General features: G+C 65.9%; 53 protein-coding genes and 2 pseudogenes (2 of these 55 running past the window's edge). 39 read left to right on the top strand and 16 right to left on the bottom strand.

The annotated features are described in order from the left end of the window. From K9U37_RS16800 to K9U37_RS16785, 4 genes are all read left to right on the top strand, one after another. Positions 1-671, top strand: partial view of an alpha/beta hydrolase gene (locus K9U37_RS16800; RefSeq protein WP_243072653.1) — the 3' portion only. 229 nt of this gene lie to the left of the window's left edge; only the last 671 of its 900 coding nucleotides appear in the window; the start codon falls outside the window, past its left edge; its stop codon occupies positions 669-671. A 64-nt stretch (positions 672-735) separates the two neighbouring features. Further along, the gene (locus K9U37_RS16795) at positions 736-2325 is read left to right on the top strand and encodes a flavin-containing monooxygenase (RefSeq protein WP_243072652.1); all 1590 of its coding nucleotides are present in this window, start codon (positions 736-738) and stop codon (positions 2323-2325) included. A gap of 76 nt (positions 2326-2401) precedes the next feature. Continuing rightward, positions 2402-3877, top strand: coding sequence for an aldehyde dehydrogenase family protein (locus tag K9U37_RS16790; protein ID WP_243072651.1), 1476 nt, complete (start codon positions 2402-2404; stop codon positions 3875-3877). 70 nt (positions 3878-3947) lie between these two features. Next, entirely contained in the window at positions 3948-4700 is a 753-nt protein-coding gene (locus tag K9U37_RS16785) for a glucose 1-dehydrogenase (protein ID WP_243072650.1), read from the top strand. A gap of 200 nt (positions 4701-4900) precedes the next feature. Here K9U37_RS16785 and K9U37_RS16780 read toward each other — a convergent pair whose 3' ends face one another. From K9U37_RS16780 to K9U37_RS16770, 3 genes are all read right to left on the bottom strand, one after another. Next, positions 4901-5404 carry an SRPBCC family protein gene (locus K9U37_RS16780; RefSeq protein WP_243072649.1) on the bottom strand — a complete coding sequence of 168 codons (504 nt, stop codon included), beginning with the start codon at positions 5402-5404 and terminating at the stop codon, positions 4901-4903. A gap of 82 nt (positions 5405-5486) precedes the next feature. Beyond that, positions 5487-6653, bottom strand: coding sequence for an acyl-CoA dehydrogenase family protein (locus tag K9U37_RS16775; protein ID WP_243072648.1), 1167 nt, complete (start codon positions 6651-6653; stop codon positions 5487-5489). A gap of 288 nt (positions 6654-6941) precedes the next feature. Continuing rightward, positions 6942-8087, bottom strand: a complete 1146-nt coding sequence (locus K9U37_RS16770) for a PucR family transcriptional regulator (RefSeq protein WP_243072647.1) — start codon at positions 8085-8087, stop codon at positions 6942-6944. A 180-nt stretch (positions 8088-8267) separates the two neighbouring features. Here K9U37_RS16770 and K9U37_RS16765 point away from each other — a divergent pair, with 180 nt between their 5' ends. The 5 genes from K9U37_RS16765 to K9U37_RS16745 are packed head-to-tail and all read left to right on the top strand — an operon-like array spanning position 8268 to position 12917. Then, positions 8268-8933 carry a hypothetical protein gene (locus K9U37_RS16765; protein ID WP_243072646.1) on the top strand — a complete coding sequence of 222 codons (666 nt, stop codon included), beginning with the start codon at positions 8268-8270 and terminating at the stop codon, positions 8931-8933. A gap of 12 nt (positions 8934-8945) precedes the next feature. Then, positions 8946-10499, top strand: a complete 1554-nt coding sequence (locus K9U37_RS16760) for an aromatic/alkene/methane monooxygenase hydroxylase/oxygenase subunit alpha (protein ID WP_243072645.1) — start codon at positions 8946-8948, stop codon at positions 10497-10499. Then, positions 10496-11551, top strand: coding sequence for an aromatic/alkene monooxygenase hydroxylase subunit beta (locus K9U37_RS16755; protein ID WP_243072644.1), 1056 nt, complete (start codon positions 10496-10498; stop codon positions 11549-11551). Before K9U37_RS16760 ends, K9U37_RS16755 begins: the two co-directional genes overlap by 4 nt. Next, entirely contained in the window at positions 11548-11880 is a 333-nt protein-coding gene (locus tag K9U37_RS16750; protein WP_243072643.1) for an MmoB/DmpM family protein, read from the top strand. The genes K9U37_RS16755 and K9U37_RS16750 overlap by 4 nt, the downstream gene beginning before the upstream one ends. A 17-nt stretch (positions 11881-11897) precedes the next feature. Continuing rightward, positions 11898-12917, top strand: a complete 1020-nt coding sequence (locus tag K9U37_RS16745; protein ID WP_243072642.1) for a 2Fe-2S iron-sulfur cluster-binding protein — start codon at positions 11898-11900, stop codon at positions 12915-12917. Between the two features lie 334 nt (positions 12918-13251). Here the strand turns inward: K9U37_RS16745 and K9U37_RS16740 are convergent, their stop codons facing one another. Further along, the gene (locus K9U37_RS16740) at positions 13252-14025 is read right to left on the bottom strand and encodes a FadR/GntR family transcriptional regulator (RefSeq protein ID WP_243072641.1); all 774 of its coding nucleotides are present in this window, start codon (positions 14023-14025) and stop codon (positions 13252-13254) included. Positions 14026-14593: 568 nt separating this feature from the next. Here K9U37_RS16740 and K9U37_RS16735 point away from each other — a divergent pair. From K9U37_RS16735 to groL, 7 genes are all read left to right on the top strand, one after another. Continuing rightward, positions 14594-16135, top strand: a complete 1542-nt coding sequence (locus tag K9U37_RS16735; protein ID WP_243072400.1) for an aromatic/alkene/methane monooxygenase hydroxylase/oxygenase subunit alpha — start codon at positions 14594-14596, stop codon at positions 16133-16135. Next, positions 16135-17226 (top strand): aromatic/alkene monooxygenase hydroxylase subunit beta, encoded by a 1092-nt coding sequence (locus K9U37_RS16730; protein ID WP_243072399.1) that lies wholly within the window; start codon positions 16135-16137, stop codon positions 17224-17226. Before K9U37_RS16735 ends, K9U37_RS16730 begins: the two co-directional genes overlap by 1 nt. Next, positions 17223-17540 carry an MmoB/DmpM family protein gene (locus tag K9U37_RS16725; protein ID WP_243072398.1) on the top strand — a complete coding sequence of 106 codons (318 nt, stop codon included), beginning with the start codon at positions 17223-17225 and terminating at the stop codon, positions 17538-17540. Before K9U37_RS16730 ends, K9U37_RS16725 begins: the two co-directional genes overlap by 4 nt. An 11-nt stretch (positions 17541-17551) precedes the next feature. After that, positions 17552-18583: a 2Fe-2S iron-sulfur cluster-binding protein gene (locus tag K9U37_RS16720; RefSeq protein ID WP_243072397.1), complete on the top strand. Its 1032-nt coding sequence runs from the start codon at positions 17552-17554 to the stop codon at positions 18581-18583. A 109-nt stretch (positions 18584-18692) separates the two neighbouring features. Further along, positions 18693-20192 (top strand): aldehyde dehydrogenase family protein, encoded by a 1500-nt coding sequence (locus K9U37_RS16715; protein ID WP_243072396.1) that lies wholly within the window; start codon positions 18693-18695, stop codon positions 20190-20192. Positions 20193-20220: 28 nt separating this feature from the next. Beyond that, on the top strand, positions 20221-21330 hold the full coding sequence (locus tag K9U37_RS16710; RefSeq protein ID WP_243072395.1) for an NDMA-dependent alcohol dehydrogenase: 1110 nt from the start codon (positions 20221-20223) through the stop codon (positions 21328-21330). A 248-nt stretch (positions 21331-21578) separates the two neighbouring features. Continuing rightward, the gene (gene groL / locus K9U37_RS16705) at positions 21579-23180 is read left to right on the top strand and encodes a chaperonin GroEL (protein WP_243072640.1); all 1602 of its coding nucleotides are present in this window, start codon (positions 21579-21581) and stop codon (positions 23178-23180) included. A gap of 311 nt (positions 23181-23491) precedes the next feature. Here groL and K9U37_RS16700 read toward each other — a convergent pair whose 3' ends face one another. From K9U37_RS16700 to K9U37_RS16680, 5 genes are all read right to left on the bottom strand, one after another. Next, entirely contained in the window at positions 23492-24325 is an 834-nt protein-coding gene (locus tag K9U37_RS16700; RefSeq protein WP_243072639.1) for an enoyl-CoA hydratase/isomerase family protein, read from the bottom strand. Continuing rightward, positions 24322-25506: an acyl-CoA dehydrogenase family protein gene (locus K9U37_RS16695; protein WP_272888056.1), complete on the bottom strand. Its 1185-nt coding sequence runs from the start codon at positions 25504-25506 to the stop codon at positions 24322-24324. Before K9U37_RS16695 ends, K9U37_RS16700 begins: the two co-directional genes overlap by 4 nt. Then, positions 25503-26645, bottom strand: a complete 1143-nt coding sequence (locus K9U37_RS16690) for an acyl-CoA dehydrogenase family protein (RefSeq protein WP_243072638.1) — start codon at positions 26643-26645, stop codon at positions 25503-25505. Before K9U37_RS16690 ends, K9U37_RS16695 begins: the two co-directional genes overlap by 4 nt. Positions 26646-26648: 3 nt before the next feature. After that, on the bottom strand, positions 26649-27836 hold the full coding sequence (locus K9U37_RS16685) for an acyl-CoA dehydrogenase family protein (RefSeq protein WP_243072637.1): 1188 nt from the start codon (positions 27834-27836) through the stop codon (positions 26649-26651). Between the two features lie 434 nt (positions 27837-28270). Further along, entirely contained in the window at positions 28271-29152 is an 882-nt protein-coding gene (locus K9U37_RS16680) for an SDR family NAD(P)-dependent oxidoreductase (RefSeq protein WP_243072636.1), read from the bottom strand. A 236-nt stretch (positions 29153-29388) separates the two neighbouring features. Here K9U37_RS16680 and K9U37_RS16675 point away from each other — a divergent pair, with 236 nt between their 5' ends. From K9U37_RS16675 to K9U37_RS16655, 5 genes are all read left to right on the top strand, one after another. Next, complete coding sequence (locus K9U37_RS16675; RefSeq protein ID WP_243072635.1) at positions 29389-30987, top strand: long-chain-fatty-acid--CoA ligase; 1599 nt, start codon at positions 29389-29391, stop codon at positions 30985-30987. 272 nt (positions 30988-31259) lie between these two features. Next, positions 31260-32414, top strand: a complete 1155-nt coding sequence (locus K9U37_RS16670) for an acyl-CoA dehydrogenase family protein (protein ID WP_243072634.1) — start codon at positions 31260-31262, stop codon at positions 32412-32414. A gap of 133 nt (positions 32415-32547) precedes the next feature. Then, positions 32548-33732: a thiolase family protein gene (locus K9U37_RS16665; protein WP_243072633.1), complete on the top strand. Its 1185-nt coding sequence runs from the start codon at positions 32548-32550 to the stop codon at positions 33730-33732. Beyond that, on the top strand, positions 33729-34133 hold the full coding sequence (locus K9U37_RS16660; protein WP_243072632.1) for a Zn-ribbon domain-containing OB-fold protein: 405 nt from the start codon (positions 33729-33731) through the stop codon (positions 34131-34133). The genes K9U37_RS16665 and K9U37_RS16660 overlap by 4 nt, the downstream gene beginning before the upstream one ends. Further along, entirely contained in the window at positions 34133-35128 is a 996-nt protein-coding gene (locus K9U37_RS16655; RefSeq protein WP_243072631.1) for an FAS1-like dehydratase domain-containing protein, read from the top strand. Before K9U37_RS16660 ends, K9U37_RS16655 begins: the two co-directional genes overlap by 1 nt. Positions 35129-35152: 24 nt before the next feature. On the opposite strand, the pseudogene K9U37_RS16650 reads toward K9U37_RS16655, so the two are convergent. Further along, positions 35153-35335: pseudogene (locus K9U37_RS16650) on the bottom strand (IS110 family transposase); the annotation flags it as partial. Positions 35336-35395: 60 nt separating this feature from the next. Between K9U37_RS16650 and K9U37_RS16645 the strand changes: the two are divergent. Together K9U37_RS16645 and K9U37_RS16640 are read left to right on the top strand one after the other, a co-directional pair. Then, complete coding sequence (locus K9U37_RS16645) at positions 35396-36217, top strand: enoyl-CoA hydratase/isomerase family protein (RefSeq protein WP_243072630.1); 822 nt, start codon at positions 35396-35398, stop codon at positions 36215-36217. Between the two features lie 322 nt (positions 36218-36539). Beyond that, positions 36540-36995: pseudogene (locus K9U37_RS16640) on the top strand (CAP domain-containing protein); the annotation flags it as partial. Between the two features lie 157 nt (positions 36996-37152). Here the strand turns inward: K9U37_RS16640 and K9U37_RS16635 are convergent. The 3 genes from K9U37_RS16635 to K9U37_RS16625 all read right to left on the bottom strand — a co-directional run bounded on the left by K9U37_RS16635 (position 37153) and on the right by K9U37_RS16625 (position 39743). Then, the gene (locus tag K9U37_RS16635) at positions 37153-38199 is read right to left on the bottom strand and encodes an MBL fold metallo-hydrolase (RefSeq protein WP_243072629.1); all 1047 of its coding nucleotides are present in this window, start codon (positions 38197-38199) and stop codon (positions 37153-37155) included. Positions 38200-38250: 51 nt separating this feature from the next. Further along, positions 38251-38877, bottom strand: a complete 627-nt coding sequence (locus K9U37_RS16630) for a TetR/AcrR family transcriptional regulator (RefSeq protein WP_243072628.1) — start codon at positions 38875-38877, stop codon at positions 38251-38253. Positions 38878-39320: 443 nt separating this feature from the next. Further along, positions 39321-39743 (bottom strand): MarR family winged helix-turn-helix transcriptional regulator, encoded by a 423-nt coding sequence (locus tag K9U37_RS16625; protein WP_243072627.1) that lies wholly within the window; start codon positions 39741-39743, stop codon positions 39321-39323. A gap of 45 nt (positions 39744-39788) precedes the next feature. On the opposite strand from K9U37_RS16625, the gene K9U37_RS16620 reads away from it, so the two are divergent. From K9U37_RS16620 to rlmN, 6 genes are all read left to right on the top strand, one after another. Next, positions 39789-40484, top strand: coding sequence for a class I SAM-dependent methyltransferase (locus K9U37_RS16620; RefSeq protein ID WP_243072626.1), 696 nt, complete (start codon positions 39789-39791; stop codon positions 40482-40484). Positions 40485-40521: 37 nt separating this feature from the next. After that, a complete protein-coding gene (locus K9U37_RS16615) occupies positions 40522-40875 on the top strand; it encodes a Fe-S protein (protein WP_243072625.1) in 354 nt (117 codons plus the stop codon). A gap of 115 nt (positions 40876-40990) precedes the next feature. After that, positions 40991-41752 (top strand): UMP kinase, encoded by a 762-nt coding sequence (pyrH, locus tag K9U37_RS16610; RefSeq protein WP_243072624.1) that lies wholly within the window; start codon positions 40991-40993, stop codon positions 41750-41752. 36 nt (positions 41753-41788) lie between these two features. Next, positions 41789-42346 (top strand): ribosome recycling factor, encoded by a 558-nt coding sequence (frr, locus tag K9U37_RS16605; protein ID WP_243072623.1) that lies wholly within the window; start codon positions 41789-41791, stop codon positions 42344-42346. Next, a complete protein-coding gene (locus tag K9U37_RS16600; RefSeq protein WP_243072622.1) occupies positions 42346-43239 on the top strand; it encodes a phosphatidate cytidylyltransferase in 894 nt (297 codons plus the stop codon). Before frr ends, K9U37_RS16600 begins: the two co-directional genes overlap by 1 nt. 23 nt (positions 43240-43262) lie before the next feature. Next, positions 43263-44369, top strand: a complete 1107-nt coding sequence (gene rlmN, locus K9U37_RS16595) for a dual-specificity RNA methyltransferase RlmN (RefSeq protein WP_243072621.1) — start codon at positions 43263-43265, stop codon at positions 44367-44369. On the opposite strand, the gene K9U37_RS16590 is transcribed toward rlmN, so the two are convergent. Beyond that, positions 44370-44624 (bottom strand): DUF2631 domain-containing protein, encoded by a 255-nt coding sequence (locus tag K9U37_RS16590; protein ID WP_243072620.1) that lies wholly within the window; start codon positions 44622-44624, stop codon positions 44370-44372. 128 nt (positions 44625-44752) lie between these two features. Between K9U37_RS16590 and dxr the strand changes: the two genes are divergently transcribed. The 5 genes from dxr (at position 44753) to K9U37_RS16565 (ending at position 51141) form a co-directional block, all read left to right on the top strand. After that, the gene (gene dxr / locus K9U37_RS16585; protein ID WP_243072619.1) at positions 44753-45919 is read left to right on the top strand and encodes a 1-deoxy-D-xylulose-5-phosphate reductoisomerase; all 1167 of its coding nucleotides are present in this window, start codon (positions 44753-44755) and stop codon (positions 45917-45919) included. Further along, a complete protein-coding gene (locus K9U37_RS16580; RefSeq protein ID WP_243072618.1) occupies positions 45916-47157 on the top strand; it encodes a M50 family metallopeptidase in 1242 nt (413 codons plus the stop codon). Before dxr ends, K9U37_RS16580 begins: the two co-directional genes overlap by 4 nt. An 8-nt stretch (positions 47158-47165) precedes the next feature. Beyond that, positions 47166-48323: a flavodoxin-dependent (E)-4-hydroxy-3-methylbut-2-enyl-diphosphate synthase gene (gene ispG, locus K9U37_RS16575; protein WP_243072617.1), complete on the top strand. Its 1158-nt coding sequence runs from the start codon at positions 47166-47168 to the stop codon at positions 48321-48323. Between the two features lie 44 nt (positions 48324-48367). Then, the gene (locus tag K9U37_RS16570) at positions 48368-49222 is read left to right on the top strand and encodes a GNAT family N-acetyltransferase (RefSeq protein WP_243072616.1); all 855 of its coding nucleotides are present in this window, start codon (positions 48368-48370) and stop codon (positions 49220-49222) included. Positions 49223-49317: 95 nt separating this feature from the next. Further along, positions 49318-51141, top strand: a complete 1824-nt coding sequence (locus tag K9U37_RS16565) for a penicillin-binding transpeptidase domain-containing protein (RefSeq protein ID WP_243072615.1) — start codon at positions 49318-49320, stop codon at positions 51139-51141. A 46-nt stretch (positions 51142-51187) separates the two neighbouring features. Here K9U37_RS16565 and K9U37_RS16560 read toward each other — a convergent pair whose 3' ends face one another. Next, positions 51188-51577, bottom strand: coding sequence for a Rieske (2Fe-2S) protein (locus K9U37_RS16560; protein WP_243072614.1), 390 nt, complete (start codon positions 51575-51577; stop codon positions 51188-51190). Between the two features lie 60 nt (positions 51578-51637). On the opposite strand from K9U37_RS16560, the gene K9U37_RS16555 reads away from it, so the two are divergent. The 5 genes from K9U37_RS16555 (at position 51638) to K9U37_RS16535 (ending at position 55973) form a co-directional block, all read left to right on the top strand. Further along, a complete protein-coding gene (locus tag K9U37_RS16555; RefSeq protein WP_243072613.1) occupies positions 51638-52213 on the top strand; it encodes a DUF1707 SHOCT-like domain-containing protein in 576 nt (191 codons plus the stop codon). 9 nt (positions 52214-52222) lie between these two features. Further along, positions 52223-53080, top strand: coding sequence for a type I methionyl aminopeptidase (gene map, locus K9U37_RS16550; protein WP_243072612.1), 858 nt, complete (start codon positions 52223-52225; stop codon positions 53078-53080). A gap of 79 nt (positions 53081-53159) precedes the next feature. Next, positions 53160-54665 (top strand): cobyric acid synthase, encoded by a 1506-nt coding sequence (locus K9U37_RS16545; protein ID WP_243072611.1) that lies wholly within the window; start codon positions 53160-53162, stop codon positions 54663-54665. 10 nt (positions 54666-54675) lie between these two features. Beyond that, the gene (locus K9U37_RS16540) at positions 54676-55344 is read left to right on the top strand and encodes a hypothetical protein (RefSeq protein ID WP_243072610.1); all 669 of its coding nucleotides are present in this window, start codon (positions 54676-54678) and stop codon (positions 55342-55344) included. Between the two features lie 65 nt (positions 55345-55409). After that, entirely contained in the window at positions 55410-55973 is a 564-nt protein-coding gene (locus K9U37_RS16535; RefSeq protein WP_243072609.1) for an alpha/beta fold hydrolase, read from the top strand. 2 nt (positions 55974-55975) lie between these two features. On the opposite strand, the gene ngg is transcribed toward K9U37_RS16535, so the two are convergent. Then, positions 55976-56418, bottom strand: partial view of an N-acetylglutaminylglutamine synthetase gene (gene ngg, locus K9U37_RS16530; RefSeq protein ID WP_243072608.1) — the 3' portion only. It continues 1321 nt past the right edge of the window; 443 of the gene's 1764 nt are visible here — the last part of the coding sequence; the start codon falls outside the window, past its right edge; it ends in the stop codon at positions 55976-55978.

Here is a 56418-nt window from a genome sequence, read left to right as displayed (position 1 = left end):
ACACCCACGGTGGCGGCTTCGCAACCGGATCCGCGGCCAGCCACCGCAAGCTCGCCGCACACCTCGCCAAAGCGCTCGGGACGACAGCGTTCGTCCTCGACTACCGGCGAGCGCCCGAGCATCCCTTCCCCGCGCAGATCGAAGACGCCACCGCGGTGTATCGCGCGCTGCTGGACCGAGGCTTCGCGCCCGGCAGCATCATCACCGCCGGCGACTCCGCCGGCGGCAACCTGGCCGTCGCCACCGTGTTAAAGCTCCGCGACGACGGCTCGCCGCTGCCCGGCGCAGTGATCGCCATCTCGCCGTGGCTTGACATGGAGCTCGCCGGCGAAAGCTTGACCACCAACGCGGCCGCCGACGGCCTGGTCAGTCGACAGATCCTCGAGGGGATGTCGGCGATGTTCCTCGGCGAGACCGGCAAGCCCGATGATCCGCTCGCCAACCCGCTGTACGCCGACTACACCGGTTTCCCTCGGTTGTACATCAGCGCCGGGTCGGCGGAAACGCTGCTGGATGACGCAACCCGGCTCGCCGACCGGGCCTCGGCGGCGGGCGCCGAGGTGACGCTCTCCGTCGTCGACCGCATGCAGCACGTGTTTCCCTGCCTCGCCGGGCGCGCCCCGGAGGCCGACGCGGAAATCGCCCGGATCGGCAGCTGGTACCGCCGCTGACCCTCCCGGCAGACGAACTCGGACAGACAAATTCGGGCACGAAGAGAACAGAGGACCGACTGATATGAGCACTCACCATGATGCGATCGTCATCGGCGCGGGCTTCGGTGGGATGTATGCCCTCAAGAAGCTGCGCGACGAGCACGGCTTGAACGTGCGACTGTTCGACAAGGCCGGTGGCGTGGGCGGTACCTGGTACTGGAACCGTTACCCGGGCGCACTCTCGGACACCGAGTCGTTCGTTTACTGCTACTCCTGCGACAAGGACTTGCTGAAAGAGTGGGACTTCAACACCCGCTACGTCACCCAGCCGCAAATCCTGAGCTACCTCGAGCACGTGGCCGACCGCTGGAAATTGCGGCCCGATATTCAGCTCAACACCGGCGTCGTCGCGGCGCACTTCCACGAGAACGACAACCTCTGGCACGTCAAGACCGACACCGGCGAACTGCACACCGCGAAGTACCTCGTCACCGCGGTGGGGCTGCTGTCGGCCACGAACCTCCCCGACCTCAAGGGCATCGACACCTTCCAAGGCGTCCACGTACACACCAGCCAGTGGCCGGCCGACCTCGAACTGGCCGGCAAACGGGTTGGTGTGATCGGGAACGGATCCACCGGAGTCCAGGTCATCACCGCGATCGCTCCCGAGGTCGACCATCTGACCGTGTTCCAGCGCTCGGCCCAGTTCACCGTCCCCGTGGGCAACGGGCCGGTCTCTCGCGAGTACGTCGCAGACGTCAAGGAGAACTACGAGGCCATCTGGGAGCAGGTGCGCAACTCGGTCGTCGCCTTCGGCTTCGAGGAGAGCACCACCACCTACGAGTCCGTGTCGTCGTCGGAGGCGCTGGCGATCTTCGAGCGAGCGTGGGAAAAGGGCGGCGGCTTCCGCTTCATGTTCGAGACCTTCGCCGACATTGCCACCAACGAGGTCGCGAACAAGGCCGCACAAGACTTCATCAAGGGCAAGATCGCAGAGATCGTCAAGGACCCCGAGACGGCCCGCAAGCTGATGCCGCGGGACCTCTACGCCAAGCGGCCGCTGTGCGATAGCGGGTACTACGCAACCTTCAACCGTGACAACGTCGAACTCGTGGACGTCAAGGAGAATCCGATCGCGGAGATCACGCCCGCCGGCGTCCGGACCTCCGACGGGGTGGAGCACCAGATCGACATCCTGATCTTCGCCACCGGATTCGACGCGGTCGACGGCAACTACAAGCGTTTCGACCTGCGAGGCCGCAATGGCCTCACGATGGCGGACTACTGGAAGGACGGACCGTCAAGCTATCTCGGGGTGGCGGTCGCGAACTTCCCGAACATGTTCATGGTGCTCGGGCCTAATGGCCCCTTCACCAACCTGCCGCCGTCGATCGAGACACAGGTGGAGTGGTCCACCGACCTGATCGGGCACGTGGAGCAGACCGGTTTCTCCACCGTGGAGCCGACCGCCGACGCCGAGCAGGACTGGACCGCCACCTGCCGCGAGGTCGCCGACGCGACGCTGTTCCCGAAGGCACAGTCATGGATTTTCGGCGCCAACATTCCCGGCAAGAAGAACACGGTCTACTTCTACCTTGCGGGTCTGGGCGCCTACCGCAACGTGCTCTCGGAGTGCAAGGACGCTGGCTACAAGGGCTTTCAGTTCAGCTGAGCGGGCCGCAGCGCACAGGCCGTCAGCCGGTCACCCGCGCCGAAGCCCGTTGACTCCCACCGAAAGGAAGGTTCTAGTGTCTCGCACGGTCACCGTCCACTTTCCCGGCACCGCACGCCAGCACACAGTGCCTACCGGATTGCACGTCGACGGCGAATGGATCGACCTCGACCACACCTTCGACGTGGTCGACCCCGCGACGGGAGAGCCATTCGCATCCGTCTCAGACGCGACAAACGCGCACACGCGAGCTGCCCTCGACGCCGCCCACGCCGCCCAAGCCTCGTGGGCCGACGTGGCGCCGAGGGTGCGCGGCGACCTCATGCACGGAATCCACCAGCTGCTCACGGATCGAGCGGAGGCCTTCATCGACCTCATGGTGCTGGAGGCGGGGAAGCCACGATCCGAGGCCGCAGGCGAGATGGCGCTGACGCTCGATTTCGTCAAATGGCTGGCGGAGCAGGCGGCTCACGTGCATGGCTCCTTCTCCCGAGGTTCGCGCGGCAATTTCCGGATCGTCGCCACGATGCAACCGGTCGGTCCCAGCCTGCTCGTATCGCCGTGGAACTTTCCCGTCCTCGTCCCGGCTCGCAAGGCCGTCGCTGCGCTTGCCGCGGGCTGCACAGCCATCATGAAACCCGCGGAGCAGACGCCGCTGACCTCGGCACTGCTGATGCAGGCCGTCGTTGACGCGGGCATTCCCGCAGGCGTGTTGAATCTGGTCCATACCTCTCGTCCAGGGGAGCTGTCTACGGAACTTCTACATGACCGGCGGCTGCGCAAGGTCAGCTTCACCGGCTCGGTCGCCGTCGGCTCGTTGATGATGCGCCAGGCAGCGCGCAATGTCGTGAGTGTTCAACTCGAACTCGGCGGAAACGGCCCGTTCATCGTCCTCGACGACGCCGACGTCGAGCATGCCGTCGCAGCAGCCGTCGCCGCGAAATTCCGCAACGCGGGGCAGGCCTGTGTCGCCGCGAACAGGATCATCCTGCAGCAGGGTATCGCCGCGGAGTTCACCGAGTTGTTCGTCGATGAGGTGCGCAATCTGGTCGTCGGACCGGGCTACCGGCCGGGGGTCGACGTCGGGCCGATGATCTCCGAAACACAGCGGCAAGCGATCACCGGCACAGTCCAAAGTGTCGTCGGCGCGCAGGCCGATGTGCTGGTGGGCGGTAAGCCGGTGGGCGGCGACGGCTACTTCTTCGAGCCGACAGTCCTGGCGATGCGGGACAAGGCTCCCGAGTTTTCCGGTCAGGAACTCTTCGCCCCGGTGGCGCCCCTGTTCGTCGTCGACTCGATCGATGAGGCAGTCTCCTTCGCAAACGATACGCAGTACGGACTTGCGGGCTATCTGTTCACTCGAGACATTTCGCGCGCGGTGTCGATCAGCGAGCGCCTCGACGTCGGCATGGTCGGCGTGAACCGTGGCCTGATATCCGACCCGGCTGCGCCGTTCGGGGGGGTCAAGAGCTCGGGTCTCGGTCGCGAGGGCGGTCACCACGCGCTCGAAGACTTCATGGAGACGAAGTACATCGCCCTCACCACGGATTGAAACCGCCGCACGCCCGGCCAGCGCCGGCAAGAACTGGCCGACAACCACTATCGGAAAGAGAGACGCAGAAATGACGAACCGCCTCGAAGGCAAGGTTGCGCTCATCACCGGAGCCGCGCGCGGACAAGGTGCAGCGGAGGCCCGGCTGTTTGCCGCCGAAGGTGCATCCGTCGTCATCACCGACGTTCGTGACGACGCGCTGGTGTCCCTCGAAAAGGAACTTCTGGACGCGGGGGCTACGGTGTCAGCCACCCGGCTCGACGTTGCCGACGAGGCGGATTGGGACCGCGCGGTCCGACACGCGACTGCGGTGTTCGGTGAACTGAACGTATTGGTGAACAACGCCGGGATCCTGGACATGGCCGGTGTTGAGCAGACCTCGCTGGAGGTGTGGAACCGGATTGTCGCGGTGAACCAGACCGGGGTGTGGCTGGGCATGAAGTCCGCCATTCCTTCCATTCGCAGGGCAGGCGGGGGCTCGATCGTCAATGTCTCTTCGATCTACGGCCTGATCGGCAGCGGTGCGGCCGCGGCCTACCAGGCGACCAAGGGAGCGGTGCGCCTGCTCACCAAGACCGCCGCCGTCCAGTACGCGTCCGAGGGAATTCGGGTGAACTCGATTCATCCTGGTGTGATCGACACGGGGATGGTGGACGAGGAGATCCCGGCCGAGGGCCTGCCGGCACTGACCGCCGCCACGCCGCTCGGACGGATGGGCAGACCCGAGGAAATCGCGTACGGCGCGCTCTTCCTCGCATCGGACGAGTCGTCGTTCATGACGGGCTCGGAACTCGTCATCGATGGGGGCTACACCGCCCAGTAGCACCTGGCCGCCGAACCGGGCGCGCTCGGCGTCCATCTAGCCGTGTTTGAGCGTCCCGCGGCGTGCCGCCTCGGCCTCCTCCTGGTACATATCCATCAGCTGGGAAATCGCAGTAGTCGAGGCGTTTGATCGGCATGACTGTCCCGCCTCCGCAGATCGCGCCTGACGATGTCGAGGAATGGTGCGCGATGGGGGTCGGTTCAGCAGCGGTGTCGATCCGTCGGTTTGGGGGCGGTTTGCGGCGTCGCCCCGACAGAGCCCCGTTGGGCGCCCCAAGCCGCCAGCCGAACCAGCCAGTGCGACCAAAGCCAGTCCCGGCGCCGCAGCAGGTCATCGTCGGAGCCGAAGCCCGATTCCCGCAAGGAGAGCCGGCTGTCGTGTGGCCCGTCGGTGTGGATCTCGATGGTGCTGAGCAACGGCCGCCCCCAATCAGCTGCTTGCCAGCTCACCACGAGCCGCTCCGGTGCGAGCACTTCGAGGAACTCGCCGACGATCTCCGGCCACCCGGACATACTCACCTGGATCTCACCGCCAACGGCCGGGTCGATGATCACATCGGCGCCCATCCAGTGAGCCGCCGCGTCTTCAGACACCAACAGCTCGTACAGCTTGGGTGCGGACACGGCGTAGCGCAGCGATTTATCCAACACCGCCTCGGTTCCGCCGGCCTTCGAATCCGGTGGCGGGCTCATGTGTGCGGTCACTTCGTCACTCCGTTCGGTCAGCCGGCGCTTGGCCGGTGCGGGTGGGTCTTCTGCGCCTTACGGGTTGCCGATAGTCTGCCGCTCAATATGACCTCGGCAGACCGAGCACGTGCTCGGCGATGTAGTTGAGCACCATCTCCTGGGAAACCGGCGCGATCTTCATCAGGCGTGCCTCGCGGAAGTACCGCTCCACGTGGTACTCGCTGGCAAAGCCGAACCCGCCGTGGGTCTGGACCGCGCGGTCGGCGGCGAAAAACCCGGCGTCGGCGGCCAGGAACTTGGCGCTGTTGGCCTCGCGGGCACACGGCTGGCCGTGGTCATATAACCATGCCGCCCTGTTGGCCACCTGCTCGGCTGCGTCCAGTCGCATGGTGGCCTCCGCCAATGGGAAGGCGATGCCCTGGTTCTTGCCGATCGGACGATCGAACACCACCCGCTGGTTGGCGTAGTCCACAGCGCGTCGGATCGACGCTCGCCCGATTCCGATCGCCTCGTGCGCGATCAGGATCCGCTCCGGATTCAGTCCGTCGAGCAGGTACTGAAACCCCTTGCCTTCGTCGCCGATTCGATGATCGGCAGGGATGCGCAGGTTGTCGATGAACAGCGCGTTGGAATTCACGGCGTTGCGGCCCATCTTCGGGATCTCTCGGATCTCCACGGCGGAGCGGTCGAGCGGGGCCAGAAACAGTGTCATCCCGTCGATCGGACGGGCGCACTCCTCGCGGGGCGTCGTGCGGGTGAGAAGCAGCAGGTAGTCGGCCTGCTGGGCCTTGGTGATCCACACTTTCCGGCCGTTGACGACGTAGTGGTCGCCGTCGCGACGCGCCCGGGTGGTGATCCGACTGGTATCTGTGCCCGCGTCGGGCTCGGTGACTCCGAAAGACACGTGCAGCTCACCGGAGACAACCTTTGGCAGCAGCTGCTCGCGCAGCTGTGGGGAGCCGTGCTTGACCACGGGGTTCATCCCGAAGATCGTCAGGTGGATGGCGCTGCACCCGTTCATCGCGGCGCCCGACTGCGCAATCTCTTGGAGTAGCAAAGATGCTTCGGTGATGCCCTGCCCGCCGCCGCCGTACTCTTCCGGAATCGCGATGCCGAGCCAGCCGCCCTCGGCCAGTGACCGGTAGAACTCGTCCGGGAAGCGGTGGTCCCGGTCGCAGGCGGCCCAGTATTCGTCGTTGAATCGGGCGGTCACCTGGCGCACGCCCTTACGCAGGGCGTCGTGGTCCGGGTTGGGGGCGAAGTCCATCGCTACCTCCTCAGCCTAAAGTCGCGTGACTTCGGGAGACGGAACGAACCTGCCTGGACGCAGCTCGCTCTACTGCTGCTTTGTCATCCATCACTGTCTTCGACGGTGGCCGCAGAAGCACAGCATGGGAGCAACCATCGTTTTCCTAGCTCGTGGTCGACAGGTCAGCCGATCCACTTTCAGGACAATCATTATACAACTACGCTGCTCGATGGTTGATGACCACACGACGCGCGAACCACCGTGCCCGGGGACACCTCGTGGGGGGGTGTGTCAAACAGGAGACCGCTATTCCGGCCCGTTGCCAAATGCGTCATCCCAGAGGCCTGACTCCGCGAGCGAGCGTCGACCGGCGCGCAGCCGGATAGCGAGCTGGAGGCGGAAGCACTGTTCGGGGTCGGTGAGGTCGACATCCATGACCTCGGCAATCCGCTCCAACCGATAGCGCATCGTGTTCGCGTGCACGAGCAGATCGTGGGCCGCCCGGCGGAGGTTCCCACCGGTGTTCAGGTAACTGGCCAGGGTCTGCCAGCCGTCAAAGCGCAGTGTCGCCGCCGCCTGCTCTAGCCGTCGGATCGGCTCCTCGAACTCGGGGTCGCCCGCTTCGGCGCCGGGGAGCAGTAAGCGGTGGACGCCGATCGCGGCGAAGTCCAGGAACCGTTGGCGGGTGCTTACCGCGAGTTGGCATGCATAGACCGCCTGCCGCGCGGAGGAGGCCAACTCCATAGGGTCGCGCACCGTGGACCCCAGCCCCACCGCGACGGCGCGTTGCCGCACCGCGCGCTTCAGTCGATCCACGGAGCTGTCGTTGGCGTCGACCAATGCGACCACCATGCCCATGTGCTCGCCGTGCGGGAGGCCCAACGAATCGAGCATTCGGCCAATTTTGCCCTCGGAATCGCGACGATCGTCGGGTGGTGCGGTCGTGGTCGCCACGGCGTCGGCTGTTCTGATCTCGTCCAGAGCGGCCACCCGCGCGCCGAGTGACCCCACGAGGTGCTCGACCGCCAATTTGGCCGAATGCCGCCGGAAGGCGCCCTTTGCCAGCAGGCTCACCATCTGCCGGCGGGTCTCCGAGCTCAGTCTCGGCCACGAGGCACGGTGGGTGATTTCGGCGGCGGCCACCGGAGCAAGGTGGCGGAGCCATTCGATGGCTGCATCCGTGTTACCGCCATGTGCGATCGTCGAAAGGTAGCCCAGCGGTTTCTTGGAGCCGAGCCGCGCGACGATCCGGTGGCCAGCGGCGGGTGTGCCGAGCCGAACCAGTTCGGGGATGCCCGGTTCTAGGTGGTCGGCCAGTCGCCGCAGCCGCCCGGCGGTGATCAGCTCGGAGAGCGAGGAAGGGCATCGGTCGGGCGGGTGCCAGATGACCGGAACGAACTCTGCGTCTTCCAGCAGGAGTTCGTCGGCGACGTGCGATGCGGCAGCCAGCATCTCGGCGAGTAGGCCGTCGGATCCGGCGAGCGCCCCACACACCGCGGCGCAGTTCGGGGCGCCGGAAGCCGACGGCCCAGGAGTGGACTCTGCCTCCGGGGACAGGGCGCGAAGTCGGCGAGCGATCAGCCGGTCGACCGCGCTGCCGCTCAATGTGGAGATCGCCGGCGACATCGCGAGATGGCGTACCTGGGCGGGGCTGTCGAGTTGGTCGAGCAGGTGGTCCAGCAGCACGAGGCGACCCTCCGGCGACCGAGTATTGAGCTCGGTTCCATCGACCCACAGGACGGTGTGTCGCAGCAGCGCGGGAAACCCGGCACCAGCGGCGTGGGGTCCCGCGAACAGACACGTCACCGAGACGGAGCCCGGGAACAGGTCGAGGACACCCGAACACTCGTCCGCGTCCGCGGCGAGTGCGCTGTCCGACGCCTGCGCATGAACCACCAACACGTGCGGTGGGCCGGCCCCGTGGTCAGCGATCCGAACGGCAGCGGCACGGAGTCCGGCCTGGCCAGCTCCTCGATGCAGGAACTCGACCGACCCGCCGCCCAGCATGTCCGGGCGATCTCTCTCCTGCAGGTCGAGCTCGATCTGCGCTTGCTCGATCGCCCCGCTGTGCAGCACCAAGACGGGACGGCCGACAGCGGCCTCGATCAGATCGGCGGCCCGAGAGGCAAGCCGATCCGCCCGCTCGAGGATCGCGCGATGGCCAGGCAACGGCCCGATTTCATGCATATGCACCAATCCAGACGCAGTTATCGTACGTTCCGCCGATGCTCCGCAGTCGCCGACGCTCTTATAGTGATCTCTGTCACCAAGAATAATGGTGATTCTTACTACCAATGAAGGTGGAACTCGATGCGTAACCTGATCAAGGCGCATGAGCGGGTCAAGGACTTCGACTGGGAGCATTCGTACGCCGAGAAGCCCGACCGCTATCCGACCAAGTACGTCATTCCCCGCAAGACTAAGGACCCCTTCCGCCACCTGATCCGCGATTACGTGTCGATGGAGCAGGAGAAGGATGACCGCCAGTACGGTGCCATGGAGGACGCACTGGCCAGGTCTAACTCTGCCGGCAAGGCGCAGCCGCGCTGGATGGAGATCTTGAAGATCGCGCTACCGGTCGTGAACTTCGGTGAGTACGCGGCCATGAAATGCTGCGGCCAGCTGGTGGACACCGTGGAGAACGCCGAACTGCGCCAGGGATACATGGCGCAGATGATCGACGAGGTCCGGCACACCAACCAGGAGCTGTACCTCAACCGGTACTTCGCCAAGCATGCGGCCGACCCGGAGGGCTTCCACATCGGGATGAAGGCGCGCGGGAGCAACCTGTTCGGAGTGGCCGGCCGGGCGGCCCTGGAGGCATTCTTTGTTGGTGACCCCGTCGAGGGCGCGCTCAACCTCCAGGTGGTCGCCGAGACTGCGTACACCAATCCGATCTTCGTCACCCTCACCGAGGTCGCGGCGGCCAACGGGGACAACGTCACCCCGAGTGTGTTTTTGAGTGTCCAGTCCGACGAGGCCCGGCACATGGCCAACGGCTACTCGACGCTGGCCGCCGTGGTCTCCAACGAAGACAACCTCGAGTACCTGCAGGCCGACTTCGACCGCGCATTCTGGCGCCAGCACTCCTTCCTCGATCCCTTCTTGGGAGTCGTCTACGACTACTTCCAGAAGGAGCGCGGGCACTCCTACCTGGAGAAGTGGACCGAGTGGATCGCGGAGGACTGGGTCGGCTCATACATCTCCAAGATGGAGCCCTACGGCCTGACCGTGCCCGAGTGCTTCCACCTCGCGAAGGAGCAGATGCGCTGGAAGCACCACACCGCCGCGATGCTGGCCGCCGCATCCTGGCCGCTGCATTTCTGGCGCTGGGATCCGCTGACGGAGTCTGACTTCGAATGGTTCGAGAACAAATACCCGGGCTGGTATGAGCACTACGGTCCCTTCTGGGAGAACTTCCGCCAAATCACCAAGGCCGAGGACGGTGTCAACCCGATGGCGACGTTAGAGGCGCTGCCGCCGCTGTGCCAGGTATGTCAGATGCCATGCATCTTCCCGCGACTCGACTGCAGTGAAGTTCGGTTCCGTGAACACGGCGGTCGCACGTTGCCGTTCTGCGGGGCCATGTGCGAGACACTGTTCTTCCAGGAGCCCATCCGTTACGCGCAGAGCCGAACCTTCTGGCAGCACCACGACGGGGTGGGCCTGGCGGATCACCTGGTGGAAAACGGCCTACTGCGGTCCGACGCGAAGACCCTCATCGCGCAGCCGTCGCTGGACACCGAACGCATGTGGACCATCGACGACGTCCGCGCCTGGGGTATGGAGATCAGGGACCCGATGCCGGCGATCACTGCGCAACTCGCCGCCGCCGGCGCTTCCGGGAACGGGACGGGCGCATGACCGCGATGTTGCCCGGCACCGTCGACTGTGCGGGCAAGCCGACCCGTGACTTCACTTATATCCCGTCGCGCCGCCGCAGACTGTCCGAGTACGAGGCGGTCACCTGCTTCGCCCAACCCGACGTGGACGGGTTCGACCAGCAGGGCTGGCTGTTGCGCGACGTCAACGGGCGAACACCCTGGATCCGGGAATCGACCGCGCTGGTCCACCCGAACTGGTTCCTGTTCCGCGACCCCGCATCGCATTGGCAGCGCACTTACGTACGCATGCAAGCCGAGCAGGAGCGCGCGATCGCGCGTTCGGCAGAAGACGCAGCGGCCGACGGGGTCTTCAATGAGTTTGATCCGGTGTGGACCCGGGAGATCCTCGGCCGACACTATCGCGCCTGGGCGTATGCGGAGTACGGGTTGTTCCGGGCGTTCGCCGTGGCACAGCGCGAGGCGCTGTCGGACACGCTCGGCAACGTTTTCTGCTTCGAGGCTTTCGACCGGATGCGCCACGCCCAGGACATTGTGTTGCATCTGCTCGAGCTCGAAGACCACGTCGACGGCTTCGCCGATGACGGTGCGAAGGCGGTTTGGCTGGAGGACCAGCGGTATCAACCGACGCGTCGACTGGTCGAGGAACTCGTGGCGGGCAACGACTGGGGTGAGCTGGCCATCGTGACAAACCTGGTATTCGATCCGATCCTCACCGAGCTGGCCGTCAGCCAGCTGGTGCGCCGGTTCGGACCCTTCCACGGCGACCCGGTGACCCCCCACCTGGTGGGGACCACTGAACGAGACCGGCGCCGCAACCTCGCCTGGACCCAGGAGTTCGTCCGTATTGTCACCGACCCGACGGTTCCGGAATGTCAGAAGAACGCGGCGACCATAACCGACTGGTTAGATTCGTGGACGCCCAGGGTTCATGAGGCAGCGAAGGCGATGGCCGACGTCTACGACCTGCCGCCGCTGCAGGTCGCACGGTTCGACGACGTATTCGCCGTCGCCCAGCGGACCCAACAGGAACTGGTCGCGGGGCTCAACCTGAAAGTGGGGGCGGCCGCATGAGCGCACCGACCAAAGCCGCTGACAGCAAGGTTGCGATGGTGCTGATGAAGAGCGAGGAGGCCGACGCCACCATCGACGTGCTCACGGTCGACCATCCCGATGTCAAGATCGTCGATCAGGGGCCCTACTGGTACTTGGAACACCCGACCGAGATCCGCGTCGACATGGCCCGCGTGTCGGAGGAGATGGGTGGCAAAGACATCACCATCGGCCAATGGCTGGTGGTGATGTCGACCTTCGTCGGCCGGGCCGAGACTGACGACGACAGCTTCCGGGTCACCTCGGAGATGCTGGAACTCAACGAGCCCGTGCCCGCTACGGCGGGCTAAGCGCCGGGGTGGTGGCGATGTACTCGGCCCGGGTCGAACCCGGCGGCACAGATTTCTCGATAAAGCCCGGCGAGTCGATCCTGGACGCCGCGCTGCGCAGCGGGGTCGCGCTGAAGTACGGCTGTCGGCACGGCAACTGTTCCAGCTGTAAGTACCTGGTGACAGACGGCGAGGTGGATTACGGCAACGCGTCGCCATATTCGCTGTCCAACGCGGAGCGGGATGAGGGCTGGGTGCTGCTGTGCTGCGCGACTGCCCTCGACGACCTAGAGATCCAGGATGACCGGGTATTCGATCAGCGGCAACGGCCGCTGATCACACCCGGGGAGTTCGACGGGCAAGTGATCGGGATCGACAAACTGACACCGTCGCTGCGTCGGTTGCGGATCCGTACCGAGCAGCCGGTCGCCTTTTACGCGGGCCAGTTCATGGAGATCGCGGTGCCGGACGCGGTAGGTCAATGGCGGTCCTACTCCCTGGCTTCTGCGCCCGGCGCCGCGCAGAAGCTCGAGTTCGTCATCAAGGTGATCGACGGCGGTGCCTTCTCGGGACAGCTTGACGTGCTGGCGGTGGGCACTCGACTGCGGGGTCGGGGTCCATTCGGTGGCGGTTATCTGCGGGAGGGGGACCGTCCGGTCCTGCTGGTAGCCAGCGGCTCCGGCATCTCGCCAATCCTGTCAATGCTGGAGCACGCGGCCCAGCGCGGGGACGAGCGTAGGTTCACTTTGTTCTACGGGGCTCGGATAGCGGCGGAGCTTCCGTGCGAGGACCGCATGGAAGAGCTTCGCGGGATGCTCGACCTGACGTATTGCCCGGTGCTATCCAAACCGACGCCGGAATGTGGCTGGACCGCTGAACCCTCGCGAGTAACCACCGAAGTCCGGCGTCGGATCGGTGACGGTGCCCCATATGACGCCTACGTCTGTGGCAAGCCCGAGATGTGCGACGCGGTCATCGCACTGCTCGAAGCAAAAGGTACTCCGGAAGCGACGATCTTCAGCGACAAGTTCTTTCCCGCCGTGGAAAACCACGTATAGCCAACAGTCGATGTGGTAGCGAGCGTCCGCCTACGGTCGACCGACCGGAAGTTCGGCTCGCACTGCGGGACGAACGGATTGGAAGGGCGAGGGATCTCCACTATTTGGAGATCCCTCGCGTTGATCACGTCACTTTGACCTGCCGCTCGGTGGGATCGGATCTCAGGCAGGCCGACGTTCCGAAGCCGCAGTCAATAGTTCCTGTTCTGGCGGAAGGGTTTGGAGGTGTGGCGTTGACCCTGACCCGGCACCATGACCGGTGCGTTTCGCGGTGAGGGCAAGACCGTCGCCGAAGACAATGCGTGAAATCGCCGAAATCGGCCGTGGGTCGGCGTCACTGGAGCCAACGCTCTCGGGGGAGCAGCGGCTCGTCGAGGCGGCCGTTCGCCTCGAGCATTCGCTCGAACTGGTTCAGATGACGCAGCATTGCGCTCGACGCGCGGTCTGCGTCGCCGGCAGCCACCGCACGCGCGATGCTTTGGTGCGCCCGGCGGGTATCCTCCATGTCTAGCTCGCTGAGCGACTCACCGGGGACGTGCCACGACAACTCCTGTTCGAACATCGCGATGACGAGCCGCAAGACCTCGTTGTTGCTGCACACCGCGAGCGCCTCGTGGAACTCTACCGATGGTTCCCAAGAACCGTTTCGAGACGTGGCGTCAGCAGTCGCGAGCAGCCAGCCGCGCTGCTCGTCGGTGGCTGATCGGGCTGCAACAGCGGCGACAGCGGGTTCGAGGAGTTTGCGGAACTCGCAGAACTTTCCGGTTGTGGTTTCGGCCAGGGTCAGTAGTAGCGCAACGGATCTGCTGATCTGCCGCATGTCGGGACGAGTTACCCGAACGCCACCGCGTGGGCCTCGGCGGATCTCGATCAAACCATCGGATTCGAGCAAGCGCAGCGCCTCCCGCACAGTGCCTCTGCTGAAGCCCTCCTCGGAGATCAACTCCGCTTCCGAAGCCAACTGGTCGCCAGGCCTCATCGCGCGGCCGAGGATTTGTGCACGGAGCCGGTCGGCCAGAACATCTGACGCCTTGGGTACTCTGGTCTGGCGGCGTACTGCATGCGGCGTTTCAGATGTGTCTACCGCCTTGTCGATGTGGCTGTCCAATCCCGCTCCTATGGCCTGCTTGAAGGTGACGTGGGGCGGAGATTCACCTCCAGCCCGCATGCACAGTGCTCTACATAAATGATAATGATTCCACGACAATTCGCTGAGGGACTCGTTAGTCATCGCCCGGCGTAGTCTCGCGTTCAACTCAAGGGCTCAAGGGCTCAAGGGACTGTGGGGCGGCGTCTCGGACAGCCGGCTTTGTCGGCTCTGCCCGCGGTCAACCTCTGCACTTGATTAGCAACGGGACCGAATCACGGTTCAGGATCCAATCCAGCGGGAACCCCGGCCCGCCGTGGTGGCGACGTGATCGCGACACCCGAGAGTCACCACCTGTGTGGTGGCGGGGTGTGGGTGTGGGTTGTTGTGGCCTGGCCGGTGAGGTGGCATGTTTCCACCGTAGCTTCTGTAGTTTTTCGTGTTCGTGTTCGTGTTCGTGTTCGCTGCGTGGTGGACCTCCGATCGGAGGTAGTCGACTGTGGGGTTGTGTGTGATGCTGGTCTCAACGCGGCGGTGGTTGGCGCCGTTGTCACAGTCGGTGGAAGCGATGGATGAAAGGGAGCGATTGATGACCGCATCGATCACGACGCAGCACGAGAAGATCAAGTCCTTCGATTGGGAGCCGAGTTATTTTCGGCGTGATGCGTTGTATCCGACGAAGTATAAGATCCCGCCGAAGACTAAGGATCCGTTCCGCACCTTGGTCCGGGATTATGTCGGGATGGAGGAGGAGAAGGACGATCGGCAGTATGGTGCGCTCGAGGATGCGTTGAGTCGGATGAACAATTCCGGCCAGGCTGAGCCCCGTTTTATGGAGATCCTGAAGCCGGTGCTGTCGTTGGTCGATTTTGGTGAGTATGCGGCGATGAAGTGCACTGCGATGCTTGTCGATACGGTGGAGAATCCGGAGCTGCGTCAGGGTTTTCTGGCGCAGATGATCGATGAGGTGCGCCATGTCAATCAAGAGGCGTACTTGATGCGGTATTTCGCTAAGCATGCTCCGGATCCGGCTGGGTTCAACTCGGGGTTTCAGACGCGTGCTTCCGATCCGATTGGGCGGCCGGGTCGGGCGGTGTTTGAGGCGTTTATGAATGACGATCCGATCACTAATGCCCTGAATCTGCAGGTTGTGACCGAGACTGCGTATACCAATCCGTTGTTTGTGGCGGTGACTGAGGTGGCGGCCGCGAATGGGGATCAGGCGACGCCGTCGGTGTTTTTGTCGGTGCAGTCTGATGAGGCTCGGCACATGGCCAACGGGTATTCGACGCTTGCGGCTGTGTTGAGCGAGCCGGAGAACCTGCCGATGCTTCAGGAGGACTTCGACACGGCGTTTTGGCGTCAGCATGCTTTTCTGGATAATTTCCAGGGGGCGGTTTACGACTATTTTTCGAAGGTTCGGTTGAAGTCGTATAAGGAGTATTGGGATCAGTGGCTCTGGGACGACTGGGCGGGTAGTTACATTGAGCGGTTGGAGCCGTTCGGTTTGAAGGTGCCGCGCTGGATTCATGATGCGAAGCGGCATGTGGAGTGGGGCGGGCATTCCGCGGCGATGGTGTCTGCGGCGTTGTGGCCGGTGCATGCTTGGCGGTCGGATTACATGACTGATGAGGATTTCGCTTATCTTGAGGAAAAGTATCCGGGGTGGGAAGGGCATTTCGGCCCGTTCTGGACGGCGTACCGTGAGATGGGCGATCCGCGCAAGGGTCATTTGGCGTTGGAGTTGTTCTCTGAGATGCCGCCGATTTGTCGGGTTTGCCAGATGCCGTGCGTGTTCCCGCGTCCGGATATCAATGAGGTCCGGTTGTCGGTTGATGCGGCCGGCCAGCGGCATGCTTTCTGCTCGGAGGCGTGCCAGCACATCTTCCGGCAGGCGCCGCAGCGTCATACGGGTATGACGTGGTGGGAGGTCAATGATGGTGTCGAGTTGGCCCGCTACGTTGAGGATAACGGCTTGTTGCGCGCGGATGGTCGGACCTTGATGGGTCAGCCTCATGTGCACACCGATGACCGGTGGTTGTGGACGATCGAGGATATCCGGCGGACCGGATTTGTCATTCAGGATCCGCTCAAGGCACTGCCTGCTGATGCATTCGCGGCGGATATCTGATGAGCGCGGAACTGATTTCGGAGGGTGTGGAGGCTGAGACGGTGGGTGAGGGTTTTTATTCGGCCCGGGATTTGACTTATATTCGTCCGCAGAAGCGTCGGCTCTCTGAGTATGAGGGGGTCATCTGCAATACGCAGCCGGATTTGGGCCAGTTTGATTCTGGTGGCTGGTATCTGTTGAGGCCGGATGGTTTGGGTTGTCAGGATGCCCGGACCACCGCGTTGGTGCATCCGAACTGGTTTGAGTATCGCGATCCGTCTGGTTTGTGGCAGCGTCCGTACATCAAGTTGCAGGCCCAGCAGGAGCGGTCTATCCAGGGGGCGATCACCTCGGCGAAGGCCAATGGCGCGTTGGCCGAGATTGAGCCGGAGTGGCTTGATCTGGTGTCGCGCTATTACGAAGCGTTGGCGTCGTTTGAGTGGGGGATGTTCAAGGCGCATGCCTTTGTCACCCGGGAAGCGTTGTCGGACACTTTGTCGATGGCCTATACGTTCAGTGGGATGGATCGGTTGCGTCATCAGCAGGACATCGCGTTGTACAGCTTGGATCTCCATGAGCAGGCACCGGGTTACACCGAGGGCCTCGGTGCGGGGGTCTGGCTCGGTGATCCGGCGTGTCAGGGGGCGCGTCGGCTGGTGGAGAGGCTGCTGTCGTTGCGTGATTGGGGTGAAATGGTTGTGATGACGAACCTGGTGGTGGAGCCGTTGTGTACCACTGTGATCGGTAGCGAGTTCTTTCGGCGTTTCGCTCCGCTGCATGGGGATGTGGTGATCCCGGTGATCGAGATGACCGCGGAGGCCGATCGGCGTCGCAACCGGGCCGCCACCCAGGCTTTGGTCAAGATGCTCACCGCTGATAGCGATCGTTCCGGTCGGCCGGTGCCGGCTGCGGGTAATCGTGAGTTGATGCAGGGTTGGGTTGATTCTTGGTATCCGGATGCGTTGGCGGCTGTTGATGCGTTCTTGCCGGTCTTTGATGCTGTTCGTGCGGGATCGGGGTTCGCAGAACGGGCCCGACAGCAGGTTGTCGGCACGACCGCTGACATCTTGGCGACGGCCGGTCTGCAGGTTCCCGCGGGGGTGAGGTCATGAGCGGCACCCAGGAACACGGGCGTAGGACGATCGGGCTTGTCTTGATGAAAAGTGAGGAGGCGCAGGCGACTGTGCATTATGTGAGTGAGGAGTGCCCCGGGATTCGGGTGCAGGATCGGGGTACGTTTTTCCTGCTGGAGACGGAGGGGACGATCCGTATCCCGCTGGCTGAGGTGGAGGAGTATCTGGGTAAGCCGTTGACGATGTCACGGTTTTTGGTGTGCATGTCCAGTTATTACGGGCGGGCGCATGTCGAAGATGATGCGTTTGTGGTCACTGCCGACATGTCGCAACTTGAACCGGCGAAGATCTGATCGGATAGTTGATGGCACGTGTCACCCTGGTACCGACGGGGGAGGAGTTCCCCGTCGGTGAGGGCGAAGATATCCTCACCGCCGCGCTGCATCACGGCGTCAATTTGCAGTATGGGTGTCGGCATGGGAACTGTTCCTCGTGTAAGCACTGGTTGCTTGAGGGTGACGTCGATGATTCGGCGGCGTCGGTGTATGCGATCCCGCGTGATGAACGTGAGGATGGGGCGATCTTGCTGTGCTGCACGTTCGCCAAGAGTGATCTGGTGATCGAGATTGACCAGCATGGCGGTGTGGAGACACTTCCGCCGATGACACCGCCCAGTCCGCGGCGGGCCACGGTGTTGGGGTTGCGTTCGCTGACACCGGGGTTGGTTGAGTTGCGGGTGGCTTTGGATGAGCCGTTGAGTTTTCGGGCGGGCCAGTACGCGGAGTTCACTCTCGATGGTGGGGAACGTCGTTCGTACTCGCTGCTGAGTCCGCCGAGTTCGGGAAGTGAGCTGACGTTTTGTGTCAAACGGGTGCCCAATGGGGTGTTCAGCGCCGTGCTCGACGGGCTCGAGCTGGGGTCTGAGCTGCACCTGGAGGCCCCGTTTGGCACGATGTTCCTGCGTGAGAGCGGTCGCCCGGTGATCGCGGTCGGGATCGGCTCGGGGATCGCGCCGCTGTTGTCGATGTTGTCTGATGCGGCCGATCAGAATTGCGAGGTCCCGATCCGCTTCTACTATGGCGCTCGTAGCAGCGGTGATCTGGTGTATGTCGAGGAGTTGGCTGAACTGGCGACGCGGTTGAAGGATTTCCAGTTCATCCCGTGTCTGTCGCAGGGCACCGCCGAGGCGTTGCCGCCGAATGGCCGCACGGGCCGGGTTACCCGGGCGATCGCCGAAGATATTCGGGATGCCTCGCTGTATGACGCCTACCTGTGCGGGGCACCCGAAATGTGTGACGCGGTCGGGCGTCTGCTGGAAGCCAAGGGTCTGCCGGGGGCGCGTATTCACGCCGATAAGTTCTATCCGGCCGTCGAGTCGGCCCCGGTGTCGGCGTGAGTGGGTGTCGGTGTGAGTGGGTGTCGGCCCCGGTGTCGGTGTGCCAGTCGGCGTTCGATGCGCTGCTGCCGTGAGGTTCGAGACAGGTATTACTGTCAAGGAGATTGCTGTGACAGCTGTGACAGAGCACCCGGTGCTGCCGGAGGTTCGCGGGTTTCTGCGTGGCAGCAAGAAGCTGTTGATTGGCGGCCGGTGGGTGGACGCGGCGTCGGGTGAGACGTTCCCCACCATCGACCCGGCTACCGGGGCGGTACTGACCGAGGTCGCCCATGGGCAGGCTGAGGACGTCGATCGGGCGGTCCGCGCTGCCCGGGAGGCGTTCGACACCGGTGCGTGGCCGGCGATGAAACCCAACCAACGTGAACGTTTGTTGTGGCGGGTGGGCGACATTCTCAGTGACCGTGCAGCGGAGTTCGGCCAGCTTGAGGCACTCGACAACGGCAAGTCGGCGGGGATCGCCACCGCGGTCGACGTCGCGTGGTCGGCCGATGTGTTCCGTTATTACGCCGGCTGGGCTACCAAGATCGAGGGTTCCACCGTCACTGTCTCGATGCCGTTTTCTCCCGGTGGGGAGTTTCACGCTTACACGCTGCGTGAGCCGGTCGGTGTGTGCGGGCTCATCGTGCCGTGGAATTTCCCGTTGTTGATGGCGGCGTGGAAGCTGGCCCCTGCCCTGGCCGCCGGGAACACGGTGATCCTCAAACCCGCCGAGCAGACGCCGCTGACCGCATTGCTTCTTGGCGAGGTGTTCCAGGAAGCTGGGTTCCCCCCCGGGGTGGTCAACATCGTCACCGGGTTCGGGGATGCGGGTGCGGCGCTGTCCGGGCACGGTGCTGTCGACAAGATCGCGTTCACCGGCTCGACGGAGGTCGGTAAGAAGATCGTCGATGCGGCCAAAGGCAACTTGAAGAAGGTTTCGTTGGAACTGGGCGGCAAGAGCGCCAACGTGGTCTTCGCTGACGCCGACTTCGAGTTGGCCGTGGAGGGTTCGCTGAACGCCTGGTTGTTCAACCACGGGCAGTGCTGTGTCGCGGGTACGCGGCTCTACGTGGAGGACACGATCTTCGGTGAGTTCACCGGGGCGGTGGCCGAAGCGGCGAGCAAGGTCAAGATCGGTCCGGGGATGGATCCGTCGACCGAACTTGGTCCGCTGATTTCGCAGGAGCAGTTCGACAAGGTCACGGGCTATCTGAGGCAGGGGCTGGCCGATGGCGCGCGGGCGCTGACCGGTGGTAAACGGTGGGGCGAGACCGGGTTTTTCGTCGAGCCGACGGTGTTTGTTGACGTCGAACCCGAGTTCAGTGTGGTCCGCGAAGAAATCTTCGGCCCGGTGGTGACGGCGCTGCCATTCGAGGCGGACAACGGTGTCATAGCCGCGGCCAACAACAGCATCTACGGTCTGGCCGCTGGCATTTGGACCAAGGACATCTCCAAGGCGCACCGGACTGCCAAGAAACTCAAGGCGGGTTCGGTGTGGATCAACCAGTACAACGGTTTCGATACCGCGATGCCGTTCGGCGGCTACAAGCAGTCCGGCTGGGGCCGTGAACTCGGCGGTGCTGCGCTGGATCTGTACACGCAGGTCAAATCCGTCAACATCGCCCTGTGAGGGGCTCTGTACCGATGAGGAGTAGCAGGTGAAGACCACCGCGGCAGTGTTGCTGGAGCCGGGGAAACCGTTCGAGATCATGGAGCTCGACCTCGATGGTCCCGGTGTTGGCGAGGTGCTGATCAAGTACACCGCCGCCGGGTTGTGCCATTCGGACCTGCACTTGACCGACGGTGATCTGCCGCCGCGGTATCCCATTGTCGGGGGCCATGAGGGGGCGGGCATCATCGAGGACGTCGGGCCCGGGGTCACCAAGGTCAAGCCGGGTGATCACGTCGTGTGCAGCTTCATCCCGAACTGTGGAACCTGCCGGTACTGCGCGACGGGACGGTCCAGCCTGTGCGACATGGGCGCCACCATCCTCGAAGGGTGCATGCCCGACGGCAGTTTCCGGTTGCACCGCGACGGGCTGGATTTCGGGGCGATGTGCATGCTGGGCACATTTTCTGAACGCGCGACTGTCTCCGAGCATTCGGTGGTCAAGATCGATGACTGGCTGCCGCTTGAGACGGCGGTGGTGGTGGGTTGCGGTGTTCCGACCGGCTGGGGCACTTCGGTGTACGCCGGCGGGGTGCGCTCTGGTGATACCACCGTCATCTATGGTGTCGGTGGGCTGGGTATCAACGCTGTCCAAGGTGCGGTCAGTGCGGGCGCGAAGTACGTCGTGGTCGTCGATCCGGTGGCGTTCAAACGTGACACCGCCATGAAATTCGGTGCCACCCATGCCTTCGCCGACGCCGCTACCGCGGCGGCCAAGGTCAAGGAGCTCACCTGGGGGCAGGGGGCCGACCAGGCGCTGATCTTGGTTGGCACCGTCGATGAGGAGGTGGTGAGCGCGGCGACTGCGGTGATCGGTAAGGGCGGCACCGTGGTCATCACCGGGCTGGCGGACCCGGCGAAACTCACCGTGCACGTCTCGGGTTGCGATCTGACTCTCAATGAGAAGACGATCAGGGGCACACTGTTCGGCTCGTCCAACCCGCAGTACGACATCGTACGGTTGCTCCGTCTCTACGACGCCGGCCAACTCAAACTCGACGAGTTGATCACCACCCGATACACCCTCGACCAGGTCAACGAGGGCTATCAGGACCTGCGAGACGGCAAGAACATCCGCGGTGTGATCATCCACGCCTGACCGGGTCACTGCGGTAGCCGTACGCCGGCCCGCCGCAGTGATAGCCCCGGCGGGCTGGTTTTCAGCCGGGCAGCGTCGCCTCGTGAGGTGGGTAGCTGGCGGCACGCCCCGACCCGCAACGGTGCCCCGCACAACCAGGCGCCGGCACAACCAGGTACCAGGTGCCCGCACGACCAGCGCGATGCGCGATGTCCTCGGTCACCACCCGGGGCGACAGCTTCACACCGAAGAGAAAAGAGCGCATGAGCGTGGCTAAGACAATCGCCTTCGACGAGGATGCCCGGCGGGCTTTGGAGCGTGGGGTGGACAAACTCGCGGACGCCGTCAAGGTCACCCTGGGCCCCAAGGGCCGCAATGTCGTGCTCGGTCGTCACCTGGCGAAACCGCTTGTGACCAACGACGGCGTCACCGTTGCGCGCGGTATCCAACTCGGCGACCCCTACGAAAAGATGGGCGCCGAACTGGTCAAAGAGGTCGCCAAGAAGACCGACGACGTCGCCGGTGATGGTACGACCACCGCCACCGTGCTGGCCCAGGCCATGGTGCACGAAGGGCTGCGCAACATCGCCGCCGGCGCCAACCCGATGGCGATCAGGCGGGGCATCACCGCTGGGTTGGCCAATGTCATCCGGGCGATCGGCGAGGCTGCTCGACCAGTCGAAACCACCGAACAGATCGCCGCGACCGCCACGATCTCCTCGGGCGACCCGGCTATCGGGAACCTTGTTGCCGCGGCGTTGGACAAGGTCGGTACGCACGGCATCATCACCGCGGAGGCATCGGACACGATCGGCCTGACCCTTGAGCTCGTCGAGGGTGTGCGATTCGAGAAGGGCTACCTCAGTCCGTACTTCGTGACCGACTTCGAACGGCTCGAGGTCGTCCTGGACAACCCGTACATTCTTTTCGTCTCATCGGTGATCAGCTCGGTGCGGCAGCTGATGCCGATCGTGGAAAAGGTGATGAAATCCGGTCGTCCGCTGGTCATCGTGGCCGAAGACGTCACCGACGATGCGCTGGCGACCTTGGTCGTCAACAACGTGCGCGGCACGTTCACCTCAGCGGCGGTGAAGTCGCCCGGTTTCGGCGACCGGCGTGAGTTGATGCTGCGCGACATGGCCATCCTCACCGGTGGCGAAGTCATCTCCGAGGCCATCGGAGTGACCGTCGAGGCCGCGAGCCTCGACTTGCTCGGAACCGCCCGTCGGGTGCTGATCACCAAAAACGACACCTCCATCATCGGCGGCGCCGGCGACCCCGCCGCGATCGCCGGGCGGATCAAGGAAATCACCACCGCGATCGAGGCCTCGACCGACGATTACGACACCGACAAACTCCGGGAACGCCTGGCCAAGCTCAGCGCCGCGGCGGCGGTGATCCGGATCGGCGCCGCAACCGAGATCGAACTCAAAGAACGCAAACATCGGGTCGAGGACGCCGTGCGCAACGCGAGGGCCGCAACCGAGGAAGGCGTCGTGGCCGGCGGGGGTGTCGCATTGCTGCAAGCATCCACGACCGCCTTCGACACACTCGACCTCACCGGCGACGAGGCGACCGGCGCCAACGTCTTACGGATTGCTCTGCAGGCACCGCTGAAACAGATCGCCATCAACGCCGGACTAGAAGGAGGCGTTGTCATCGACAAGGTCAGACGCCTACCAATCGGGCACGGCCTAAACGCCGCAACCGGACACTACGGCGACATGATCGCCGCCGGAATCATAGACCCACTCAAGGTAACCCGACTAGCACTGGAAAACGCGGCGTCCATCGCAGCGATATTCCTGACCGCCGAAGTACTCATCGCCGACAAACCCCAAATCCCGCTATCAGAAATGCCCCCACTCTAAAACGACCGCCGCATTCGCCAACAGTGCGGCCCGTGACGGCGTCGCGGCGGGACCTGGTCAAAGCTCTCGACGCGGGGCTTCGGATCGGCGTTCCTGGCCCGTGTGGGCCGGTCGATCGGTCCAGCCCGCCCGGCAGGCTGAGTAACGGTTGGTCTCATGGACCCGCGCATGCGCGGGTCGAATCTCAACCGGTCAAGACGCACGGATGGCAACGGGGTGTCCGCCGTCGAGGCAGGTCGATCTGGCCGTCGTGTCCGCCGACGGTGCCTGTTGCTGGGCATTCAACGAACGCGCATCGGGCGCCGCTCGCGCTAGCCGGTCGGTGGATGCGCTGGCCCGGTTTCCGCCGAGGGGCGACGGCCTTTCGAGAAATCAGGATCGCGCTTCTCGACAAAGGCTGCGCGGCCTTCGGCAGCGTCGGGCCCGGTCAGATCGAGGGTGGCCGACAGCCATTCGAGTTCGAGGAATCTTTCCAGCGGTACATCGAGTGCGCCGCGGATCATGCCTTTGGTCAAGCGCAGTGCCTCTGCGGGGCCGCGGGCGAGGCTTGCGGCGAGGTCGGTGGCGACGGTCAGCGCTGCGCCAGGCTCGGCGAGTTGACTGACCAGACCCGCGCCAGCGGCCTGCGGCGCGGTGAGCCGTTCGCCGCTCAACAGCAGCGCCGCGGCTCGGTGCCGGCCCAGCGCCCGGGTTAAGAACCAGGCGGCGCCGCAGTCGGGCACGAGGCCGCGCGCCACGAACGGCGCTGCGAACACGGCGTCGCGGGCCGCTACAACCAGGTCGCAGGCCAACGCGAGGCTCCAGCCGGCACCCACTGCTGGCCCCTCGACGGCGGCCAGCACTGGTTTGGGCAACTTGAGCAGCGTGTCGAGCACGCGGTGTCCGACCAGCAACCGCGCCGCGGGTGCGCCGAGCCCCGCTCCGCGGGACGGGGAGGTCTTGACGTCGCCGCCGGCGCAAAACGTCCCGCCGGCGCCGGTGAGTACCACCGCGCGACAGTCGTCGTCGTCGGCCACCTCATCGATTGCCTCGCCCAGCTGGTGCCAGGTTTGCCAGCCGAGGGAGTTGCGCGCACCTGGTCGGTTGAGGGTGAGAACCGCGACGCCAGGTCGCGGCCGGTCGAACAGCACCTCGGGTTCGCTCACTTGCTCGTCCTTCCCGCTGCGGCCAGCGCGCCGTGCGGTGCGGATGGCACCGGACGTTCGCCGGGGTATAGCAGTGCGGCGAGCGCTGAACGTGCCCCGGCCACATTGTCGGCGCCCCGACCGGCGATCGCGGCGCGATACCACAGGTGCAGCCGCTGGTCCCAGGTGAATCCCATACCGCCATGACACTGGATGGCGGCCTCGGCGGCCGTGAGGTAGGCCGCGGAGGCCCACAGTCGGCTGGCCAGAACGTCGCACACGGCGCCGGGTGCGCCGGCGGCGACGTTCCAGGCCGCCTGGTAGACAAGTGAGCGGGCTCCCTCCACACCGCTGGCGGCGTCGGCGAGCCGATGCCGTATCGCCTGGAACGCCCCGATCGGTCGCCCGAACTGCGTTCTCGTAGTGCAGTAGTCCACACTGCGTGCGATCAGCTCGGCGCCGCCACCGACTGCCTCTGCATCGAGAAACAGGCTGTACAGGATCGCGCAGCGCTCCTCTAGCACCGACAGGTCAGGGTGGGTGTACAGCGCTGCCGCCTCCAGGAGGGCCTGGTGCAGGCGGACATCTGCGACGGGCCGACGCAGGTCCACCCCGGTTGACGCGCCGACTTCGACTCCCGCCTGGTCGAAGCCCACGAGAGCGAGCCCTGGTTCGCCGTCCAGGTCGACCGGTACCACGACCGCCTGTGCGTCGGCGGCGGCCGGAACCCGCGGCAGCACTCCGCTGACCCTGATCCGGTTCGCTTCGCGGACCGCGTCGAGACGTCGGTGCCGCCGTTGCGGGTCCCCGTCGCGCCCGGATATGTGAGGAACCGGGGGCGCCGCGGTGATGACGCTGCCGGTTTGCAGTCGCTGGAGCAGCCCGGTCATGTCGGCGGCGTTCGCCAGCGGTATCAGGTAGCCGGCGACCACGTCAACCGGTCCGGGCACTGGGACCGCTCCGAACACTTCGGCAATGTGCACGCCGCCGACCCAGTCCGCTGGCGCACCGGATGGTCCGGTTGCCGCGCCGAAGTGTTCCAGCCATCCGGCCGACACCAGCTCCCGCCACGCAATTGCCCGGGTGTCCCGGGCCGGCTCCCCAATCAAGTCGGGCATCCGCGCCTCAAGAAACGCCCGCAGCGCGGCCTGCAGCCTCGCCAGTTCGTCATCGATCCGGTAATCCATTCCACCCTCCGTCATCGGTCGCTCGGCAGGCCGAGCGCCTTGGCGATCAGGTTGCGCTGGATCTCACTTGTGCCGCCATAGATCGTTTCGGCGCGGGCAAACAACAATGAGCGAGTCCAATCCGACCACCCAGCGTGGGCCCCAGCCACTTCTGGCCCGGCCGCCTCCAGCAGGGTGGCCAGTTGCTTCTGATGGCTTTCGCTCCACAGAACCTTCGCGATCGGCGCGAGCATCCCAGGCTCCGCTCCATCAGCATTGAGCGCGAATACCCGGCGAACGGTGCTGTCCACCACTCGGGTGCGCACGAACGCATCAACCAGGGCGTTCTCGGCGCCCGTGTCGTGATCGACATCGCCCAGCGCGCTCAGCATCCGCGTCAGTTCACGCGTCAGTTGCAGCGACCGCTGGGCCAATGCGCTGGAGCGTTCCCGGGCCAAGGCGTAGGTGGCGACGTGCCACCCGCCGCCGATATCGCCAACCACGTCGGTGGCATCCACGACCACTTCGTCGAAAAACACCTCGCAGAACTCGCTGGTGCCCGTTAAGTTGCGCAGCGGCCTGACGGTGACGCCAGGGCGGTCCATGTGCACCACGACCAACGTCGTACCGGGCGAGTCGGCAACCTTGACCAGCAGATAGCACCGCTGAGCGAACAGCGCGTTGGACGTCCACACCTTCTGGCCTGACACGAGCAAGTGGTCCCCCTCGGGAACCGCCCGGGTGGACAGCGCCGCCAGGTCGCTGCCGGCTTGCGGCTCGGAGAACCCCTGACACCAAATGTCGTCGTGGGACAGCATCGGGCGCAGATACCGTCTTCGCTGCTCGTCGGTGCCGAATCGCATCAGCGCAGGGGCGAAGATACCCATCCCGTTGGTGTTCATCGGCTCCGGTGCGCCTGCCTCGACCAGCGTTTCGACGAACGCGAGCTGCGCGTCCACCCCAAGCCCTAGGCCGCCGCACTCTGTGGGCCAATGTGGTGCAAGCCATCCCGCCTCGAACAGGCGCCGACCCCACTCCCGACGCATCGCGACGTAGGACTCGTCGTCTCCTGTTCCGACCGGGATGTCACGCCACCGCAGCGGCAGGTTCGCCGAAACCCAGTCTTTGAGCCCGGCCCGGTAGTGCTCGGCGCTCGCGCTCAGCCCCAAATTCACGACTCAGGACCGCCGCTGGCTCGTGCGCACGCCGGTCACCTCAGCGGCGATCATGTTGCGCAGGATCTCGGTGGTGCCCCCTCCGATGCCCATTCCGCGTACGTCGCGGAAGTACCGTTCCACCGGATAGCGGGTGAGGTAGCCCTTGTGCCCCAGTAGCTGGATCGCCTCGTTGCACACCCGCACCGCGGTCTCGTTGGCATACAGCTTGGCCATCGCGGTCTCGCGGATACCGGGGAAGCCGCCGACATCGGTGCGCGCTGCGCGCCACAGCAGCAACCGCGCGGCATCCAATTCGGTCGCCATGTCGGCGATCTTCCACTGAATTCCCTGGAAGTCCAGGATCGGGCGGCCGAACTGCTCACGCTGTTTGGCATATTCGATGGCGTCCTCCAGCGCGGCGCGTGCGACTCCGATGGACATCGCGGCGTTCCCGCACCGCTCGGGATTGAACTGGCGAATCAAGAACGACGCGCCTTCTTTCGAGCCGGGCCGCGGTTCGAGGATCACCTGGTCACGCCGGACTGCAGCCTCAGTGAACCGCAGCACCCCCTCGGCCACCCCGCGGCCGCCCATCTTCTCTTCGGTTTCGATCGGCCCCAGGCCCTCGACGTCGGCGTCCACCAACACCGCACCTATCCCGTCGGGACCGCTAGTCCCGGGTGCGCGGCAGAACACCAGAAAGGTATGGGCCTGCAATGCCCCGGTGATGTGGCACTTGGTGCCGGTCAACCGAAAGTCGTCGCCGTCAGGGACTAGTGTCGTGGATAGCGCGGTGCCGTCCGACCCGGCGTGCGGCTCGGTCATCGCGACGGCGAACCGTCGAGTGCCTTCGACCACGTCGGGCAGGTATTGCTTGCGCTGCTGTTCGCTACCCATCCGGGCGATCACCCGCGGGGGTCCGTTGAGCTGCATCTGGATCGTCAGCGCGCTGGCCATGCACCCCACCGCCAGCTCCTCCAGAACCAGACAGGCCTCGAATACCCCCCAGCCACGACCGCCGTACTCGGTCGGCACAGTGAGCCCGGTCAAGCCGTTCTCACGCAGAATCTGGTAGGAGCGCTCCGGATATTCTTGGCGGCGGTCCCACTCAGCGGCGTGCGGGCGAAGCTCAGCGCGAGCAATATGGCGCGCGCGTTCGACGAGTTCCTGTTGGGCGTCAGTGAGCTGGTCAAGCTCCGGGGTGGTCATCGGGCACGTCCTTTCGTTCGCGGAGCCGCGGCGTCGGCGTTGGGGCGCCAGATGAGCGCGATTTCCCGGCTACAAAACCGCCATCGGCCGTCCTAAAGTATAACTATTATCAGATAAGTACGACAATTTTGAAAGTAGTGCCAGTGCCGGGGAGCCCGCGAACGCAACGGCCGGCGCGGCTCTACCCAACGTGACGCGGAGTCGCCGACTGAACTTGTCTGCGTACCGCATTGGCCAGCCAGCGTTGAGGGGCGAGATCGGGCGGTGCCGAGGCTTCGGCCTTGAGCAGCACCCCTTGACTGCTGGTCTCGGTCAATCTGCAGTAGGACTGACTGTGAACCGCATCAAGGCGACAGCCGCGAGGGGTTTCACCTGTCAGCTGACAACCTGCTAGCTGACAATCGGTGTCGGCGTATCAATTGCCGTTGGCCAGCTCATCCCGAGCCGGCATGGCGTGCGGTCGCCACCGCCCCCTGACCCTCCTGTGCGCCAGACAGGTCGGCGATCTCCGCCCATCTGGCCGCGACTTGATCATCGGATGGTGGGGACGGGAAGTCCACGCCGCGCGATTCGACGATCCGTACGCGGCTGAAATGGCGACCGTGAACCCGCACGATCTCAGCCGTCAGATCGCATTCCTCGGCGCACAACCAACCGACGGCGGCCGATACCCAGGCCGGGTCGAGGTCGCTGGCATCGTCGAGCAGGCCGGCGGTCATCCGGGTCAGCGCGACCGGGGCGATGGCATTGACCCGAATCCCGTAGCGGGCACCCTCCAGTGCGAGCGTATGCATCAGTCCGACCACACCAAGCTTCGCGGCCGCGTAGTTGGCTTGTCCGAAGTTGCCGAACAGGCCGGCGCCGGAAGAGGTTACGACGACCCTGCCGTAGCGTTGCTCGCGCAAATGGGGCCAAGCCGCGCGGGTCACAAGCGCGGTTCCATCCAGGTGCACCTGGCGGACGGCCTCCCACTGCTGCACACTCATCTTGTGGAACGTCGCGTCTCGCAGGATGCCCGCGTTGTTGACGACGATGTCTAGCCGGCCGAAGGCCTCGAGCGCGGATTTGACCACCTCCTTCGCGCCGGTCTCGGAAGCGATGTCGTGGTCATCGGGCACGGCGACACCGCCGGCGGCCCGGATCTCCGCCACGACGTCCTGCGCCGCTGCAGCGTTCGCACCACCCCCCTCTTTTCTCACCCCAAGGTCATTCGCGACGACGAGCGCGCCCCCTGCCGCCAGGCGTAGAGCATGGCTGCGACCGAGGCCGCGGCCCGCCCCAGTGACGATCGCCACCCGTCCGTCTACTCCTGGCATGAGCCCGCCCTCCGCCTTTGATCCGTGTCTTCAGGTGCATTCCACTTCGCGGCCCACTCGGCCCCAGCCACTACCCAGCGATCGCTGCTGAGCGTCGCGGTCTGGATTCGCAAGACTCAACGAATAGCTATGGATAATCATTACACTAGGTACACGGATTGCACGCAAACTGCTGGACGCAGTTCATCGGGACTGCACCGCCCCGTTAGCTGCTTTCCATGCCGGAAGGAGCTCCGATGACCGCGGTGGATCTGCAGAAGAATCTTGTGACACGCGTCAACGTCGGGGACATGCTCACCCGCACCGCGTGGCGGCGCCCCGGGCACGAAGCCGTGGTCGACGGCGAGCGCCGGCTCACCTATCGTGCGCTGAACGCCGCGGTGAATCGGCTGGCCAACGCGCTGTTGGCCGCGGGCTACCAGCGGGGCGACGCGCTCGCTCTGGCGTGCGGCAACAGCATCGAGTTCCTTCTCACCTACTACGCGTGTGCCAAGACCGGAGTGGTGTGTGTCCCGATCAACCTCGCTTGGGGCGCGTCTGAGACGGCCTACGTGCTTGAGCATTCCCACGCCAAAGGGGTGGTTGTGGAGAGCCAACTGGCCGAACTCGTCGGTGCGGCGTTAGACCGCCTCGAACAACGCGAGGTGACCGATGTGATCGTCGCGCCCGGCGCCGGCACACAATGGGAATCCGCCGGTTCGCATTCGTGGCGGGCGATGAGCGAGTTCGTCGGCGACGCCTCCGACACCGAACCGGAATGCTTCGTCGACGACCGCGACGCGATCAGCTACCTCTACACCAGCGGAACGACGTCGGCGCCAAAGGGGGTGGTGAGCAGTCATCTCGCGGTCTACATCGAGTCACTCACTGCCCCCCTGGTGTTGCGGTTGAGCGAGCAGGACCGCTCAGCGGTGATGATGCCGCTGTTCCATACCGCCCAACTCAACGGGTTCACCACCGGGCTGATGTACGTCGGCGGCACCGCGGTGTTGATGCGCGCGTTCGACCCGGCCGCCCTGATGGCGACCATCGAGGCAGAACGTGTGACGCAGATCTTCGGGCTGCCGACGATGTACCGGGCGATGATGGACCACCCCGATATTGCCAGGCGCGACTTGTCGAGCCTGCGTCTGGCGTTGTATGCGATGGCGCCGATGCCCGACACCGACCTGCGCAAGGCCATGGAGGTATTCGGCTGCGAGTTCGCGCTCGGTTTTGGCCAGACCGAGATGAACCCGCTGACGACCGTCTTTCCGCCTCAGTATCAGCTCTCGCATGCGGGCTCCGTGGGCCTGCCGGTTCCCAATGTTCAGGTGGGGATCATGGACGATGCCGGCAATCTGCTCCCGCGTGGTGAGGTTGGCGAGATCGTCTATCGCGGCCCGCACGCCATGGAGGGTTACCTGCGCAACCCGGAGGCCACCGCTGAGGCGTTCGCGCACGGTTGGTTCCATTCCGGCGACATCGGGCGCTTCGATGCCGACGGACTGCTGTGGTTCGCCGACCGCAAGAAGGATGTGATCAAGACCGGCGGTGAGAACGTGGCCTCCATCGAGGTCGAAAAGGCGCTCTACGAAGGGGAGCCCCGTATCCAGGAGGTGGTCGTCGTCGGATTGCCGCACCAGCGATGGACCGAGGCGATCGTAGCGATCGTCACCCTCAAACCGGGTGCCGACCTCACCGAGGATGACGTGCTGGTTGCGGCGCGCCGCCGGCTGTCGGGGTTCAAGGTCCCGAAGGCGGTGATCTTCACCGACAAGATGCCCCGCACCGCGACGGGTAAGGTGCAAAAGAATATGCTGCGTGACCAGTACCAAGGATATTTCCAGACCTAACTGTCAGTCAGTCGCTTGCCTTGGGCCGACTCGGAGACGACGGCGGCAAACGGGCCCGCGGTGTGACGCTGACTGTCGGTGACTTGCGCCGCGCTGTTAATGGCCATTAACGTGTAATCGCGGAGTGCATGCTACTGCGCCGCCGCATGATGGGGCCGATTCGTCGGCACCACTCGGCAGTCGACGCCGAGGGGTCGCGGCTGCAACCCGTCGTTCACCGGGCGCAGATGGTGTCGCACGGAACTCGGGCTAAACCGAAAGGGACAGGTGGGATGGAGCTTTGCGAGAGCGAGGAACGGCGGGACTTGCGGGCTGCGGTCGCGGCGATTGCGCGGTCGTATGGTCATGAGTACTACTTGAGCAAGTCGTTGGCGGGGGAGAAGTCCACCGAGCTGTGGCAGGAGATCGGCAAGCAGGGGTTTTTGGGCGCTAACATCGCCGAGGAGTACGGCGGCGGCGGCGGCGGTATTTATGAATTGCACGCCGTGGGTGAGGAGTTGGCCGCCGCCGGTTGTCCGTTGCTGATGACGGTGGTGTCGCCGGCGATCTGCGGCACGATCATTCAGGCGTTCGGTAGCGAGGAGCAGAAGCAGCGTTGGCTGCCCGGGATCGCCAGCGGTGAGATGATCATGGCGTTTGCGATCACCGAACCGGACGCGGGTTCTAATTCGCATAACATCGCCACGACCGCGCGGCGTGACGGCGACGAGTGGGTGCTGCGTGGTACCAAGTACTACATTTCCGGGGTCGATGAGGCCCAGGCGGTCCTGGTGGTGACCCGGACCGGCACCGACGAGCGGGGCCGCGGGCGGCTGTCGCTGGTGGTGGTGCCCACTGATGCTGCCGGGCTGCAGAAGACACTCATCCCGGTGCAGGCTGTCACCCCGGAGAAGCAGTTCACGCTGTTTTTCGACGATGTGCGGGTGCGCGCCGACGCCCTTGTCGGGGCGCAGGACGACGGACTGCGCCAGGTGTTTATGGGGCTGAACCCGGAGCGGATCATGGGCGCGGCTTTGGGCACCGGGATCGGTCGCTACGCTCTGGACAAGGCGTGCGCCTACGCGCGGGAACGCCAGGTGTGGAATTCCCCGATCGGGGCGCATCAGGGCGTGGCGCATCCGCTGGCGCACGCCAAGATTCAGGTGGAGCTGGCGCGGTTGATGACCCAGCGGGCGGCCGAGCTGCACGATGCCGGGAGTTCCGGTGCGGGAGAAGCTGCCAACATGGCGAAGTACGCCGCAGCGGAGGCGGGGATTCTGGCGCTGGATCAGGCGATCCAGACCCACGGGGGCAATGGAATGGCCACCGAATATGGGCTGGCGACGTTGTGGGGGCCGGCCCGGCTGATGCGCACCGCGCCGATCAGCCGCGAAATGATCCTCAATTTCGTCGCCCAGCACAGCCTGGGCCTGCCCAAGTCCTACTGACGGCGGGGTCCTCGGTGGAGGCCATTCCTGCACGCGAATCGCGATTGCCCCTGGCTGGGACGGCGAGCGCGACGCTCGACAGTTTCTCGCAAGGCCGGTGGCGTATCGGTTTCTGGGTGAGTAGGAGGTTGTCATGAGTTGGCGTGCCCTAGACGGCCGTCCCGCCATCGCAGCGGTCGAGGAATTGCGCCCCGGGCGATATCCGGACGAGGACGCTGCGGGCATGCCCGAACTGGTGCTGCGCCGATTTTTGGAGGGCGCTCATGTTGGGCCCGACGACGTCGATGGTCTGCTGGTGTGCCCGGCGGGCATGGCCGCGGGCCATGGCGCCGACATCTTCGTCCACGAACGGCTCAACGACGCCCTGGGGATTCGCCCGCGGTTCTGCGAGACGATCAACGCGGGCGGCGCGACCTACACGATCATGGCCTCGCGTGCTGCGCTCGCGATCGGCGCGGGCCTTGCCGACGCGGTGCTGTGCATCGGGGCCGGCAAGTTTCCCAAGGTGGGCAGGGGCGGCGCGGACGCCATGGCACGCATGATCAGCCACCCCGATTTCGAGTATCCCTATGGCAGCTTCATTCCGGCGCTGTACGCGCTGGCGGCCACCCGGCACATGGCCGAACGTGGTACATCGCGGGACGCCCTGGCGGCGGTTGCGGTTTGCAGCCGCGACTGGGCGCTGCGACACCCCGACGCCCTGATGCGTGACGCCGGCCCGCTCACCATCGAGATGGTGCTGGATTCACGCCCGATCGCGTGGCCGTTCAACTTGCTGGACTGCTCGGTGCCGTGCGAGGGAGGCGCGGCGTTCCTGGTCACTAGCGGCGAGCGGGCGCGCGAACTCACCGGACAACCCGCCTATCTGCTCGGCTTTGGGGAGTTCCACGACCACGGCAACATCAGCCACGCCAGCGACTTCGCCACGATGGGCGCGGGCGTTTCCGCGCGTGCCGCATTCGACATGGCGGGCGTGTCCCCATCCGATGTGGACCTCGCCGAACTCTACGACGCGTTCACCATTAACCCGATCTTGCTGGTGGAGGAGACCGGCCTGGTCGAGCCGGGCAAAGGAGGCCACTTCTTCCTGGACGGTCGCGGCGCCCCGGGCGGCGATCTGCCGGTCAACACCTACGGTGGGTTGCTGTCTTTCGGGCACACCGGCGACGCTTCGGGCATGTCGATGCTCGTCGAGGGCGCACGTCAAGTGATGGGCCAAGCCGAAGGCCGCCAAGTGGACGCTGAGATCGCGCTGGTTCACACCTACGGCGGCGTGATGGCCGACCACTCGACGGTTCTGCTGGGAAGGACACCGTGACAACCCCACCGGTTCCCGCGCTGACCGCGTGCACGGCGGTCTACTGGCAGGAAGCGGCGGCGGGCCGGTTCGTGCTGCCGCGCTGCCGCGCCTGCGGACGGTTTCACCACCATCCCCGCCGCTGGTGCCCGTATTGCTGGGGAACCGATCTGGCGTGGGAACAACCCTCGGGGCGAGGGACGGTGCTCACCTACACCGTGGTGTACCAGCCCCCGTCGGCGGCCTTCGAGGTACCCTACGTGCTGGCCGTCATCGAATTGTCAGAAGGCCCGCGAATGATGGCCAACGTGGTCGACTGTTCGCCGGAGGACGTTGAGGTTGGCACACCGGTCGAGGTCACGTTCGAACCACGGGGCGAACTCGCGATTCCGCAGTTCCGCCCGATCGGGTCCACGCGCTGATGAGCGTCAACTGCGCTGATGCGCTCAGCTACGTGGTCACTGGGCCGGCCGAAGAGGCCGCGGCCTGGGTGGGTCGTGAAGTGACCAGCCAAGCGCCGTTCCCAGTCAACGAAGCCCAGATCGCCTACTTCTGTGCCCTGGTAGAGGATGCCGACGAGAATTACTGGGATAACGAGGCCGCGACGACGAGATACGGGGCCCTGATCTCGCCGCCGGGCATGCTCATGGTGTGGGCGTTCCCGCTGCCGTGGAACCCGCGGCAAAAGCCCGAGCACGCGCCGGTGCTGGCGCTGGAGGTGCCGCTGCCGGGCACTTCGCTGATCAACGTCTCGACCGATAGCCGGTTTTTCGCCCCGATGCGGGTCGGGGACCGGCTCGTCTACACCGAGCGGGTGGAGTCGATCTCCGGCCAGAAGCGAACCACGCTGGGGGTCGGTCATTTTGTGAGCACGCGCAGTGAATGCCGAAATCAACACGGCGTCCTCGTGGCGACCAACGAGAACGTGCTGTTCCGCTACACCGTCGGGGCGGGCGGAACACCTCAGCGACGATCGGGCCCGGCCGAACAACCTGGCGCTGAGCCCGTCGAGGTTTTGCCTGAAGTGAGGATGCCGGTCACCGTCACGCGGTGCGTACTCGACGCGGCCGCCACCCGCGACTTCTTCCGCGGTCATCACGACCAGGCCTACGCCAACGAGCAGGGTGCCCGCGATGTCTACTTGAACACGATGTTCTTCCACGGCTTGGTGGACCGGGTAGGGAAGGCGTGGGCCGGCCCGCAGGCCTGGCTTGCTCACCGGCAACTGCAGATGATCGCCCCGGTGTGCGCCGGCGACACGCTCCGGACCGACGGGCGGGTGCTGGCAGTCGACCAACACGACACCGTGCAGACCGCCACCGTCGCCGTCGACTGTCACACCGAACAGGGACCCGCCGCACGCTCCCTGCTCACTTTCAACCTCGACGGTCTCCGAAACCCGACGCCGACTGTCTGATCAAGGAGATTCTCAATGACGTTGTCAAGCCGCCGCGGCTGTAGTGGTGGGTTGGTAGGCGGCGTGGTCGCGGAGCATGGCCCGCAGCACGTCGAGGCGTCGGCGGGCCAGGGCGATGACGGCTTGGGCGTGGGTTTTGCCTTCGGTTCGCTTGCGGTCATGGTAGGTGCGGGAGGCGGGGCCGGTGCGGATGGCGATCTGGGCGGACGGTGATTCGAAGCGTAAGGCCGACGGCCCCAAACACCCTTCAAGAAAGGTAAGGATCAGATGAGCAGCTACGACCAGTACCAGCACCTCACGTTCGACCGCCCCGGTGAGGGCATCCTGCAGGTCACCATCAATCGCCCTGACCGGCTGAACGCCGCCAACAAGCGGTTGCACTGGGAGTTGAGCAAGGTGTGGCTGGACGTCGGCACCGACTCGCAAACTCGGGTCGCCGTTGTCACCGGCGCTGGCAAGGCTTTTTGCGCGGGGGGTGACCTCGACATGGTGCGCGATCAGGCGAACAACTTCTCGGAAGTCGCCGAGACTATGGTCGAGGCGCGCGACATCGTCTACAACATCGCGAATTGCGACAAACCAATCATCTCGGCGATCAACGGGGTAGCCGTCGGTGCGGGACTGGCGGTGGCTTTGATGGCTGACGTTTCGGTCATCGCCGAGGACGCCCGGCTCACCGACGGCCATCTACGGCTCGGGGTTGGTGCCGGCGACCATGCCGCAATCATCTGGCCTCTTCTGTGTGGCCTTGCCAAGGCCAAGTATTATTTGCTGACCGCAGATTTCATTGACGGGAAAGAGGCCGAGCGAATCGGCTTGGTCAGCCTGTGCCGTCCGCGCGAGGACGTCCTGCCCACCGCCCTTGAGGTGGCTCAAAAACTGGCTCGTGGCCCGCAGCACGCCATCAGGTGGACCAAACGGGCGTTGAACCACTGGGTGCGAAACGCGGGCCCGATTTTCGAGGCCTCACTGGCGCTTGAGATGCTGAATTTCTTCGACGAAGATGTGGTCGAGGGCGTGTCCGCCATCAAGGATCGCCGCCCTCCGCGGTTTCCTTCCGCAGCTGACCACCAACGTCACGAGGACTAGTGTCCTCCGCGCAGGCCAGGATGATCCGCGATCGCAACGCCAACGCCTGCGACGACTTCGCCCGCCGTGACCACCGAACCAGCTGTTCACGCTCCCCGTCGGTCAACACCAGCTCGACTCTCGGTCGCCCACGCATCGCCATACATCCAATCATGCTGCATGACAACCACTATTCGTAGGGCAACCGTGCCGCAGCTGCACAGTGGGCCGGTGAACGGTGTGCGGCGTTGATTTGGCAGCTCAGGAATTCGGCGGCACACTACCGGCCCCCGCCGGGTGACGACGGCTGACGTCGAGGAGATCTAACATGCGGCTTTTGCTGATGACTGTGCCGGCCGTGGTGAGCGTCGCCGTCGGCGCTGTGGTTGGCGTGCCGATCGCGCAGGGCGACAACAAACGACTCAACGACGCGGTTGTCGCCAACGTGTACACCATTCAGCACCAGGCGGGCTGCACCAACGACGTGAAGATCAATCCGCAACTTCAACTTGCCGCCGAGTGGCACGCCAGGGATGTGCTGAGCAATCGGGACCTCGGCGGTGATATCGGGTCTGACGGTTCGACGCCGCAAGACCGCGCCAAGGCGGCCGGTTTCCAGGGTCAGGTGGCGGAAACGGTGGCGGTCAACTCTGCCCTGGCGATCAGCGGTGTGGAATTGATTAACCAGTGGTATTACAACCCCGCCTATTTCGCCATCATGTCCGATTGCGACCACACCCACATCGGCGTGTGGTCGGAAAACAGTTTCGACCGCACCGTCGTGGTGGCCGTATACGGGTAGCCACGGCGGCCAGTTTCCGTAAATCGAAGCGACGCGGGTAAATCGAACGGCGACCTGACGACCGGTCGAGTCGCCGAGTTCGCGGTGAATCCACAGACACAGGCGCTGCCTGTCAAGGCACCGTGCCGAGTCCGCAGGCGCAGGGGATTGCGGGTCATCGCTGTTTGGGCCACCATGTGGTGACGGTGTCCCGCGTCCGTTGGACGCGGTGCTCGGCCGCCAAAAGCGCCAGGTGGGCCAGTGTTTCACCGTTGGCTGCCCGGCGCATGAAGTTGGGTACTTGAGCCCAGGGGCGCGACCACCCGAGCTGGGTGGTGATCTGCCAGCAGGTTGCCCCAGGGGAGTCGGCCACCACGCGTTCGATCTCACCAAGGCGCGTGCGGTGATGGGCGACGAGTTCGTCCAGCCGAGGTGTGAATGCGTCGAAGCGGTACTCATGGGCGGGAAGCACCTCGTTGGGTTGATAACCACGCAATTTGGCCAGCGAGGCGAGAAAGTCAGCGAGGGGATTGGCAGCCTGCTGGGGATGCACGGAGATGTTCGGGGTGATCCGCGGCAATACACAATCGCCGGTCAGCATCAGCCTGCGGTCGGGCTCCACGAAGCAGAGATGCCCGGGCGAATGGCCGGGCGTCCAGATCGCGCGCAGGTTCCAGCCCGGCAACGGGAGCCGATCGCCATCGTCGATGAACCGATCGGGTTCGGCCTGCCGGACGAACTGCCGGATTCCGAGCGACGCCGAGCCCAGTTCGTTCAACTCGGTCTCGGGCACTCCGCAGTCCACCAGGAGGTCCCGCATGCTCGTCAAGAGCGGTTCTACCTCGCCGTAGCGGGCGGGCAACACAGCGGCATCTGCCGGATGCACCCCGACCCATGCTCCGGATTGCTCGCGCACCCGCCCAGCCAATCCGTAGTGGTCGGGGTGTATGTGGGTGATCAGCACCGCGGAGACGTCCGTGATGTCGCATCCGGCCTTGGTCAGTCCCGCTACGAGCGCCGTCCACGCTTCGTCGGTGTCCCAGCCGGCATCGACGATGGCGACCCCGTCAGGCAGCTCGAAGGCATACACCAACACGTATCGCAGCGGATTGTCCGGGATCGGCACCGGGATCGACCACAACCCCGGCCGCACCTGCTCGACTGGGGGCAACACGCCGTCGGCCCAGGCCTGCCGCTGGACGGCCCCCGGTGCCTCGGCCATGACTGTTCCTCCTGTCGCGGTCGCGGCGCGCACCCTCACCACGCAGAAATGTTACTCACGATTCACGATCAACGCATGTCCGTCAATGGCTGCTATTCCGAGGACCGCGTGTCCCATGGCGGCCAGCCGAACAGCGACCCGATCGGGGGCCAAACCGGTCTCGCGGTACTGAAGGATCGACTGGATCGCGCCGATCGCGCCGTGCACCACCGCGCGGACTTCGGCCTCGTCGAGTTCCTGCCGCAACTCCGCCACCACGTGCACCCATTCCTCGAGATAGAGTCGCTGCTTGCGACGTAGGCGGCGTCGCTGCTCATCGGACAAGTTGTGCAACTCGCGGTAATAGACGATGGCCAGCTCCCGGTCGTTGATCACCAGCGAGACATGGTCTGCGACCAGTCCGGTCAACGCCTCGCGCTCATCGCGAGCCTGGTCGACAATGGTCGAGGCCCGCTCCAACAGCGCGTCGATCACCCGCTCGAACAGCGACGTGAGCACTGCGGCCTTGCTTTCGAAATGTCGATAGATTCCCGGTCCCACGATTCCAGCCGCCACACCGAGATCCGTCATCGACACGGCGTGATATCCCCGCGCGGCGATGAGCTCGGCGGCCGCGGCCAGAATCCGCTCACGACGTTCGCCGCCCCGAGTCCGTTGAGTAACGATCGCTCCGCTCACCGTCTCCTCCTCTTCGGTGACCACATGAGCCGGCGCTTGCTTCTGCCCGGAACCCTCGCGCCGCCGCCGGCTAGCGCCAATGCTAACAACGGTTAACGCCCTGACGGGTGGGCGGTGAATTGCCATCGAGGGAAGACCGCCGGGCGAAGCCGGGCCCAAACCTCGCCGCCAGCAGACCACGCGGCTCGTTCAGTTCGAGGCAAGCCATGGTAGTGGACAGGACCGAGTCCCGGTAGCAGTCCTTGCTGGCCAAGCAGATCGCGAAACCCTGGCAGGCGTCCACCGAGGTGGTGTACGAGTCGGGCCAGATCAGCGGTACCGGCGTGTAGTAGCCGAGTGATTGAAGGTCATCGCGTGATTCTTCGAGAAGCCGTCCAAAGTTTCTCGAGCAAAGGAATCGAAGTACAACCCGGCGGAGAAGTTCGCCGCCGGTGCCACAGCCATCATTGAGAACCGAGCACGGCGAGGATTGTCCGGAATTCTCGCCGCTGCTCGGCGCTCAGCTTCGCCAGCAGCCGCTGCTCGGCGTCCTTGACCCCAGCGTCGGTGCGCGCCAGCAGGTCTCGGCCGCTTCGTGTCAGCGACGCGGGCAGCGAGCGGCCCGAATCAACTGTCGACGGCCGCGCCACCAGATGGCGTTCCTCGAGGCTGCGCAGCACCATGTTCATCGCCTGCGGAGAGACCCCGGTATCGCGGGCGAGCTCGGCGTTGGACCGGTCGCCGAGCTTGCTGAGCACCCGCAGACAGATGTATTGCGGGAAGGTCAGACCCAGCGGCTCCAACACCCCGGACGTCACTTCGGCGCGCAGTGCTGAGGCGAGCTGGTGTAGCAAATACCCGATCGGCTCCTTGTGCGCGGCAACCATGTCAAGCATATTGACATATATCAAGCGGATTGATATCCAGTAATCATGACTACTCCTGAAGATCTCTTCGATTCGGCCTACCGGGGCGCGGCCCCCGAGTTTGAGGGCTTCCGGCCCCCGTGGAGCATCGGGGAGCCGCAGCCGGAGATCGCCGTGCTCATCGAACAGGGCAAGTTCCACGGCGACGTCCTCGACGCCGGCTGCGGCGAGGCGGCGGTGTCGATGTACCTCGCCAAGCGCGGATTCACCACCGTCGGACTGGACATGTCGCCGACGGCCATCGACCTCGCCCGCGCCGAGGCGGCCAGGCTCGGGTTGGCCAACGCCACCTTCGGCGTCGCCGACATCAGTGACTTCGGCGGCTACGACGGGCGATTCGGGACGATTGTGGACTCCACGTTGTTCCACTCGATGCCCATCGAGGCCCGGGAAGGCTACCAGCGGTCGATCGTGCGGGCAGCCGCGCCGGGAGCATCCTACTTCGTGCTGGTCTTCAACGCCGAGGGCATGCCGGCCAACGGGCCCGCCCATCCGGTGACCGAGGATGAACTGCGCGAGGTGGTGTCGAAGCACTGGGTGATCGACGAGATCAGGCCCGCCCGCATCCATGCCAACGTGCCCGACAACTCGCCGATGCTGGACAACTTCGCCGGCCGGGACCTGCGCGACGAAGGGCCGGGGCGTAAGTCGATGCCCGCCTGGCTGCTCTCGGCGCACCTGGGCGCAGACACGCCGGTTTGAAGGCGTTTGCCCACGTCGGGTGACGTACGCTGAGGGTATGGAGCTACTACGCAACGTAGTCGTGCTGCTGCACCTCGTGGGGTTCGCTGTGTTGTTCGGAGCCTGGGTCGCCGAGGCAGCGGCTCGACGGTTCCGCTTCACCCCCGTCATGAACTACGGGATCCTGATCTCGTTTCTGACCGGTGTCGCACTCGCCGCGCCGTGGCCGGCGGGCGAGGTGATCAACTACCCGAAGGTCGGCGTCAAACTCGTCATCCTGGTCGTCATCGGCGCTCTGCTCGGCATCGGCCTCACCCGCCAACGCCGCGCGGAGGCACCCGTTGCCCGCCCGGTATTCGCTGCGGTGGGCGTGCTGGCGCTGACCGCCGCGGCCATCGGTGTGCTCTGGTAGAGGCCCTGAACCCGAAAAATCGCGAAATTGGGCGATGAGGCAGGATGGAAGTGCCGTCCCGGACGCGCCGGGATGGCACTCTCATGCCAGGAGTCCGACGAGTCCGAGGAGTCTGATGGGGGAGACGGCAAGCATCAACGGCGAAGAGCCGTCGGCGTCTGAGGAGCTGCGGCCACGGTATTCGCGCGTGCTGCTCAAGCTGGGCGGCGAGATGTTCGGTGGCGGATCGGTCGGTCTGGATCCCGACGTCGTCGCCCAGGTCGCCCGCCAGATCGCCGAGGTGGTGCGCAGCGGCGTCCAGGTGGCTGTGGTGATCGGCGGCGGCAACTTCTTCCGCGGCGCCCAGCTGCAGCAGCGGGGCATGGAACGCACCCGCTCGGACTACATGGGCATGCTCGGCACCGTGATGAACAGCCTAGCGCTGCAAGACTTCCTGGAGAAAGAAGGCATCGTCACCCGGGTACAGACCGCGATCACGATGGGTCAGGTTGCCGAGCCCTACATTCCCCTGCGTGCGGTGCGGCACCTGGAGAAGGGCCGCGTGGTGATCTTCGGCGCCGGCATGGGTTTGCCGTACTTCTCCACCGACACCACCGCCGCCCAGCGTGCCCTGGAGATCGGTGCGGACGTCGTACTGATGGCCAAGGCGGTCGACGGTGTGTTCACCGACGATCCGCGGGAGAACCCCGAGGCCGAGCTGCTCACCGAGATCAGCCACCGGGAGGTCATCGACCGCGGATTGCGGGTCGCCGATGCCACCGCGTTCAGTCTGTGCATGGACAATGGAATGCCGATTCTGGTGTTCAACCTGCTGACCAGCGGGAATATCGCCCGCGCCGTCGCGGGTGAGAGGATCGGAACGCTGGTCACGACCTGAGGGAGCACTCATGACTTCCCTGACGAGAGGGCGCACATGATTGAAGAGGCTCTCTTCGACGCCGAAGAGAAGATGGAGAAGGCTGTGGCGGTCGCGCGCGACGACTTGTCATCCATCCGAACCGGACGGGCCAATCCCGGAATGTTCGCGCGGGTCTCCGTGGACTACTACGGCTCGATGACCCCGATCACCCAGTTGTCGAGCATCAACGTGCCCGAAGCCCGGATGGTCGTCATCAAGCCCTACGAGGCATCTCAGCTCAAGGCGATCGTGGACGCCATCCGCAACTCCGACCTCGGCGTGAACCCCACCAACGACGGCAACATCATCCGGGTGTCGATCCCTCAGCTGACCGAGGAGCGTCGCCGGGATCTGGTCAAGCAGGCCAAGGCCAAGGGTGAGGACGCCAAGGTTTCGCTGCGCAACGTCCGCCGGCGCGCCATGGAGGAGTTGCACCGCATCCGCAAGGACGGCGAGGCCGGCGAGGACGAGGTCGGCCGCGCGGAGAAAGAACTCGACAAGGCCACGGCGACCTTCGTGAATCAGATAGAAGAGCTGGTCAAGCACAAGGAAGGCGAGCTGCTGGAGGTCTGATGACCGCCCAGCAACCGTCGCCCGTGGCCGACACAGAATCCGGCGCTCCCGGTTCCGCGGCACCGGAGAAGAAGACGTCCCGAGCCGGGCGCAATCTGCCCGCCGCGATCGCGGTCGGCGTCGTGCTCGGCGCCATGGCGATCGGCAGCCTGCTGTTCGCGCCGAGATGGTGGTTCCCGCTGCTGGCCACCGCCATCGCGATCGCCACCTATGAGGTCGTCTCCCGGCTGCGCGAACACGGTTACGCGATGCCCGTCGTGCCGCTGCTGGTCGGCGGTCAGGCGATGATCTGGCTGGCCTGGCCGTGGGGGGTCGCGGGAACGCTGGGCGCCTACGGCGGCACGATCGTGGTCGCCATGGTGTGGCGCCTCGTCGGCCATGGGCTGCGTGAGCAGCCGGTCAACTACCTGCGCGATATCGCCGCGACGGTCCTGCTGGCCACGTGGGTGCCGTTGTTCGCTAGTTTCACCGCGCTGCTGGTCTTCCAGGACAACGGTGGCGCCCGGGCGTTCACCGTGATCTCCACCGTGGTCTTCGCCGATATCGGCGGCTACACCGCCGGCGTGTTGTTCGGCAAGCATCTTCTGGCCCCGGCGATCAGCCCCAAGAAATCCTGGGAGGGGCTGGGCGGCTCCCTGCTGTTCGGTATCACCGCTGCCGTGCTGTCGGTGACGTTCCTGCTGCACAAACCCGCCTGGGTCGGCTTGCCGCTCGGGTTGTTCCTGGTGATCACCGGCGTACTCGGCGACCTGGTCGAGTCTCAGGTCAAACGCGACCTCGGCATCAAGGACATGGGAACGCTCCTGCCGGGCCACGGCGGAATCATGGATCGCATCGACGCGATGCTGCCGTCCGCGGTCACCGGCTGGATCGTGCTGACGCTGCTGGCCTGAGCCGGTCAGCGATACTGGACGTAATGAAACAAGAGCTGGTCTTCGAGGCTCCGCGCCGCGCGCTGCCGCCGCGGCACTTCGCCGACCTCGACGCCGAAGGCCGCGCCGCCGCCGTCACCGAGTTGGGGCTGCCGGCTTTTCGGGCCAAGCAGCTCGCCCAGCAGTACTACGGCCGACTGCTGGCCGACCCGCAGCTGATGACCGATCTGCCTGCCGCGGTGCGCGACACGGTGGCAGAGGCGCTCTTCCCGAAGCTGCTGACGGTGGCGCGGGAGATCGAGTGCGACTCAGGTGAGACGCGAAAGACGTTGTGGCGGGCGCATGATGGCACGACCTTCGAGTCGGTGCTGATGCGCTACCCCAACCGCAACACGGTCTGCATCTCCTCGCAGGCCGGCTGCGGAATGGCCTGCCCGTTCTGCGCGACCGGCCAGGCCGGGCTGACACGAAACCTGTCCACCGCCGAGATCCTCGAGCAGGTGCGGGCCGCGGCGGTGACGCTGCGCGACGAGTTCGGCGGATCGGGTGGCGCACGCCTATCAAACGTTGTGTTCATGGGCATGGGGGAGCCGCTGGCCAACTACGCACGCGTCGTGGCCGCCGTCCGCCGGATCACCACCGCACCGCCGGACGGGTTCGGGATCTCCGCCCGGTCGGTGACCGTGTCGACGGTCGGACTGGCCCCCGCCATCCGCAAGCTGGCCGACGAGCATCTCGGCGTCACGCTCGCACTGTCGCTGCACACCCCCGACGACGAATTGCGCGACACCCTGGTGCCGGTGAACAACCGCTGGAAGGTCGGCGAGGCGCTGGAGGCCGCCCGCTACTACGCCGACCAGACCGGCCGGCGGGTGTCCGTCGAATATGCCCTGATCCGCGACGTGAACGATCAGCCGTGGCGGGCCGATCTGTTGGGTAAGATGCTGCACTGGGCGCTGGGGCCGCTGGCCCACGTCAACCTGATCCCGCTCAACCCGACACCGGGCAGCCAGTGGGACGCCAGCCCCAAGGCGGCAGAGCGCGAGTTCGTGCGGCGGGTGCGCGCCGCCGGCGTGTCGTGCACGGTGCGGGACACCCGCGGCCGCGAGATTGCCGCAGCGTGCGGACAGTTGGCGGCTACCGGGGGCTGACTACCGCAGCCAGCCGCGGCGGCGGCCCCACCAGTCGCGGATAATCACACCGAGAACCAGGAGCGCGAAGGCGCCCAGCGTCCAGTCCTCGACGTGGCCCACGTGGTTGCCGCGCAGCATGAGCAGCAGGAAACCGACGATGAACAGTCCGACGGCGTACCACGCGCGGTATTTGATCTTGCTCCATCCCCAGGCGGCCGACGGCACGTCGGCGGGGTCGACGTCGTTGTAGCGCTCCACCTCGGTGCTGGGCATTGCGGCTCCTGTCGGACTCAGATCGGCAACTGGGGTCATTCTGGCACACCGACCCTCAACCGGCTCAGCCGATCCGGCCGTGAACAGAACGGCGGCTGCGGCCAAGCCGAAGGCGGCACAATGAGACGGTGAGCCCCGCCAACCGTCTCCGGGTCCTGATCCTGGGCAGCACCGGTTCGATCGGCACCCAGGCGCTGGACGTCATCGCCGACAACCCGGACCGGTTCGAGGTCGTCGGCCTGGCCGCCGGCGGCGGAAACCCCGACCTGCTGGCCCGCCAGTGCGCCGAGACCGGCGTCACCAACGTCGCCGTCGCCGATCCGGCGGCCGCCGAGAGAGTGGGGGACGTCACCTACTGCGGGCCGGACGCCGTCACCCGGCTCGTCGAGAACACCGAGGCCGACGTGGTGCTCAACGCCCTCGTGGGAGCGCTGGGCCTGGAGCCCACCCTGGCCGCTCTGGCCAGCGGCGCCAGGTTGGCGCTGGCCAACAAGGAGTCGCTGGTGGCGGGAGGTCCGCTGGTGCTGCGGGCCGCGCAACCCGGCCAGATCGTTCCGGTGGATTCCGAGCACTCCGCCCTGGCCCAGTGCCTGCGGTCGGGCACCGCCGAGGAGGTCGCCAAACTGGTGCTGACCGCTTCCGGGGGCCCGTTTCGCGGCTGGGCGGCCGCCGACCTGGAGTCCGTCACACCCGAGCAGGCCGGGGCGCATCCCACTTGGAACATGGGGCCGATGAACACGCTGAACTCGGCGTCCCTGGTCAACAAGGGTCTCGAGCTCATCGAGACCCACCTGCTGTTCGGGGTACCCTACGACCGCATCGACGTCGTCGTACACCCCCAGTCGATCGTGCATTCCATGGTGACCTACACCGACGGATCGACCATCGCCCAGGCCAGCCCGCCGGACATGAAGCTGCCCATCTCGCTGGCCCTGGGCTGGCCGGACCGGGTCGCCGGCGCGGCGGCCGCCTTCGACTTCAGCACCGCCTCGACCTGGGAGTTCGAGCCTCTCGACGCCGCGGTCTTCCCGGCCGTCGACCTGGCCCGCCACGCCGGACAGACCGGTGGCTGCCTGACCGCGGTTTACAACGCCGCCAACGAGGAGGCCGCCGAGGCGTTCCTGAGCGGCCGGATCCGGTTCCCGGCCATTGTGCGAACAATCGCCGACGTCCTGCACGCCGCCGACCAGTGGACGGCAGAACCGGTTACCGTGGAAGAAGTACTTGACGCGCAGCGTTGGGCTCGGCAACGCGCCCGCGCCGCCGTCACACAGGAGGTCGCGTCAATCCGATGATGTTCGTTATCGGCGTCGTGCTGTTCGCGCTGGCCATTCTCGTCTCGGTGGCCCTGCACGAATGCGGGCACATGTGGGTGGCCCGGGCCACCGGGATGAAGGTCCGCCGCTACTTCGTGGGCTTCGGGCCCACCGTGTGGTCGACGCTTCGGCCCAACAAGCTCGGCTACACCGAATACGGTCTCAAGGCCGTCCCGGCCGGTGGCTTCTGCGACATCGCCGGCATGACCTCCATCGAGGAGCTCAAGCCCGACGAAGAGCCCTACGCGATGTACAAGCAGAAGACCTGGAAACGCGTCGCGGTGCTGTTCGCCGGCCCCGGCGTGAACTTCATCATCGGCCTGGTCCTCATCTACGGGATCGCCGTGGCGTGGGGCCTGCCCAACCTGCACCCGCCCACCAAGGCCATCGTCGGTGAAACCGGTTGTGTGAAGGCCGAAGTCGCCAAGGGCAAGCTCGGTGACTGCACCGGTGCCGGACCCGCGGCGATGGCCGGGATCCAGGCCGGTGACGCCGTGGTCAAGGTGGGCGGCACCGACGTCAAGAACTTCGGCGAGATGGTGGCCGCGGTGCAGAAGGCCTCCGGCCCCACGCCGTTCGTCATCGAACGCAACCAGAACGGCACGACCGTGGCGATGGCCATCGTCGTCGACGTCACGCCCACCCAGCGTTGGGTGGCCAAGAAGGACGGCAGCAAGGAGAGCGCCCCGGCCACGGTGGGTGCCATCGGCGTCGGGGCCGCCACCTTCGGCCCGACGCAGTACAACCCGTTGACCGCGATTCCGGCCACCTTCACCTTCACCGGCGACCTGGCCGTCGAACTCGGCAAGTCGCTGATCTCCATCCCGACGAAGGTCGGGGCGCTGGTGCACGCGATCGGCGGCGGCGAACGTGACCCCGAAACGCCCATCAGCGTGGTCGGGGCCAGCATCATCGGCGGCGACACCGTCGACCACGGGCTGTGGGTCGCCTTCTGGTTCTTCCTGGCCCAGCTCAACTTCGTGCTCGGCGCGATCAACCTGGTGCCGCTGTTGCCGTTCGACGGCGGCCACATCGCCATCGCGGTGTTCGAGAAGATTCGCAACATGATCCGGTCAGCTCGCGGCATGGTCGCCGCCGCCCCGGTGAACTACATGAAGCTGATGCCCGCCACCTACGTCATCCTGGTCGTGGTGGTCGGCTATATGCTGTTGACCGTGACCGCCGACCTGGTCAATCCGATCCGGTTGTTCCAGTAGGAGAGTCAATGTCCATCGGCCTGGGCATGCCCGCCCCTCCCGCGCCCACCCTGGCGCCGCGGCGCAAGACCCGCCAGCTGATGGTGCGCGATGTCGGCGTGGGCAGCGACTATCCGATCTCGGTGCAGTCGATGTGCACCACCAAGACCCACGACGTGAACGCCACGCTGCAGCAGATCGCCCAGCTGACCGCCGCGGGCTGCGACATCGTGCGGGTGGCGTGTCCGCGCCAGGAGGATGCCGACGCGCTGGCCGAAATCGCCAAGCACAGCAACATCCCGGTGATCGCCGACATCCACTTCCAGCCGAAGTACATCTTCGCCGCGATCGACGCCGGGTGCGCGGCGGTGCGGGTGAACCCCGGCAACATCAAGGAGTTCGACGGCCGGGTGGCCGAGGTCGCCAAAGCCGCCGGCGCGGCGGGCATCCCGATCCGCATCGGCGTCAACGCCGGCTCGCTGGACAACCGCTTCATGGACAAGTACGGAAAGGCCACCCCCGAGGCTCTGGTCGAGTCCGCGCTGTGGGAGGCCTCGCTGTTCGAGGAGCACGGCTTCGGCAACATCAAGATCAGCGTCAAGCACAACGACCCGGTCGTGATGGTGGCCGCCTACGAGATGCTGGCCGAAAAGTGTGACTACCCTTTGCATCTCGGGGTCACCGAGGCCGGCCCGGCGTTCCAGGGCACGATCAAGTCCGCCGTCGCATTCGGCGCGCTGCTGTCTCGCGGCATCGGCGACACCATCCGGGTGTCGCTGTCGGCGCCGCCGGTCGAAGAGGTCAAGGTCGGCACCCAGATCCTGGAGTCGCTGAACCTGCGGCCCCGCGGGTTGGAGATCGTGTCCTGCCCGTCGTGCGGGCGCGCCCAGGTCGACGTCTACACCTTGGCCAACGAGGTGTCGGCCGGTCTGGACGGCCTCGACGTGCCGCTGCGCGTCGCGGTGATGGGCTGCGTCGTCAACGGTCCGGGCGAGGCGCGTGAAGCCGACCTCGGGGTGGCCTCCGGCAACGGCAAGGGTCAGATCTTCGTCAAGGGCGAGGTGATCAAGACCGTTCCGGAGGCCCTGATCGTCGAGACGCTGATCGAAGAGGCCATGCGACTCGCCGAAAACATGCGCGGCGCGGATGCATCTGCCAGCGGTTCTCCTGAGGTGACCGTAAGCTGAGGCGGTAACTCCCCGGCGGCTCGCCCCCGCAGAAAGTAACGCCAATGTCGGCTCCGCCACTGTTCCGCCTGGTCGACGAACGACGGGTATCAGTGGTGCGCGACGCCGCGGCCGTGGGGCGGGTGCTCGCCGACGATCCGGTCGGCTCCTGCATGGTGGCCGCCCGTGTCGCCGACCACGGGGTCGAGCCCCAGGCGATCGGGGGAGAGCTGTGGACTCGGCGCCGTGTCGAGGAGTCGTTGTGCTACGCCGGCGCCAACCTGATTCCGTTGCGCGGCACGCAGAGTGACCTGATTGCGTTCGCGGACAAGGCGATGAGTACCGCGCGGCGGTGTTCCTCACTGGTCGGCCGGGCCGAGATGGTGCTGCCGTTGTGGGACCGGCTGCAGCACGCGTGGGGACCGGCTCGTGACGTGCGTGACCGTCAGCCGCTGATGGCCATCGGAGCGCCACCGGCCAGTCCGATCGACCCCGCGGTGCGCCGGGTGCGGGTCGACGAACTCGACGCGTACCTGGTCGCCGCGATCGACATGTTCATCGGTGAGGTGGGGATCGACCCGCGTTTCGGCGACGGCGGCCGCGGGTACCGGCGGCGGGTGGCCAGCCTCATCGCCGCCGGGCGGGCCTACGCCCGCTTCGAGCACGGGCAGGTGGTGTTCAAGGCCGAGGTGGGGTCCCAGTCCCCGGTCGTCGGCCAGATCCAGGGCGTCTGGGTGCACCCGGAATGGCGCGGTCACGGGATCGGGACGGCCGGGACGGCGGCGGTTGCCGCGGCCGTTGTGAACAGCGGCCGCATCGCCAGCCTGTACGTCAACAGCTTCAACACCGTCGCGCGGGCGGCCTACGCCCGGGTCGGATTCGCCGAGGTCGGCACGTTCGCCACCGTCCTGCTCGATTGAGAGCGCTGGCGCGCCTGTCATCGAATGACGTTCGTCGGCCGGGCGTCGGTGCGCCTCCGCCGAATAGCTATCACGAACTCATAACATCAGCCCCAATGGCTACTTGCACCTCACTAGCAACACGAGTCACAGGCGTGGTGTCGATCGTCTCGGTGATCGCGGCCTCCGCCACCCTCTCGGCGTGCACGCCCCGGCCCGACGGCCCGGCACCCGCCGCCCAGCAGTTCCTGGCGGACCTGGCCAAGGGAGACACGTCGGCGGCCGCACAGCTGTCCGACCGTCCCGCCGACGCCCAGGCCGCGCTCAACGAGGCCTGGGCCGGGTTGCAGGCCACCCACCTCGATGCCCAGATCCTCGGCTCCCGCTTCACCGAGGACACCGGCAGCGTGAACTACCGCCTCACCTGGCAGCTGCCGAAGAAGCGGACATGGACCTACGACGGTGTGCTGCAGATGATCCGGGACGAGGGCGCCTGGCAGGTCCGCTGGGTCGCCAGTGACCTGCACCCGAAGCTCGGCGAGCACCAGAAGTTCGCGCTGCGGGCCGATCCGCCTCGGCGCGCTTCGGTCAACGAGCTCGGCGGGTCCGACGTGCTGGTGCCCGGCAACCTCTACCGCTATCAGCTCGACGCCGCCAAGGCCGGCTCCGAGCTGATGTCGACCGCGCGGGTGGTGGCCGATCAACTGCGCCAGTTCGACAACACGCTCGACCCGCAGCGGCTCGCCGAGCAGGCCAGCTCGTCGAGCAACGCGCTGGAGCTGATCACCCTTCGCCCGTCCGATCACGACAAGGTGGGTCCGGTGCTCGACGGGCTGCCCGGCGTCGTGGTCACCCCGCAGGCCGACCTGCTGCCCACCGACGACAACTTCGCCCCGGCCATCATCAACGAGGTCAAGAAGTCGGTGATCGACCAGCTCGACGGCGAGGCCGGCTGGCGCGTGGTCAGCGTCAACCAGAACGGCGCCGACGTCGACGTCCTCAATGAGGTGCCGGGCCAACCGGCTCCGTCGGTCTCGATCACCCTGGACCGATCGGTGCAGAACGCCGCTCAGCACGCCGTCGACACCCAGGGCCGCAAGGCGATGATCGTGGTGATCAAGCCGTCGACCGGCGACATCCTCGGGGTGGCGCAGAACGCGGCGGCCGACGCCGACGGCCCAGCGGCCACCACGGGCCTCTACCCGCCCGGGTCGACGTTCAAGATCGTCACGGCCGGGGCGGCCATCGACCGCAACATGGCCACGCCCAACACGCTGCTGGGTTGCCCGGGTCAGATCGACATCGGTGACCGAACCATCCCGAATTACAACAAGTTCGATCTCGGCACCGTCCCGATGGCCAAGGCGTTCGCCAATTCGTGCAACACCACGTTCGCCGAGCTGGCCAGCCGCATGCCGCCGACCGCGCTGACCGTCGCGGCGTCCCAGTACGGCATCGGCCCGGACTACACCATCGACGGGCTGACCACGGTGACCGGTCAGGTGCCGCCGACGGTCAACCTGGCAGAACGCACCGAGGACGGCTTCGGCCAGGGCAAGGTGCTGGTCACCCCGTTCGGCATGGCGCTGGCGGCGGCGACGGTGGCGGCCGGCAAGACGCCGACGCCGCACCTGATCGCGGGGGCTCAGACCAGTGAGGCCGGCGACCATCCGCCGATCAGCCCGGCGATGCTCGACGGGTTGCGCGAGATGATGCGGCTGGTGGTCACCAACGGCACGGCCAAGGACATTCTCGGTGCCGGTGACGTGCGCGGTAAGACCGGTGAGGCCGAATTCCAGGGCGGTTCACACGCCTGGTTCACCGGCTATCGCGGCGACCTGGCGTTCGCGGCACTGATCGTCGGTGGCGGTAGTTCGGAGTATGCGGTGCGGATGGTCAAGATGATGTTCGACGAGCTGCCCGCCGACTACCTGGCCTGAACCGAAAGCTTGGCCGCGTACCCGTCGGAGGTCCACCAGGTGAGCATCAGCTCACGACGATCAGGCCGCCCTTCACCGTCACCTTGACCGGCGCCAGCGGCTGCATCGCCGGCCCGCGCACCACCGCGCCGTCGAGGGCGAACCTGCTGCCGTGACACGGGCAGTCGATGGTGTCGCCGCTGACCCCGGTCAGCACGCACCCGGCGTGTGGGCAGCGAGCGACGAAGGCGTCGAACACCCCGGGCCGGGGCTGGGTGATCAGGGTGTCGCCGACCACCTTGCCCGAGTTCACCGGGACGTCGGCGGTGCTGATCAGCGCCTGACCGGCCGCGGGCAGGGTCGCTGGCTTGATCAGCTTGTCGGGCGAGGCGCTGCAGGCGGCGAGCGGGCCGACGGCGGCTGCGATGAGCACGGCCCGGCGCGGGAGTTCAGCCATGGAGTCCCAGACTAGTGCAGCCCGTCCCGCACCGCGTCGCGCAGGTACCGTGGAATGGCCATGACCGAGATCGAGAACACCCCCGCGCTGCGGGTTTCCGACGCCGACCGCAACGGGACGCTGCGGCGGCTGCACAACGCCGTCGCCCTCGGGCTGATCGACATCGGCGAGTTCGAGGAACGCTCGGCGCAGGTGTCGGCGGCGCGGATGCGCACCGAGCTCGACGTTCTGGTCGGCGACCTGCCGGGGCCCGGCGCGATCGTGACCTCCGCGGCCGACCGGGTCGAGCTGCGCGGCTGGCTCGGCTCGCTCAAACGGCACGGCGAGTGGACGGTGCCGACGCGGTTGGCGCTGGTGCGCCGGGTGGGCTCGGTCGATCTCGACCTGACCAACGCCCGGTTCGCCGGTCCGGTCGTGGTGATCGAACTCGACCTGGTGCGCGGATCCCTCGATCTGCGGCTGCCGGACGGCGCCAGTGCCTCGATCGACGACGTCACGGTCTACGGCGGCAGCGCGCGGGACCGCCGCAAGGACCCGCCCGCCGAGGGCTCACCGCACGTCGTCCTGACCGGACGGGTGGTGATGGGCGTGGTCAACGTCCGCGACCCCAAGCGGCCGCTGCTGCGTCGCCGCTAGTCTTAAATCATGCCTTTACGCACCGCTCTCCGTGCCGGAGTGGTTTCGCCGACCCTCCCGGTGCCCAAGTCGATCGAGCGTCCCGAATACGTGGGCAAGTCCACCGCGCAGGAAGGCTCCGAGCCTTGGGTGCAGACGCCCGAGGTGATCGAGAAGATGCGCATCGCCGGGCGGATCGCGGCCGGCGCGCTCGCCGAGGCCGGTAAGGCGGTGGTCCCCGGCGTGACCACCGACGAGCTCGACCGCATCGCCCACGAGTACATGGTCGACCACGGGGCCTACCCGTCGACGCTGGGCTACAAGGGCTATCCCAAGTCGTGCTGCACCTCGCTCAACGAGATCATCTGCCACGGCATCCCGGACTCGACCGTCGTCGAGGACGGCGACATCGTCAACATCGACGTGACCGCCTACGTCAACGGGGTGCACGGCGACACCAACGCCACGTTCCTGGCCGGTGACGTCGCCGAGGAGCACCGTCTGCTGGTGGAGCGCACACACGAGGCGACGATGCGCGCCATCAAGGCCGTCAAGCCGGGCCGGGCGCTCTCGGCGGTGGGCCGGGTCATCGAGTCGTACGCAAATCGCTTCGGCTACAACGTTGTTCGCGACTTCACCGGCCACGGCATCGCGACCACGTTCCACAACGGGCTGGTGGTGTTGCACTACGACCAGCCCAGCGTGGAGACCATCATCGAGCCCGGGATGACGTTCACCATCGAACCGATGATCAATCTCGGCTCGCTGGACTACGAGATCTGGGACGACGGCTGGACGGTGGCCACCAAGGACCGCAAGCGCAGCGCTCAGTTCGAGCACACGCTGGTGGTCATCGACGACGGCGCCGAGATCCTGACCCTGCCGTGAGCCTTTCCCCGCGAGCAGACGCAAACGTCCCCGAACCACCGGCGTGTCGGGGACATTTGCGTCTGCTCGCCAGAAGAACGTGAGCGGCGGCGCGCTGCTGATCGCCGGCACCACCTCCGATGCCGGCAAGTCCATGGTCGTCGCGGGCCTGTGCCGCTTCCTGGCACGCAAGGGAATTCGGGTCGCGCCGTTCAAGGCGCAGAACATGAGCAACAACTCCGTGGTGACCGTAGACGGCGGTGAGATCGGCCGGGCGCAGGGGATGCAGGCCCGGGCCGCCGGGCTTGCGCCCAGCACCCGATTCAACCCGGTGCTGCTCAAGCCCGGCAGCGACCGCACCTCGCAACTTGTGGTGCGCGGGCGGCCGGTCGGCACGGTCGGTGCGGCCGACTACATCGAGCATCGCGACAAGCTGGCCGGTGTGGTGGCCGACGAACTGGCCGGCCTGCGAGCCGAATTCGACGTGGTGCTGTGCGAGGGTGCCGGTTCGCCAGCCGAAATCAACCTGCGCGCAACCGATTTGGCCAACATGGGGTTGGCGCGCGCGGCCGACCTGCCCGTCGTGGTCGTGGGCGACATCGACCGCGGCGGCCTGCTGGCCCACCTGTTCGGCACCGTCGCCGTGCTCGCGCCGGCGGACCAGGCCCTGATCGCCGGGTTCGTCGTCAACAAGTTCCGGGGCGACCCGGCGCTGCTGGCACCCGGACTTGACCAGCTCGAGGCGCTCAGCGGGCGGCCTACCTACGGGGTGGTGCCCTTCAGCGACGAGTTGTGGCTGGATGCCGAGGATTCGGTGACGGTGGTGGCCCGCCAGGTGGTGGGCCTGCCGGCCCCGCCGCGCGGCGAGGACTGGCTGCGGGTGGCCGCGATCCGGCTACCGCGAATCTCCAACTCCACCGACGTCGAGGCCCTGGCGTGTGAGCCCGGTGTCCTGGTCCGGTGGGTCGCCGACCCCGCCGACGTGGCCGACGCCGACGTCGTGGTGATACCGGGCAGCAAGGCCACCGTCGCCGACCTGCAGTGGCTGCGCGACCGCGGACTGGCAGACGCCGTGCACTCGCATGTCCGCTCCGGTCGCCCGGTCCTCGGTATCTGCGGCGGCTTCCAGATGCTGTGCCGGCGCATCGACGACACCGTCGAGACCCGCAGCGGCTCGGTATCCGGACTCGGCCTGCTCGACGCCGACATCGAGTTCGCCGCCGAGAAGGTGCTGCGGCACTGGGACAGTCCGCTGGGCGGCTACGAGATCCACCACGGCCAAGTGACGCGCTGCGCCGAGGTCGGCTGGTTCGAGGCCGACGGCTCACCGCAGGGCTTCGCCCGCGGCGTGGTGTACGGCACGCACTGGCACGGACTGCTGGACAACGACGACTTCCGCCGCGGCTGGCTGCGCGAGGCCGCGGCGGCAGCGGGCCGCCACGACTTCCGCGTCGCTGACGACGTGAGCGTGCCGGGACGCCGCGACGCCCAGCTCGATGTGATGGCTGACCTGCTGTCCGCGCATCTCGACACCGATGCCCTGTTGGGGCTGGTGGACGGTGGCCCGCCGGTGCGCCCCACGGTGACCTCGGCACTTCGGCAGTAGCCTGGTGTTCATGGCAGGTCGGGGCGCAATCATCACCGCGCTGGCGGCGACGGCCCTGGTGGTAGCCGGGTGCGGCAGCACCGTTGCGGGCAGCGCGACCTGGCCGGGCGCGACTCTGAAGAAGGTCACGCTGGGTGCCGCCGATTTCCCGCCCGGGGTGAATGTCGACCGGATCGTCGAGCGGCCCGGCCTGCCCGACGGCGCCGGCGCTCCGCCGTCGATGCTGTCGCGGCCAGAGGGCTGCGCCAACGTACTGACCAATGTCATCGCCGAGTCGGCCGAACGCGGCCCCGGCGCTGCGGCGAAGTACTCGGTGGGCTACAACGGCGCGCGCATCGTGATGACGGTGTTGTCCTGGCGGTTGGATCTCGGCAAGCTCGAGGCGGCGGCTGTCCGGTGTGCGAACTTCGAGGCGTTCTTCGACGCTGCCGCCAAGGGTATTCCGATCACCACCACCGAGTTGAGCGGTGTTGAAAACGGTGCCTTGGCCTACCAGCAGACGATGCGGTTGAACGGTTCGCCCAGTAGCGTTTACATGGCGTTCATGAATGTCGGGAGACTCGCGGTGTTCGGTATAGCTTTCCCCACGTCCGATCCCAGAATCGAAGCCAAAGCGTCACTGCCGCAGACATTCCTGGATGTCGTGGCCAAGCAGGCCGCGAAGATTCGCGCTACCTGAGTAGCACCTGAGGGACGGCGCCGAAGCGGCTCGCCGCGTCGCGCTTTCGGAGTAGCGTGGCCCGAATGCCGTCGACAAGGGTGACTGTCGAGGGGTTCCCCGTGCAGGTCAGTGTGACCGGCCCGGAGAAGGGACCGTTCGTTGTGGTGCTGGGCGCTGCCCAGCACGCGCCTGCCGCTTACGATGCGGTCTGTCAGCGGCTGCACACGGCGTCGGTGCGCACGGTCGTCATCGCCCACGACCCCCGGCTGCACGCCAAGGCCGTGGTCAGCCTTCTCGATGCCCTCGACGTGCGGTGGGGTGTGCTGGTCGGTGATCGGGCCGGCGCCGAACTCGCCTGGGAACTGGCGGCCACCCGCATGGACCGCTTCACCGGTCTGGTCGTGGTCGACCGCGGACATCCCCGAGTGCCCGACCCGACCGGCGTGATCCGCGACGAGGACTGCCCACCGGTCGAGATCAACACCACGGCTCTGGTCAGCAATCCAGCTGTCCGGGCCATGGCCAAGGCCAGCCAGCGCTACGTTTACGGCGACTACCGATTGGTGGAGTTCACCGGCCGGCGCAACGCCGCCGAGTCCACCGCGCAACTGGCCGCCGAGATCGTCCTGCGTACCAGCACCTGGTGAGCTCACGCGTCGGTTCTGGGCTCCTCGGGCGTCCAGGCCTGCGGTAGTCCGGGGTGGCCCGGGAACAGGAAATCGATGAACGCCGCCGCCGTCCGCTGCGGTTCGTGGTTGGCCAGGCCCGGGCGCTCGTTGGCTTCGACGAAGACGTACTCGTCACCGCTGACGTCGGGCACCAGCAGGTCGATACCGGTGACGGGGACGTTGATCGCGTCGGCCATCGCCACGGCCACCCGACACAGCTCCGGGTGCACCTGCGCGGTGACGTCCTCGATGGTGCCACCCTGGTGCAGGTTGGCCGTCCGGCGCACTCGCAGGGTGACCCCTTCGGGCAGCACCTCGTCGAACGACCAGCCGGCCTCGTGCACCGTCGCCTCGGTCACCTCGTCGACCGGGATCTGCGACTCACCACCGGTGGCTGCCGCGCGGCGGCGGCTCTGCGCGTCGA

Source organism: Candidatus Mycolicibacterium alkanivorans (genome assembly GCF_022760805.1).
GTDB lineage: Bacteria > Actinomycetota > Actinomycetes > Mycobacteriales > Mycobacteriaceae > Mycobacterium > Mycobacterium alkanivorans.
The sequence above is the reverse complement of the archived record's forward strand: the minus strand, read 5'-3'. Positions and strand labels throughout refer to the sequence as shown.

Excerpts from the sequence above, each read along its gene's own strand:
- K9U37_RS16795 (WP_243072652.1), top strand. The coding sequence starts at position 736 with ATGAGCACTCACCATGATGCGATCGTCATCGGCGCGGGCTTCGGTGGG.
- K9U37_RS16785 (WP_243072650.1), top strand. The coding sequence starts at position 3,948 with ATGACGAACCGCCTCGAAGGCAAGGTTGCGCTCATCACCGGAGCCGCG.
- K9U37_RS16775 (WP_243072648.1), bottom strand. The coding sequence starts at position 6,653 with ATGGACTTCGCCCCCAACCCGGACCACGACGCCCTGCGTAAGGGCGTG.
- K9U37_RS16770 (WP_243072647.1), bottom strand. The coding sequence starts at position 8,087 with ATGCTGGCTGCCGCATCGCACGTCGCCGACGAACTCCTGCTGGAAGAC.
- K9U37_RS16765 (WP_243072646.1), top strand. The coding sequence starts at position 8,268 with ATGGCGTACCTGGGCGGGGCTGTCGAGTTGGTCGAGCAGGTGGTCCAG.
- K9U37_RS16760 (WP_243072645.1), top strand. The coding sequence starts at position 8,946 with ATGCGTAACCTGATCAAGGCGCATGAGCGGGTCAAGGACTTCGACTGG.
- K9U37_RS16755 (WP_243072644.1), top strand. The coding sequence starts at position 10,496 with ATGACCGCGATGTTGCCCGGCACCGTCGACTGTGCGGGCAAGCCGACC.
- K9U37_RS16750 (WP_243072643.1), top strand. The coding sequence starts at position 11,548 with ATGAGCGCACCGACCAAAGCCGCTGACAGCAAGGTTGCGATGGTGCTG.
- K9U37_RS16745 (WP_243072642.1), top strand. The coding sequence starts at position 11,898 with ATGTACTCGGCCCGGGTCGAACCCGGCGGCACAGATTTCTCGATAAAG.
- K9U37_RS16735 (WP_243072400.1), top strand. The coding sequence starts at position 14,594 with ATGACCGCATCGATCACGACGCAGCACGAGAAGATCAAGTCCTTCGAT.
- K9U37_RS16730 (WP_243072399.1), top strand. The coding sequence starts at position 16,135 with ATGAGCGCGGAACTGATTTCGGAGGGTGTGGAGGCTGAGACGGTGGGT.
- K9U37_RS16725 (WP_243072398.1), top strand. The coding sequence starts at position 17,223 with ATGAGCGGCACCCAGGAACACGGGCGTAGGACGATCGGGCTTGTCTTG.
- K9U37_RS16720 (WP_243072397.1), top strand. The coding sequence starts at position 17,552 with ATGGCACGTGTCACCCTGGTACCGACGGGGGAGGAGTTCCCCGTCGGT.
- K9U37_RS16695 (WP_272888056.1), bottom strand. The coding sequence starts at position 25,506 with ATGACGGAGGGTGGAATGGATTACCGGATCGATGACGAACTGGCGAGG.
- K9U37_RS16685 (WP_243072637.1), bottom strand. The coding sequence starts at position 27,836 with ATGACCACCCCGGAGCTTGACCAGCTCACTGACGCCCAACAGGAACTC.
- K9U37_RS16680 (WP_243072636.1), bottom strand. The coding sequence starts at position 29,152 with ATGCCAGGAGTAGACGGACGGGTGGCGATCGTCACTGGGGCGGGCCGC.
- K9U37_RS16675 (WP_243072635.1), top strand. The coding sequence starts at position 29,389 with ATGACCGCGGTGGATCTGCAGAAGAATCTTGTGACACGCGTCAACGTC.
- K9U37_RS16670 (WP_243072634.1), top strand. The coding sequence starts at position 31,260 with ATGGAGCTTTGCGAGAGCGAGGAACGGCGGGACTTGCGGGCTGCGGTC.
- K9U37_RS16665 (WP_243072633.1), top strand. The coding sequence starts at position 32,548 with ATGAGTTGGCGTGCCCTAGACGGCCGTCCCGCCATCGCAGCGGTCGAG.
- K9U37_RS16655 (WP_243072631.1), top strand. The coding sequence starts at position 34,133 with ATGAGCGTCAACTGCGCTGATGCGCTCAGCTACGTGGTCACTGGGCCG.
- K9U37_RS16645 (WP_243072630.1), top strand. The coding sequence starts at position 35,396 with ATGAGCAGCTACGACCAGTACCAGCACCTCACGTTCGACCGCCCCGGT.
- K9U37_RS16635 (WP_243072629.1), bottom strand. The coding sequence starts at position 38,199 with ATGGCCGAGGCACCGGGGGCCGTCCAGCGGCAGGCCTGGGCCGACGGC.
- K9U37_RS16625 (WP_243072627.1), bottom strand. The coding sequence starts at position 39,743 with ATGGTTGCCGCGCACAAGGAGCCGATCGGGTATTTGCTACACCAGCTC.
- K9U37_RS16620 (WP_243072626.1), top strand. The coding sequence starts at position 39,789 with ATGACTACTCCTGAAGATCTCTTCGATTCGGCCTACCGGGGCGCGGCC.
- K9U37_RS16615 (WP_243072625.1), top strand. The coding sequence starts at position 40,522 with ATGGAGCTACTACGCAACGTAGTCGTGCTGCTGCACCTCGTGGGGTTC.
- pyrH (WP_243072624.1), top strand. The coding sequence starts at position 40,991 with ATGGGGGAGACGGCAAGCATCAACGGCGAAGAGCCGTCGGCGTCTGAG.
- frr (WP_243072623.1), top strand. The coding sequence starts at position 41,789 with ATGATTGAAGAGGCTCTCTTCGACGCCGAAGAGAAGATGGAGAAGGCT.
- K9U37_RS16600 (WP_243072622.1), top strand. The coding sequence starts at position 42,346 with ATGACCGCCCAGCAACCGTCGCCCGTGGCCGACACAGAATCCGGCGCT.
- rlmN (WP_243072621.1), top strand. The coding sequence starts at position 43,263 with ATGAAACAAGAGCTGGTCTTCGAGGCTCCGCGCCGCGCGCTGCCGCCG.
- K9U37_RS16590 (WP_243072620.1), bottom strand. The coding sequence starts at position 44,624 with ATGCCCAGCACCGAGGTGGAGCGCTACAACGACGTCGACCCCGCCGAC.
- K9U37_RS16580 (WP_243072618.1), top strand. The coding sequence starts at position 45,916 with ATGATGTTCGTTATCGGCGTCGTGCTGTTCGCGCTGGCCATTCTCGTC.
- ispG (WP_243072617.1), top strand. The coding sequence starts at position 47,166 with ATGTCCATCGGCCTGGGCATGCCCGCCCCTCCCGCGCCCACCCTGGCG.
- K9U37_RS16570 (WP_243072616.1), top strand. The coding sequence starts at position 48,368 with ATGTCGGCTCCGCCACTGTTCCGCCTGGTCGACGAACGACGGGTATCA.
- K9U37_RS16565 (WP_243072615.1), top strand. The coding sequence starts at position 49,318 with ATGGCTACTTGCACCTCACTAGCAACACGAGTCACAGGCGTGGTGTCG.
- K9U37_RS16560 (WP_243072614.1), bottom strand. The coding sequence starts at position 51,577 with ATGGCTGAACTCCCGCGCCGGGCCGTGCTCATCGCAGCCGCCGTCGGC.
- K9U37_RS16555 (WP_243072613.1), top strand. The coding sequence starts at position 51,638 with ATGACCGAGATCGAGAACACCCCCGCGCTGCGGGTTTCCGACGCCGAC.
- map (WP_243072612.1), top strand. The coding sequence starts at position 52,223 with ATGCCTTTACGCACCGCTCTCCGTGCCGGAGTGGTTTCGCCGACCCTC.
- K9U37_RS16540 (WP_243072610.1), top strand. The coding sequence starts at position 54,676 with ATGGCAGGTCGGGGCGCAATCATCACCGCGCTGGCGGCGACGGCCCTG.
- K9U37_RS16535 (WP_243072609.1), top strand. The coding sequence starts at position 55,410 with ATGCCGTCGACAAGGGTGACTGTCGAGGGGTTCCCCGTGCAGGTCAGT.